Source organism: bacterium (assembly GCA_035281585.1).
Taxonomy (GTDB): domain Bacteria; phylum UBA10199; class UBA10199; order DSSB01; family DSSB01; genus DATEDP01.
In genome coordinates this window covers 1-57671 of record DATEDP010000070.1, presented here as the reverse complement: position 1 = coordinate 57671, position 57671 = coordinate 1, and the positions used below count along the sequence as shown (strand labels likewise).

Here is a 57671-nt window from a genome sequence, read left to right as displayed (position 1 = left end):
AAAATTGCGGCAGAACGCCTAAACTCTTTCCGTGGAACAGGCTCCGCAAAATCCCCCCAACCCCCCTTTTTCAAAGGGGGGCATCAAGAGCCCACGCGACATCCTGGATTTCTGGTGGGGCGAGGCCGCCGACAAGTGGTGGTCGAAAGATCCGGCCTTCGACGGGGAGATTCGCCGCCGCTTCGAGCCGACTCTGCGGGCGGCGGCTCGGGGCGAGCTCGACTCCTGGCGCGAGGAGCCCGAAAGCTGCCTGGCCTACATCCTGCTGCTCGACCAATTTTCGCGAAATATTTACCGCGATAGCCCCCAAGCCTTCGCTCAAGACCGCCTCGCATTGGCGGCGAGCTTGGAGGGCCAGCGCCGCGGCTTCGACCAAAGGCTCCGGCCGGAGCAAAGGATCTTTTTCTACATGCCGATGGAGCATTCGGAAGACCGGGAGATCCAGGCTCAAGCCCTGCAGGCTTTCGGGAGCCTGGGGCAGGGCGAGAATTTGGACTACGCCCGGGGCCACGCCCAGATCATCGAGCGCTTCGGCCGCTTTCCGCATCGCAATAAAATCTTGGGACGAGAATCGACGCCGGAGGAAGAGGCTTTTCTGAAGGAGCCGAACTCCGCTTTCTAGTTCCCCCCTTTGAAAAAGGGGGGACCAAGGGGGGATTTGAAGCGGTCGCATGAATACCAATGCAGGTTTAGGCACCTGCCACGTCTTTAAAATCCCCCCTGCCCCCCTTTTTCAAAGGGGGGAACTGCCGGCACCTTTTCGACCTTCAATATTTTGAGGCCGACGGCTCCCCGGCCGACGCCGATCATCTCGCCCTCGGGGCTGATCTCCCAGAGGTCGGGCCGGAATTTGCTGACCCAAGTGTCGGCCAGCTCCTCGGGCAGGAGGGCGATTTGGCCCTGCTTTTTCCACCAGATTTGGCGGCCGTCGGCGGTGTGGACTCGGATTTGGTAATTGGTTGGCATCCTCGGCTTCTAATGCCAGAATCCTCCCCATGATCCAAGCCCAACGCGAATTTTTCTTGAGCGGCGCCACTCGGGATTTGGAGTTCCGGCTCAAAGCCATCGACAAGCTGATCAAGGTTTTGCGCTTTGCCGAGAAAGACGTCTACGAAGCTTTGCGCCGCGACCTGCGCAAGCCGACCTTCGAGGCCTATGTCAGCGAGCTCGGACTCATCCTCGAGGACCTCAAGCTCATCCGCGGCCAGCTTCGGGTTTGGAGTCAGCCCGAGGAGCCGGCCTTGCCCCTGGCCTTTTGGCCTTCCTCGGCCCAGATCACCCGCGAGCCCTACGGAACCGTCCTGATCATCAGCCCCTGGAATTATCCGCTCGACTTGGCCTTGAGCCCTTTGGCCGGCGCCATCGCCGCCGGCAACACCGCCGTGATCAAGCCCTCGGAAATGGCGCCCCACACCTCGGCCCTGATCAAGAAATTGATTTCCGAAAATTTCTCGCCCGAATTCCTCAGCGTCGTCGAGGGCGGAGTCGAAGCGACCCAAGAGCTGCTGGCGCAACCCTTCGATTACATCTTCTTCACCGGCTCGACCCGGGTCGGAAAAGTCGTCATGGAAGCGGCGGCGAAAAATCTCACCCCGCTGACCTTGGAGCTGGGTGGCAAGAGCCCCTGCCTCGTCGAGGCCAGCGCCAAGCTCGACAAGGCCGCCAAGCGCATCGTTTGGGGGAAGTTCTTCAATGCCGGCCAAACTTGCATCGCGCCCGATTACGTTTTAGTCGAGGCCAAGCTGCTCGGTCCCTTAGTGGAAAAGATGAAAGGCCAGATCCGAAAATTTTTCGGCGAGAACCCTCAGAAAAGCCCGGACTATGCCCGGATCGTCAACGAAGCCCATTTCCGGCGGCTCAGCGCCTATCTGAAGGAAGGAAAGATCCTCAGCGGCGGCCGCAGCGATGCCGCCGATCTCTACATCGAGCCGACCTTGCTCGAAGCCCCGGCGCCAAGCTCGGCCGTGATGGAGGAGGAAATCTTCGGACCGATCCTGCCGATTCTCCCCTTCGAGGATTTGGACCAGGCCCTCGACCAAGTGCGCCGCCGGCCCCGTCCCCTGGCCCTCTATCTTTTCACCGAGAAGGCCCCGGTCGAGGCAAAGGTCCTCGGTTCGGTTTCCTTCGGCGGCGGCTGCGTCAACGACGCCATCGCCCATTTCGCCGCCACCGACCTGCCCTTCGGCGGCATCGGGGCCAGCGGCTTCGGCGCCTATCACGGCCGCAAGAGCTTCGAAGCTTTTTCCCACCCCCGCAGCGTGCTCAAGCGCTCGACCTGGGTCGACGTGCCTGTTCGCTACCCGCCCTATTCAAGCGCCAAGCTCAAGCTGGTCAAAAAGCTGATCGGTTGATAAAATTTAGCTGATCGAGAAGGAGACTTTATGGATCGATGGGAAGAAGAAATCGGCCAGGTCGACCATTACTATGGCCACGCCCATATCGCCGGCATCTGGCTGAAGAACGGAAAGCTGAAACTCGGCGACCGCCTCCACATCAAGGGACACACCACCGACATGGAAGCCACCGTCACCTCGATGCAGATCGAGCATCAGGACGTCCGTGAAGCGCTACCCGGCGCCCATGTCGGGATTCCGGTGGAAGACAAGGTGCGGGAGCACGACCGGGTCTTCATCATTCACCAATAGCCGCCCCCAAGACTGCGGCCTTTCCCTGACCTCGGGGATCGCTGAAGGCGCCGAAGGCCTTGGCCTTGGGATCATAGACGACCGCCTGCACGTTGCCCCAGCGGTTCGTCGGCGACTCCCTCTGCAATTTGCCCGGCTCGCCCTGATCATGCAGGCGCTCGCCGGCCAGTGCCGCCGGCCAAGATTCATTGCCGAAATAATGCCGAGCCAACACCTGAAAGACCGAGCTCATGATCCGCGGCCCGCCCGGCGAGCCGAGGGCGGCCAGGGCGTGACGGCCCCTCGTCACCAAGGTTGGCGACATGCTGGAGAGCGGGCGCTTGCCGGCCTCGACCTTGTTCTTTTCCGACTGGACCAAGCCGAAATCGTTGGGCAGCCCCGGCCGGGTGCTGAAGTCGTCCATCTCGTCGTTCATCAGGATTCCGGTCCGGCCGGCGGTGACGCAGGAGCCGAAGGAGAGATTAAGGGTTACGGTCATGGCGACGGCGCCGCCTTCGCCATCCATCACCGAGAGGTGACTGGTCTCGCCGCCTTTTTTCAGCCAGGCCTTGAGCGGCATGCCGGGATTGAAATCGGGATCGCCCATCTCCTGGTTGCGAATTCGAAACATCTCGGCCATCGCCGCGGCCAGCCAAGCTTCGCCCTGAGCGGCCCAGCCGGTCTTGTCTTTCTTGAGCCGGGCCTCCAGGCGGTTCATCCCAAGGATGATGCCGACGCCGCCGGCGCTGGGCGGCGGCATGCCCCAAATTTTCCCGAAGGAATAGCCGGCCGAGACCGGTTGGCGCTCCATCGCCCGATAAGCTTGCAAATCCTCGAGCTGGAGGAGGGCGCCCTTGCCCTGGAGATTGGCGACGAGCTCGGCTCCGAGAGCGCCCTCGTAGAAAGCCGCCGCCCCCTGGTCGCGAAGCCGTTTGAGGCTCTGGGCCAAGTCGGCCTGTAGCCATTTCCCTGCCGGTTCGGGTTGCAGCAGCGGCCGGTAAATTTTGGCGGAGTGATAGTCGCGGAGCAGGCAATCGGCTTTGAGCAAGAGCCGGCTCTTGAGCTCGGCGTCGGGCTTGAAGCCCTGCTCGGCATATTGGATCGCCTCGTCGAAAAGGGCCGACCAGGGGAGCCGGCCGGCTTGGCGGTGCAATAATTCGAGGCCGGCGACGGTGCCCGGCACCGCGATCGCCAGCGGGCCGACCCGCGCCGCCTCGGGATCGGGAGCTTCCAGAAAAGTTCGCTCATGGGCTTTCAGCGGCGCGGTTTCTCGGAAGTCGAAGGCCCGGGCTTTTTTGCCGGTCCACACCAAGGCCATGCCGCCGCCGCCCAAGCCCGAATTGTAGGGTTCGACGACGGCCAAGGTCAGGGCCGCGGCAATGGCGGCGTCGACGGCATTGCCGCCTTGGCCCAGGACCCGAAGCGCGGAGTCGGTGGCCAGGGGATGCTGGGTGGCGGCGGCGCCGGCCGGCGGGGTCGGTTTTTTGGCGGCGAAGGCTTGGGGTCCGGCTCCGACGAGCAGGACCAAGAGGAGGCAAGAAATGCGGGAAAACCGGATCCTCACGCCTCGAGATTTAATCGAAGTAGCCTTGATAAGCTACTAAAAGGACTAGATATTTTTTATTAATTGAAAATGTCGAAGATTCTGTACTACCTAACAACTAAATACCGTCGATTCCGATAAAAACGGCATCACCGATTGTTTCATAGATCCGTGGCATTGCCGCCTGGGGGGGCGCAAGAGGGAATTGTTGCAGCTAGATGAACCCCCTTGTTTCCAACTTGCGTCTTAACGCCGCGCTCGGCGGCGACATTTCTTCCGCCTCCACCGGTCCCGGTCCAGCCCTGGTTCGGAGCTTGCTGGAAAATCCTGAGCTTCACTCCTGTTTGAACGGCACCGACCGCCGCCATCTGCAATCGCTGGCCGGCGAACGCGATCCCGAGCTCTTGCTGGACGGGCTGCTTTCCTTGGGCGGCCGTTGGGAATCCCGGCACCGCGAGACCGAAGCCCTGCTGCTTTATCAAAGCCTGCTGAACGAAATTCCGGCCGATACTCCGGGCCTGGATCGGGTTGGCCGGCGCAGCGAAGCCTTGCAGGGGCGCGGCGCCATCGGCGCCCGGGTCGAAGTGGCGGCTCGCCGCTTCTTCCGCCAGGCCGCCGATCCGGCCATGATTTTCGGCTTCATGGTGGCCGGCGGAGTGGCCTCGCTGGCTCGCGGAGCCGCCTTGGCCCAGCTCGGCGCCCGGGCGCCGAGCTTCTGGACTCGGGGCTGGCAAGCTCGAGCCCTCGCCGGCAGCACCGCTTTCGCGGCCGAGCTGCCGGCCTTGGTCGGCGCGACCCGTTTGGCTCATGGCCTCTTGGGCTATGAAGAGGGCTTCGGCCGACTCGACACCTTGCCGCAGGAATTCGCCGGCGCCGCGCTCTTCCTCGGCGCTCTCAAGCTCAGCGGTCGGGGCGCCAGGGCCTTGGCCGGTCGATCGGCGCCTTCGCCGGCGGTCTTGGCCGGTGGCACCTTGACCGGGATTTACGCCGGCCACCGGCTGCAGGAAAGTTTCGGTCTCCGTCCGCAACAGGACGAGTTGAACCGCTGGTTCGATGCCGGCGAGACCTTCCTCCAGCTTCGCTTCGGCGGCCGGTTGGCCTCGAGCCTGCTCGGTTCGCGTAACCCCAGCCTGGAAGTGGCGCGGCGCGAGCGGCTGCTGCAACCGCCGGTGGCCGTACGGTCTTTCCCGGCGATCCGGAGCCGGCCCTTGCTCCAGGCCGCCGGCGAGTCGGCTTTCGAGGAGGTCACCCTCAAGCTGGTCCGCTCCGAGGTTCAGATCCAAGCCGCCCAAGAGGAATTGAGCCGGAACTTGGGATCGCGGGCCACCAGCGTCGTGAGCAAGAGCTTTTTGACGATCCGCGAGCAAATGAATTGGGGCGAGCCCTGGCTGAACCTGGTTCGAGCTTCGCAGTACCATGACATCCAGGGCTTCGAATTGGCGATGCGGCGGCTCGAATACGCCGTCGGCAACTCCCGCAAATTCGGCCTGTCCGGCAGCTACGTCAATTGGCTGTCGCGGATGGCCTTGGACCGGGCGGTCCAAAATCAAGATCAGCCGCGCTTCGACCGGCTGCTGCGTTTCCTGGGCGAGGGCGGCGGCATCGACCAATTGGAGATCGTCGCCGCGGAGCTGGAGCCGCGCTACCGGCTCTTCTCGGAAAACCCGCTGCTGCGCACCAAGCAAATCGGCGAGCTTATTTTGCTGCGCAGCACCGGCCATGGCTGCATCCGGGCCCTTCCGCTTCACCGCGAAGCCCGCCAAGCGCTTCATGCCTATGCCCGGTTGTTGGGTAACGAAGCCGAGCGGGTGGAATCGGCCGAGGGCATCCGGTCTTGGCTGCTGGAAAATTCGGAGCACAAGGGTTTGGTCGAGTCGGCTTTGATGCGGGCCCGGTTGAACCCGGTTGGGGCATTGCGGACCATGCGCTTGGTCAACACGCTGGTTCACGAGCCGAGCAACCTGGCCAAGCTCCGAGAGTTGAACGACGCCGATCTGGTGGCCCGGGGACGGGCCCACCTGATACCGGCCCTCCATCAGGCCGAGGTCATCGCCGGCAGCCAAGACGACGGCTATTTGAGCGAGCCCGAGCTGACGCCCGAGCTCAGCGAGCTTTACCGGCGAATGCCCGAGCTCTTGAATCCCCGGCAGGAGGCGATTCGCCAGGCCCGGACCCGGGAAATTCTCGAAGAAGTTTGGCCGAGCAACCGGGTTCCCTTCGATGCCGAACGGATCGGTCAGGCCCTGAGCCTTTTTGGCGATCCGCTTTCGGAATCGCTCGCCCGGGATCTGGCCCAAAGCCGCTTTCGCTTGGTGATCTTAAGCCATGAAGAGCTGGTGGCTTTGCGGCGCCGGCTCGATCCGACTTGGCGCGGGGAGGCCATTCACGGCCTATTCATGTCGGCCAACCGCGATCCTTCGGGGGTGGATTCAATCTACCTGCAACGGCCAGGTCCGGCCTCCCATGCCGTCCATCGCGATTTGTCCTTCAATGCCATGGCCTACCTGGTCCATGAATGGCGGCATTTCCGCCGGGCCGACCGGCAAACCGGGAGCCGCGGCCTCCGCGGCACCTATCTCGAAGAAATCTTCGCCGAGGCCCAGATGTTCCGCTGGCGAGCCGAGCAGGGCGACGCCCGCTGGATCCGGCACTACCTCGAAATCCATCCCGGCGGCTTCGGCCTCTTCCTGCGGGATTGGGCCAACTTCCACTACTTTGTCCGCGAGAACGACGACCTTTAGCCGCCGGCCGGAACCCGCAGCCTCGCCTCGGTGCTGACTTCATCGGAGCCCAGGCGGGCGACCATCCGGAAGCCCTGGCCGTCGAAGCTCAGCTCGGTCATGCCGAAGAGGATCCGGTCGCCGGGGCGCAAGTCGAAGGCCCGGGCGTTGCCCGCCACCGGCGGGTGCGGTTGGCCTTGGCTATCGCGCACTTGGACTCCTTCGCCTTGGAGGATCAAGCGGTGGCCCGAACCATGGCGTTGGATCGCGAAGAGCGGATCGCTGGAAGAGGTGCGGGCCGTCGGATCGACGATGGCGACCGAGGGTTGGCCCGGCGAAGAAGCCGAGCCCATCGCCTCGGCGTCGGTCACGGCGTAGAAGTCGACGAGCGGCGCCCGGCTTCCGCCATTGGGCATGTCGGCCAGCGGGATGCGGTCGCGATAGGTCGCCCGCACGTCCACTCCGGCCTCGCGGCGGCGCGGCGAAAGCAAGCCTTCGATCGCCGAGTCCTCGAGAGCCACCGGGCTGGAAATCTCGATCTCAACCGGAACATGGCCGGGGGCCCCGCGCTCGTCGAGGCTCAGCCGATAGACTTGATGGCCCTCGCGGGTTTGAGGCCCATGGATCCGGTAGGAATGGCTGCTGTCGAGCCCAGGGCCTTGAGCCGGCGGGACCGCGACGGCGGCCAAGCGGGGAGCGAGGTCACCTTGACCGCTTGCCGGCTCGCGGGCTGCTTCGCCCAGCGGCCGCTGGATCGGCGCCGGGGGAGTTCGCGGAATGACCGGCTCGGCCCAGCGCAGCCCGCATTCGGTGAGAGACTGAAGTTGGCCGCCGCGAACCTCGAAGACCAGCAAGTCGCCGTGCTCGCCGCCACGCGGTTGGAACGGGGCCGTCCGCGTTCCGCTTTGTTCTCGAACGTCCTGGGGTCGGCCGAAGGCGATACGGCTTCCTTCGGGGAGGGCGGTGAAAGTTTCACTGGGTTGAAGCTCGGTCCATTGGCCGTTGGCGCCGAGGACCCAAGTTCCCTCTGGGGCCAGGCTCCGCAGGCTCAGCGTCCCGTCGCGAAAACGAAAAACGGCCTGGTGCCGGCTGACCATCCGCATTTCGGGCGACACCGTGAGATCGGCCGATCCACTCGTGGCTTCGCGGCCGAAAGTGAACCCCCGCTCGCCACGGCCTTGGAAGTTAACGGCTCCCGGAGGCAGGACCGCGCGGTTGAGACCGATCACTTCGACCAAGGTTCCGTTGGGCCGGAGAATTCCCAGTTCGGAGGCCTGGGTACGGGTCAAGGAAATCAGGATGGTCTCACCCTGAGGCCGCGGATTTTCGCTCAGCCTCCGCGTCTCGACCACTTCCATGACGATTTGGAGCTGGGATCGGCCGTCGGGAAGGATTCGGGGGTTCAAGCCGAAGAACTGTCCCAGGTTGAGCGGTTGGGCCTGTCCGACGGCCTCGAGTCCGCGGGACCTTTCCACCGGGAGAATTTGGAAACTTTGGCCGTTGCTGGCCGTCACTTCCAGCGGCTGGGGAGGGGGCGGAGCTTGGGGACCTTGCGGTTGCGGAACTTCGGCCGGCCGGGGGGCCGCTTGTCGCAGGCGAATCAGGTAATCCCGGGCTGGTCGATCGCGCTGAGTCAGGAGTAAATCGCGGGCTTGATCGGTCGACATTCGCAGGACCACCCGACGAGCTGGAGCTCCCGACTGGCCCTGGAGGTCGAAAGTCACGTAGGCAGTGCCATCGGGATGGAGCACGGCCCGAATCGGATGAGCGGCGGCGACGCCTCGGCCTTCGAGCCTGGCGGCCATCCGGGGATCGGCATGGTTTTCGATCGTGTAGGAATTCCCCTGCTGGTCGACCGGATGGGGCAGCTCAACTCGTTCCACCGGGTTGGCGCCGCGATAAGGCCCTCCGCCGACCGGGCTGTTCCCGCTGGCGCTGTGATCGATGACCTCGATCGCCGGATGGGGCGGCGGCGCCGGCTCGGCTCGGCGGACGACGAGGTGAGTCGGAGAGCCCGCCGCCAGCATGCCGTCGGAGTTGAAGCGGAAGCCGTGCTGCTCGGCGATCTCGCGGGGCAGGCGCAGCAGGGAGGCGACTTGAACGATGGGCTGGGTGATCGGAAGCCGAATTTCGGCCAGCCACAATTCGACGTGGCCGTCGCTTCCGATCCGGCCCGACACCACGGCGGCATCGAAACCGCCGACGCGGGCGTGGCCGATTTCAGGAACCGCGATGCGGGCGACATCTTGGCCGTGGGTCAGGACCCGCAGCTCCGATTGAAAACGGAAGGTGCGTCCGCCGATTTCGACTAGGTCGCCGTCGCGGAGCGGGTTGGTGCCATGGCGGGTTTGGCCGTTGACTTGAAGCCGGGTCTCGCCGCTGACCAGATACCAATGGTCGCCGGCACGCTCGACGGTGACTCCGGGCTGAAGGCTGAAGCGGGTCTGGCCGGGCCGCGGCGCCAGGATCGCCGGCTCCGGGAAGCCGGGCCGAAGCTCGGGCGCCGGGACGACCATGGCCGGTTCGAGCGGCGGCCGGAAGGTATACCAATGCTGGCCGATTTGAACCGCCGAGCCGTCCTGCAAGAGGGCCGGCCGGCCCGGGGGAAGGCGCAGCGGCTGGCCGCCGGGTCCGACGATGTGAACGCCGTTCAAGCTGTTGAGATCCTCCACCGTCCAGCGACCGTCGGGGCCGCGGCGGAAGACGGCGTGGTTGCGCGACATCCGGTCGTCGTAGCCTTGGCCGTGCTCGCGGCCGACGGTGAATTCCTGGACGCCGGACATTGGGCTGATCTCGCCGACCGAGGCTCCCGACCCCGGCGGGGTCATTCGGAAAGTTGCGCCGCTGGCTCCGGCGATGGCCGGAATATAGGTGACGACTTGATCGGGCCGGAAGGGGAGGGGGCCGTGCTCCAAGCCGCGCAGGGTGAACTCATGCTCTCGCCAACGAAGCCGAACGGTTCCTTCGGCAGAGTTTACCGATAAAACGGTGGCTCGGAACATGCTGTTCGGCGCCGGCTCCTCGGCCGGGATTCGGATCATTCCGCCGCTGATATGGCTTCCATCGGCGAGGGTTCGGGTCGTCCGATAGGAGAAAGCCTCGAGCGCCGCCGCGGTGGCTTCGGCCGAGGGCTCTTCGCCCCGGCCCACCGCTTGGACGTAGGCCCGGGCGGCGGTGATTTCCGAGGCTTCCATCATATCGCCGAAGGCGCCGTTGAGCTGGGTTTCCAAGGCGCGGGCGAAAGTCTGGCGAGCCCGAACGCCCTCGGCGCCGGCCGGGAAGGGCGAGACGAAAGTCGGCGGTGGCGGCGAGGACTCGGTTTCGCCGGCCGCTTCGGCATGAGTCCTTTCGACCGGAGCTTGGCCGCGGCGGGGGAAGGCGATGATCTGGGCACCGCCCGGGCTTTCCTCGGCCGGCTGGCGGAAGCGCCGCTCGGTCGCCGTGATCAGCTCGTCCATTCGGGTCAGCTCGGCCATGACGCTGCGGCGGGCATCGGCCGGAATGTCAGCCGGCAAGCTGCGGATTACCGCGTCGGCCGAGGGTCGTTCGCCGAGCGTCGCGCCCTGCTCGATGTCGGCGAGGTAGGAGGCCACTTGGGTGCAATAAGCATCGGCGGCCCGACGGGCCGGTCCCGACAAAGCGTAGGTCGCGGCTTGGCCGCCGCCGCTGCTGCCCCGGACCTCGGCGTAGATCAAGCCGTGCTGGATCCGGCCCCACTCGTACATTGCCCGGGTCTGCACCTGGATCTCGACCGGCCGGCCTTCGACTTCGACCACGATATGGATGGCCCGGTAGCCGCTGCGCGCGCCTTCGATCAGACGGCGCATTCCATCGCGGTCGCGGGCGCTGGTGACGTTGCCTTCGGCGTCGCGGACTTCACGGATGGTGTAACGGGGCTGGGTCTCGGCCTGAGTTCGAGCCTGAATGGCGGCGAGCAGGGGAGTGACATCTTCGTAGCCTTCGACCACCACGCGGGTTCCCGCGAGATCGGTCATCGGTTCCAGCGAGGTCCAGTCGCGGCGGTTGAGCTTGGCCAAGACGTCGGCCTCGGCCTTGAGGCGGCCGTGAGGCGGAATCGACTCGGCCATCCGGGGCGGCTCGAGGAAAGGATAGGCCTGCTGGGCTCGAGTCCAGGCCTCGCCGCCTTGCCCGACCTCGCGCAGGAAGCCCAAGACGTTTTCCATCGCCGAGCGATGCGATTCGACCAAGTCCCGGGCCACGCTGTCGCGGCCGCGGCGATAAGCCGCCAAGCCCTGCTGGTATTCGGGCGAGCCCGGAGCGACTCGACCGAGGCTGCCCTCGGCGCCGCGGGCCAAGGCTTGGAAGCCCAAGGCGAAGCGGTGCTGGGGGTGACCGCGTGGTGGGAGTCGAAGTTGGGCCGTATTGGCGATCTCGGTCAGGGTATCGGCCTCGACCAGGGCCGCCCGGAACTCGGGCGTGCCTTGCTCGCTTTGGGCCAGGCGTTCCAGGACCGGAGCGGCGTGACGGGCGAGCGGAGAATCGCCGGCCGCCAAACGATAGGTTTTGAGCGCCAAGGAATAGGTTGCCGAACCGGCTTCGCCTCGCGCCAGGATCGTTTGGGCTTGACGGGCCAAAGCTTGGCGAACCGGGTTGGCATCGTGTTGGGCGCTGTTGGCGATCTCGATCAGGGTTTCGGCCTCGGTCAGGGCCAAGCGGAATTCGGGGGTTCCGAGTCGGGCTCGGGGCAAACGCTCCATCGCGCGACGAGCATGCGAGGCGATGGGCGAATCGCCTTCCGCCAGGAGGCGGCTTCGCTCCAAGGCCGATTGAGCGCTTTGGGCCAAGGCCCGGCGAGCGGCGATGGCATCGTGTTCGGGATGGCCGGCTTCGGGAACGGTCAGCTGGGCGTCGCGGGCAATCTCCGTCAAGGTTTCGGCTTCGGCCAAAGTCGATCGGAACTCCGGACTATCTGGGTTCATTTGGGCCAATCGGTCCATGACCCGCCGGGCATGGGGAGCCAGCGGCGAATCGCCGGCGGCCAAGCGGCGGCCGCGCTGGACGGCCTCGCCGATGGGCCCGGTTTCAGGCAGCGGCGGAATCGGCGCGGCGCTCCGGTTGGAAGTTCCGCCGCCCGGAAGCACGGTCACCTGGCCGGGCCGGATGCTGCCGCGCTCGCCGCCGTTGCCTTCGGTGCCGGTCGCGACCACCGGTTGAACTTCGACACCGCGGCGCGGCTGGTCGGTTCGGCGCACGCCGCTCTCGTTGGGCCCCATGGATCGGTGGCCGTAAATTTCTCGGATCCGGTCGGCGAAGTGCAGGAACATGTTGTCGGACATGAACGGCACCGGCGTCCGCGAAAATTCGCCTTCAATGTACCTGGTGTGAAGCATCGAGCCGACCCGCTGAATGGCCGCCTCGAACTCCGGCGAGTCGTGAGCCGTGCTTTCCAAGCTTTGCAAATCTTCGCGCAGGGCGCGGGCCAGCTCGCCATGGCCCGAGCTTTCGAGGTGCTCGGCGATGTTGCGGGCCTCGGCGGTCAGCGTGAACTCGGTGAAGCTGGGGCGGGCGTAGCCCGGCGGAAAAGCCAGCTCGACCAAGCGAATGTCGACGTGGGACTGGAGCGTCATGCCCGGAGAAGGAACTCGCGGCGGCCGAGGGAAGGCCGGAGCTTGGAGGGCCTGGTCGGAAGGCGGAGGGGTCAAAGGTTGGGCCCGGCCCTCGTTTCCCTGCGCTTCTTCGACATTGGCTTGGGCTCGCCGAGGTGGACGATAAGTCGGCCGGCTTTGGGCCTCGGTTTGAACCACTGCTTGAACCGCGGGTTGAAGGCCGGGGCCTTGAGCCGCCGGCGGCAGCTCGGGCGCGAAGATGATGGTTTCTCCGCCGATGGTGATCCGGTCGCCCGGCGCAATGAAAGTGTCTTCCAAGCTGCCGAGAGACTCTTCGCGCGGACGGTAATCGTGACCGATGGAGCGGCCTTCGGTTTGCACTAGGTTGGGCGCGGGACGGCTCGGATCCAAACGGCCCTCGGCGGTGAGGGGAAGGCCGAAGCTTTGCTCGGCTTCGAGCCGCGTCAGGATGCGGTGATGAGCCTGACCGTCGGGCAGTTGGAAGCGAATCCGGACCTCGCCGGTCGCTTGACCTTCGGCGTTGGTGAGGGGCTCGACGCTCGAAACCTGGACTGCTCCGCGCATTTGTTCGGGCCCCAGGCTCTCGGATCGAAGCTGAATTCGAAAATCGTAGGTCGTCTGCTGGAGGTTGAGATGCTCGGGATTGGCGTGGATCACGGTGATGGGATGATCCGCGCTCGGACTTTCGTTGCGCAGCGTGAAGCTTTCCATTCCGTGATGGATGCTGAAGACCTGGCCATTGACGGAAATTCTCCGGGTCATCAGATTTTCCGGTCGGAAGTCGACGTGAAGCGTCGAACCTTCCATCCGAAAGCCGCCCACTTCGGTGCCTGGCAAGATCCGGCCATATTCGGGATGAAGTCCGGTACCACCCTCGCGTCGGGTGCTCGTTCCGACCGGCGCCTCCTGGACCGGCGGCGCGGGATTCCGCACCGTCACCGGCTCTTGGCCGCCGCGCGCTTGCGGCTCGAGCGGCGCGACGGCCTCGGCCGGCGCGAAACCGCGCTCGGCGCCTTGCAATGTCTCGGTAACCCAGGTTCCCAGCCGTTGGAGCAAGGCGCGGTTTTCGCCCTGGCCGGCGGCCTCGGCCAAGGCCCGGGCCCGCCGAAGTTGCTCGGTCAAGAATTGGCGCCGCTGGGCTCCGGTGGCGAAGCCGCGGTCGCCGCGCTGGGTGATAGTCGCGGCCATCTGGGCCAGACCGCGGAGGAAATCCTGATTTCCGCCCAAGCTCGCCGATTCGGCGATCTCACGGGCGTCGCGCACTTGGTCGCCGATGAAAACCTCGCGCTGGGGCAAAGCCAAGGCGGCCTCGAGCGCCGCCTCCGAACGCGGCCCGCGGCCGTGGCGGGCGGCTTCGCGCAGCGGCCGAGTGCCGCCGGCGTTGGCCGGGACGGTGGCGACCACCGGCTCGGTGGGGGGCAAAGTGATTTCGCCGACCGGCGCGACGGTCGGGTCCTCGACGGTATGGAGCTGGCCGTCGGCGCTGATTTCGAGCCGGCGGCGGCCGGTGTGCAGCTCTTGGCCGAGCCGGTTCAGAGCCTCGGGCGTCATCGAGTTTCGGATCGCCAGCTCGACGATTTGGGAGCGGTAGGGTCGAAGCGATGCGCCGGATTCGGCGGAGAGAATGAGGTCGATCTGGCGGCCGAAATCCTGGATCGAGCTGAGATAGGCCGCCATCCGAGTGCGGTTGAAGGCCGCTTCGCCGCCCGGCTCGCCGGCCAGGACCGTGAGCAGGGCGCCGGCGATGCGGTTGGCGCCCTCGGTGCCCTCGGCATAGCCCAAGGTCTGGGTGATTTGCCGGAGCTCGGCCCGGAGCCGCGGCATCTCGCGGCGGCTGGTTTCCAAGCGCTGCTGAATCTCGGCGGCGCTGGGGCTGCCCGCCATCGCCCAGGTGAAAAGATGGTGGAAGTTTCGCAGGCCTTCGAGACTGGAATTGGAAAGGCCGAGCTCGCGATTGCCGGCCTCGAGAGTCTCGATGATGCGGGGCATCGCGTCGGTCAGGGCTTCGAGCCGGCCCGGAATCTCCGCGGCATTGCCCGGCTGGGAGAGAGCCCAGATCAGGAGCTGGCTCGAAACCGAGCGGCCGAAAGGCGTGCGCGAAGCGCCGGCGCCGTAGAGCTGGTTGGTCAGATCGTGAATCCGGTCGCGCAGGCCGTCGGCGTGGCGGGCCATCTCGGCGATTTGCTCGTGAGTCCGCCCGGTGGCTAGGGCGAAATTCAGCAAGCTGATCCGGAGCTGGGCCGCCTCCTCGCCGGTGCCGAAGCCGCCGCCCTCGATCAGCAGGGTCAAACTGGCGTTGAGCGACTGCAGGCTTTCGGCGTCATGGCCCTGGGACAAGGCCTGAGCCAGCAGCGATTGCAGCAATGGCTCGGCCGGCTCGCCTCGCAGGCCGGAGCGCTCGGCGATGCCGCGAATGGCCTGATTCAACTCGCCGAGCCGGCCCGGCACGTCCATCATCGCGGCGTCCATCCCCCGAGGGCCGCGAGCCCGCCCCATCGTGTGGCGGAGCAGGAGCGAGGTCAGGATTTGGCCTTGCTCGCTGCTCGGATCGACGTTCAATTCCTGCCGCACCGAGCGGCGCAGCACTTCGAGCCGCTCGCGGGTCGCCATTCCGGCGACGGCATCGATCGAAGTTCCCCCGGCCAGGCTGTGATGGATCGCACCGGCCATCAGCCGGCCTTCGGCGCTGTTGGGGTCGAGCCCGAAGCGCTCTTGGACGATGCTGCGAACCCGGGTTTGCAGGATCTCGTTTTCGATTTGCTGCTGATAACGCTGGAGCCGGTGGCCGGTGAGGCCATGGAAGAGATGGCCGCCGGCGCGGAGCTCGAGGATGGTCGCCAGGTTGTGAGCCGCGGCGGTGGTGAAACTCTGGCCTTCGGGCCGCGGCGTGGTCGCGGTCATCGCCGCGACTTCGGTGGCGAGCTGGCCGGTGTGGTGCACCGCCAGGCGCGCCGCCCGTTCGGCCCGGCTCAGCTCGGTCATCCGGGCGATCTGTTGCGGCGTCACGCCCAGGGAGCTTCCGATCCGCCCCCAGACCGCATTGCCGACGCCGATCGATCCCATCATCAAGACGCTGTGGGCGGCGCCGGCGGCGAATTCGCCGGGCGGCGGGAAAACCCACTCGCCGTTGCGGATATAGCCCCAAGTCGACTGCATCCCGGTCATGCTGGCGTGGAAGACCACGCCCTCGACGCCGACGCCGGCGCCCCAGATGAGGGCCCGGGCCGCGATCTGCCGGCCGCTTTGAGTGGCGGTCTCGCCCATCGTCCAGAGCAGGGCCCGGCCGCCGTAACGGGTGACGCCTTGCCCGGCGGCCCAGAGCGCGGCGCGCTCGCCGAGCCAAGTCGTCCCCTCGGCCGCCAGCCAGCGGGCGGCCAAACGGGTGGCCACGGCCCGAGTGGCGCCGGCGGCGACGCTGGCGACACCGCCCGAGGCGACGGTGAAGGCCAGGTTGACCACCACTTCATCGATGATTCGATCCTGGGTCGAGTCCGAAAAGTTGAGCCACTCGTCCAGCGGGTCCATCATGTCGTTGAAGGAATCCCATGCTTGGCGGGCGATCGGGTCGAGCTGGTCGCGGCGATCCCGGATCCGCTGGAAGGTCAGCATCCGGACCTGGGTTCGAGCCCGCTGCTGCACCGCTTGATCGATCATGTTGTCGATCGTCGATTGGCTGGGCCGGGGCATGCCGCGTTCGACCATTTGGAAAACCCGGCGATGGATCTCCTCGCGGATCTCGGGCCGGGCGGCCTCGGCTTCGAGAGTCACCCGTTGGAGCTCGGATCGGGGAATGTCGCGCTCGGCCTGATGGATGACGTCAGCCATCACTTCTTCATAGATCCGGGCGGCCGCGGTGTAAGAGCCCTCGCGGGTCCGCAGCCGGTCGGCCAGGGCCAGCGAAGCCCGACGATTGGCGTCGGGGCTTTCGGCGCGGGATTGGATCGAAGCGTAGCTCTCGAAGTCGAAGAAATGGGTCAGGATCGGATCGAACTCGGTGTGGGTCCCGATCGGGATGCCATCCTCGGCGCGGACGAGGCCGGAGCGGTGAGAGCTGCCGTGCATGCCGTGATGTTGGTAGAGCAGGACGAAGCGCGGGCCGTCCGAGGGCGGGAAGACGGTGCGCTGGAGCTGGCCGGTGCGAAAGGACTCGACCATGACCACGCCGCCTTCGGGCGGGACCTCGACTCGGAGGATGGAAGTCCGCTCGCGATCGGCGCCGCGATGGGGCGCGAAGGTGATTTGGCCGCGGGCCGGCAAGCGCAAAGTCGGCACGCCGACCAAGGCCTGGTCGGGATGCTCGTGGAAAGCGGTGAAGATGGCCCGGGTGTTGCGCGAGGGGATGAGCCCTTCGGCGCCGAAGCGGGTTTCGAGGCCGGGGCCGCTGACCGCCATTCCCCGGTAGGCCGCGGCCTCCAAGGCCTGCTGGCGTTGCTGCATGGCCGACATCTCGGGCAGGCTGAGGTTGCCGATATTGTGCAGTCCGACCACGTTGGGGCCGCAGGGCAGGAGGATCGGGGCATCGGCCGAAATGCCCCGGGCGAAGGCGGCCTGGGCGGCGGCGATCCGCTGCTGGCGGACCACCGGCAAGGCTTCATCGAGACTGTAGAAGCCGAGGGTTGGGTCGTCGATCAAAGTGCGGAGCGCTTGCAGGGTGGCCTCGTTGCCGCCGAAGTCCCGGTCGAGGAAACCGGCGACGTTTTCGCTGCGCTGGGCGTCGAGATCGGTGCTGACTTGAGCCATGCGGTCCAAGGCCTGGCCCATGAGTCGGCGGTTCATGTCGAGGGCCACGGTCCGCATCGCGGCGAGCTGGGGGTCGGCGATCGGCCTCAAGGTATGATCTTCGCCGGGCTGGCGGACGTCGCGCAGGAAGGTCTGGAGCTCGGCTTGGCCGCGCACCACGTTGCCCTGCTCGAGCTCGAGCAGCGCCGAGCGGAAATGGCGGCGCACCGGATCGGTCTCGGCCGCCAAGGCCGCCCGATATTCTCCGAGCCGGCCGAGGTGCAAGGCCTGCTGGATGACACGCCGCTGATCGTCGATCGAAAGGCCGCGGTAAGCGTCGCTGAAAGTCAGCCGGTTGTTTTCGGCGCCGGCGATGAAATCGGAAAGCGGCCGGCTTTGGCCGTTCTCCATGCTCACGGCGGAGGCGGGATCGCGGAGCGTCTCGACCGTCACATGGCCTTGGCTCAGGTGCTGGTTGGCTTGGTCGGTCAAGGTTTGGACCAGGGCGATCTCGACCGAGGGCTCGCTTTGGAAGTTGACGAAGCCGTCGGCCGAAAGCATCGGCAGAACCCGGGCGGCCGCGGTCTCGGCCGCGCCGCCGGGCTGGGCGGCGAGCAAGACGTTCACCTCGGCTTGGTAATGGCTATTGGTCGCCTGGGCCAAGGGATCGGTCGGCGGATTCACGATGGCCAAGAGGGCGAAGAGGCTGTCCCGCGCCTGAGTCATGTGGGCGCTGAGGTCGGTCTGGCTCATCTGGACTCGGCTGGGGTCGGCGGCGATGATTTGGGCCTGCAGCTCGCGGTTGCCGCGGGCAAAGGGGCTGACCAGATCGCCCCAACGCCAGTCGGTGTCGCGCAGATCCAGCGAGCGTTCGTCATACTGCCGCTGGCGCAGCGCATGAAAGCCCGACAAAATCGTTCCCAGATCGGTGAAGCGGTCGGCGGTCGAGACGTCGCTGTCGGTGGCTTGAGCCATCAAGGTCTGCCATTCGCTCAAGTCCCGGGCTCGGTCGTTGCCCAGGCCCAAGGCGATGTCGATTTGATTGGCGAGGCGGTAGCCTTGGATTCGAGTGGCCAGGGCGGTGTTGGCATCTTGGGCCGCCGTCACCGTCCGGGCCCGGAGCTCAGTCAGGGCTTGGGTGCCGCTTTGAATGCTGCGCTGCAGGCGGCTGTTGGTTTCGGCATAGACCTGATCGGTTTCGCCCAACAGCTCCCGGGGAGCGCTGCCGTAGAGACTGCCGAGGCGTTGGCGCATGGCCAAGGTCTGGCGATCGGCGGAGAGCAAGCTTTGCAGCTGGAAGGCCTGAAGCTGGGGGTCCTCGGAGAGGTGGCCGTCGATTTGGGCTCGAACCTCGCGAATGCTGTTGAAGGCGGCTCGAGCCCGGGCCAGCTCCGGTCCGGCGAGGGCGCCCTCGCCGGTCGAGAGCTCGCGCAGCTCGCTGGCGTAGTAATCGAGCCGCGCGACCCGGTTGTAAACCGCGGCGTCGAAGCCGGCGAAGGCCCGCTGCAGCGGATCGCCGGCCAAGGGCTGGCCGTTGGCGTCGGTGGCGGTGGCCTGAGCCCGCAGCTCGGCGCCGAAGCGAACCGCCAGGTGCTCGCTCAAGGTTCGGGGAGTCCGGTTCGCCAAGGATGCCAAGACCTCGTCGGGACGCTCCCGCGATTCCGGATTCAGCGCTTCGGCATAGCGGGCGAGGATGCCGCCGCCGTTGCGCAGGGCGCTCAGCACCGCCGGCGGAGTTTCGATCTCGGTGCCATGGCTTCGCAGCCAAAGGATGGCTTGACCCTGTTCCAAGGCCCGCTGGCTCCGGGTCTCGGTGGAGATGCCTGCCTCCCTGAGGCGGTTTTCGAGATAGCGGGTGCAATACCGGGTCATCCGCTCGATCCGGGAGCCGGTCAGCGATTGGCTCACGGCGAGGAATTGATAGAGCGCCAGGTCCCGGTCGGCCGCCGGCATCAGCCATGCCACCCGATGGGCGGCGATCAAGGCGATCTCGCCCATCATCGGGTCTTGGCTCTGGCTGCGGACCGCGAACCGCAGGGTCTCGTCCAAAAACTCATGGCCGGCTTGGCCTTGCAGCGCGCTGCGCGGGATCCGGCTCAAAAGATTGCGGAAGGTTTGGCAATCGGCCCGGGCCGTTTCGAGATCGCCCAGCTCCCGGCTGATCGCCGCGGCCAGCCGGGCGCTCCGCAGATGCTCCAGCGTGGGAGCGGCGCCGGGGGCCGGCAAGCTGGGCAGGACCACCTGCTGGCGTAGGGTTCGCAGCGAAGCTTCGGCTTGATCGCGGGCTTGCTGAAAATCGACGAGCTGGGCGCCTTCGCGGCGAAAGGCGGCGGTTCCGGCCCGGGAACGGTGAGTGTTGAGAAACTCGGCGGCCAGGATGCCGGTCTGGCGAATCATCAGCAAGTCGCGGCTCAAATCGCGGGGCGCCGTGGATAAGTGAGACTGAACCTCTCGGACGTTGACCAGCATTGGGGCTAGCATCCGCCGGGCCTGTTCCCGGTCTTGGGGGCTTTCGCTTTGGCGGAGGCGATTGAACTCGACGAGCTGGGAGGTTAACCGTTCGCGGGGACCGGAGGAGGTGCCTTCGGTGGAAAAACCGCGCGACCCTTCGGTGCGGCTCAAGTCCTGGGCGTCGCGAGCGCTGTCCCGTCCCGTCCGCGGGCCGGAACCGGGGACCGTTTCTCGAGCTGGAATGGGTTGAGGACTACTGGGGAGAGGGCTGGGAATCTCTGGGGAAACCGGAAGCCCTCGAATATCACGGGAAGTCATACCGCAACACTCCTTTTGGCCGCGGTGCTCCCCATGAACGGAATGGCTACCTTATATATCGGATGGAGAATACCCGGGTGTTGACTGATCTCGCAAAAATTGTAGTCAAGGCCGGGGTCCCCGCAAACCCTTTTGTATCGGAGCGGGTTATTTCACCATAACTACTTGAAAAGATTATATATATCATTTAAACAACAAAATGGCTGGCGGCTCGATAAAAGCGCCGATACCCATCGAAAATTCAGGGGCGCACAAGAGGGAATGCTTTCGCCTTGCGCAACCTGGAATCCACTAACTTTCTCTCCGGACTTGAGCCCGCGGAACGCCGTCATTGGGATTCGCTTCGCCGGGAACGGGACCCCGAACTCCGCGCCGCCGGCCTGCTGGCTTGGGCTGGCCGTTTGGAAAACCGGCATCGCGAGGCCGAAGCGCTGCAGATCTATCGGGCGATTCTCGAGGGTGCTCCGGCTGGAACTCCCGGCGTGGAGCGGGCGCAGCGGCGCCTCGAGGCCCTGCAGGGCCGGGGGCCGCTCGGCGAGCGGATCGAGGTTTCGGCGCGGAATTTTTTCAGCCAGGCCTCCGATCCGGCGATGATCTTCGGTTTTCTCGCGGCCGGTTCGGTGACTGCGCTGACCCGCGGCTTCGTCGGGCGCTCGCTGGCCCTGGCCGCCGAAAGCGCTTGGTCCCGCGGTTGGCGGGCGCGGGCTCTGGCCGGCGGGACCGCTTACTTGGCGGAAGTTCCGGCCTTTGTCTTCGGAACCCGCCTGGCGCGGGGCATCCTGGGATATGAGGGTGGTTTCGGTGAAGCCGCCACCCTACCCCTAGAATTGGCCGGCACCGCACTGTTCCTTGGCGGTCTGAAGTTAAGCGGCGCCGCGAGGCTCGGCAGCTTGGCCGGCGCCTACCTCGGTCATCGGGCCGAGGAGGCCTTCGGACTTCGACCGGGCCGGGACGAGGCCAGCCGGTGGTTCGAGGCCGGCGAGACTTTCTTGCAGCTCCGCGCCGGCGGCGCGATCGCCGCTGCCTTGTTGAGCGGAGGCCGAAGAGTTTCGCCGCTCCGCGAAGCCGGCGGAGAGCCGGCGCTTCAAGCTTCGGCTTGGCGATTCGCCGCTCGATCCGAGCTTCGTCCGCTGGACTTGGCGGCGGCCATCCGGCCCGAGGACGAAATCACCCAGCCTTACCACCGCCAGGAAATCGATGCGGCCTTGCTTCAGGGCGAGCTCCAAGCCGCGCTCGGCCCTCGTGCCACCTCGCGGGTGGTGCAAAGCGTCCAAGCTCTCCAGGCCCAAACCCAATTGGGCCCGGCCCTGATCCGGATGCTGAACGGATCGCAGTATGGGGATGTCGCCGGCTTCGAGCTCGCCCTGCGGCGCCTGAATTACGCCGCCAACTATGCTTTGCCCGGCGGGCTTCGCGGCAGCTACCTGAACGGCGTCGTGCGGGCCGGCCTCGAGACGACGGTTCAGCAACAGGACCAAGCCCGATTCGACCGGCTTTTGGCTCTGTTGGCCGAAGGCGGAAACGTCGATCGGCTCGAATCCTTGGTCTCGGAGCTCGATCCCTGGATTCGGCTCATTCCGGAAGAGATGGCCGAGCGCCAATCGCGGCTCAACGCGCTCGCGGCCGGCACGGGCGAATCTCATCGGCTGATTCGGCTTTTGCCCTTGCCGCGGGAAGCAAGGCAGGTCCTGCACGCCTACGATGGTTTCGCTCCGGAGCGCGACCGGCTGCGCTCTCCGCGGGTGGTGCAAGCTTGGTTGGAAAAATACCCGCAGCACCGGGCTTTGGTCGTCGAGGCCTTGCGGCGGGCTCGGCTCAACCCCGCCGGCGCCTTGCGAGTCCAAAGGATGATCCGCATTTTAACGGAGGAGCCGGCTCATCTCGCCAAGCTGCGCGAGTTGGCCGACATGGATTTGGGCATTCGCCTTCCCGGACAGCCTCATCCTTTCCATGACGCCGAATCGATCCTCGGCAGCCAGGACGACGGCTATCTTGCCGCACCGGAATTGGCCCAGGAGCTGGCCCAACTTTACCGACGTCTTCCGGAGCTGCTGGATGGGGAAAGGGCGGCGGCGAGAAGGAGCCGAACTCAGGGCCTGCTCGGGCAGGTTTGGCCGGATAATCGACGCCCGGTGGATAGCGCCAGCTTGCGAACCGCGCTTCTCCTGCTCGGCGATCCGGTTTCCGAATCGATCGAAAGCGACCTTGCGGCCGAGCGCTTTCGCCTGGTTTTTTTGCCCCGAAACGCCTTCGACGCTCTCTTCACCGGTGTCGACTCGCGCCGGCGCAGCTTCAGCGGGCTTTTCGTTCCCGCTTTTCAGGATGCCTCGGGCCGGGATTCGATTTACCTCATGCAGGTCGAGGCGGCCTCCCACCAGGCTTACCGCGACTTGGCTTTCCTGCGGCTGGTCCAGCTGGTTCACGAGCACGCCCATTTCCAGCGGGCCTCGCGTCAAAGCAACCGGGGCTTGAACGGAACCTATCTCGAAGAGATGCTGGCCGAGGCTCGGGCCTTCCGCTGGCAGGCCGAGCACGGCGACAAGCGGCTTCTCGACCAGTACCTGGCGGTCCATCCCGCCGGCTTGGGACTCTATTTGAGGGATTGGGTGAACTGGACTTATTTCACTCAGTGAAATTCACCGGCGGGGTCATCCTGAGGAGCGAAGCGACGAAGGATCTGCGACCTGCCAAGGTTTTCTGAAAGGTCCAAGCTTCTGCGTTCTGTCTTAAGGGATTCCGAAGAGACGAAGGGGCTTGGTGCCCGATGAATTCTTGGTGGGTCGCAGATCCTTCGCTTTGCTCAGGATGACATTGTGCTCATGATGACGCTTTTAGTGAAACTCTCCCGCCGGAATTCGCACTCTCGCCTCGGTGGTCGACTCCGAGCGGAAGCCCCGCCCGTCGTAGATCAGCTCGCTGACGCCGAAGCGGACCCGGTCGCCCGGAGCCAAGTCGAAGGCCCGGGGATTTCCGCTCACCGCAGGGCGCGGCCGGCCTTCGGCGTCCACCACGCTGATGCCTTCGGCTTGAAGGTTCAGGCGCCAGCCGCTGCCGCTCCGCACCATCGCGAAGATCGGGTGGCCTTCGGCCGCGCTGGGGTCGGCGATGGCCACCGAGGGATGGCCCGGCGAGCGCACCGCCGCCGCGGCCTCGGCGTCGGCGACGGCGTAGAAATCGATCACCGGCGCGCTGCCGCCGCCGTTGGCCATGTCTTGGAGCGGGATTCGCTCGCCGTACACTAGGCTCAGCTCGGCGCCGGCCTCGCGGTGATGGGGCGAGAGGATGCTTTCCAGGACCGGCGCCTCCAAGGCGGTGGCGCTTCGCACTTCGACCCGCGTCGGCACATGGCCCGGCGCTCGCCGCTCGTCCAAAGTCATTCGATAGACCTGGGGGCCCTCGCGGTTTTCCGGCGCCCTGACCAGGAAGGGATGGTTGCTGCCGCCGCGCCCGCGCTCGAGGCCGGGAACGCCGACCACCATCAGCTCGGGCAAGGTCTCGGTTCGCGCCACCATCGGCAGCGGCACCGGTTCGGGAGCGAGAGCTTCGCCGCTTTCGACCGGGGCAGGACGGGCTCCGCCCACCGGATCGCCGACGACTTCCACCACCAAAGTCACGTTGTCGGCTTTGAAACGGCCGATCCCGCGGCCGGCGGCGTCGGTCACTCGCCCGTCCCGGGCCAGCGTTCCGCCCAAATAGCGCCAAGGCGGCGAAGCAGGCGGCTCGCCGCCGGTGACGTCGCGGTAGGCCTCGCGGTAGCGTTCCGGCGTGATGACCCAGGGCTCGGAAGCGCGGCCACGCATTTCCAAAAGGCGCTGGCGCACGTTGACCTCGGTCATCAGGGTCGAGCGCAGGCCTTCGGCGCTGTGATCCGGCGCCCGCATCATGATGTCGCGGACTTCCCGGTAGTCGATGAAGTTTTCCCAAAAGCCGTCGGATCCGACCAAGAGGACTTGGCCCTCGCGCATCCGCAAGCTGGTGACCTCTTGGGGGCCGCGGGTGGTCAAGCCCATCGCCGAGTCGACGGCCGAGCTCGAGGTCAGGCGAACTTCGCGGGTTTCGCCCTCGGAATGTCTTTCGGTGCGCCCGACGATCGGCTCTTCGGCGCTCGGCGATAAATCGAAGGCCGCGGCGTCGCTGTCGCCGATCCGCCGCATCTCGACCGCGAAATCACCTTCGCCGGTCGGTCGCACTTCGACCGAGCAGGCGACCGCGCCGGATCGGCTCCGCCGCTCGCCATTGTCTTGAACCATCGCGCTATGGGCCAGCTCCAAAGCTTGGTCGACCGGCACGCCGCGCTCCAGCGCTTGGCCGATCACGGCTCGGGCGATGCTGGCGGCCCGTTCGCCGCCGCCATGGCCGCCCATGCCGTCGATCACGACGGTGACGTGGCGCCCTTCGGCGGTGGTGAAGACGAGGTAGCGGTCCTCATTGTGGTCGCCGTAGCCCCGGCCTTCGGTGCCGCCGGCGGCGATCCCGCCCCGGTCCTCGGGATGACTCCGCCAAGCCGGATCGGCCACGCCGGGGCCGAGGACTCCGGGCAAGGCCGCGATGTCGATCGATCCATCGGGCCGTGTCGGCAGGCCGGAGCGGGTCAAGGCGTCGGGGTTGGCCCGGACCGGGACTTCCAAATAGATGGATGGAGCGAGGACCCGGCCGTCAGCGTCGATCAAGCGCCGTCGGATCGCCTCGGCGCGCGGCATGGAAAAAGTGACGGTCTCGCGCTCGTCGCGGCCGGCGATGGCTTCGCGGATATTGCGGAGCCGGGCCCGGAAAGTGACGGTCTCGCCCTCGGTGGAAACCACCTCGAGCCGATCGCCGTCGAAGGCCGGAAAGGTGATCTCGCCGCCGCCTCTTCGGGAGGATTCGGGAATGCGGATCTCGTAGCGAGTTCCGTTCAGGAGGACGATGCCGTCCTCGCCGCTGAGCGAGGAGCCAACCGCTGGTTCGGCAACCGCAGGTGTTCGGACCGGTTCGGACCGCGGCGTCCAACGCAAGCCCGATTCGGAAGCGGCTCGCAATCTCGATCCGGCGACTTCCATGATGATCAAATGCTCGGTGGGACGGTCGGGCGGCGCCGTCCGCCGGGCGCCGGAGGCGTCGATCTCGGCCGGCCGGCCGAAGGCGATGCGGGCGCCCTCGGGCAGACGGAACCAGCCATCGGAAGCATGGAGCTCCCGCCAGCGTCCATTGTGCAGGATCCAGGTGCCTTCGGCGGCTTCGGCGTGGACCTCCAAGCCGTGGGCGCCGGTTCGGAAGCGAGCTTGGCGCCGGCTGACCATGCGCATCTCGGGCCCGACTGTGAGGTCGGCCGATTCGCCGGTGGTCTCGCGGCCGAAGCTGAATTCGCCGCTGCGGCCCGCGAAGTCCACTGTTCCGGCAGGGGGAGGAGGTGGCGGTCCGGCTTCGGCCCGCACCGGTTCGACGCCGGTGCTGCCGCGATAGGCGATCACAAAATCGCGTGCGCTTCGATCGGAGCGGCCGAATTCCATGGCGCGGGCTTGAGCGGCGTCCATCCGCAGCATGAAGCGGCGCGGCGCGCTTTCGCCGGCAACCCTGCCTTCGAAGGTGACGTAAGCGGTGCCGTCGGGATGAAAGTCGGCCCGAATCGGATGGCCCACCATGTGGCGGGAGCCGCGGGCGCTGGCCGGAGTCAGGCTCGCCAGCGAGAGCGCGTAGATGTTGCCCTCGGCATCGACCGGCGCGGCGATTTCGACTCGCCGAGTCCCGCCGATCGCCGGGTCGGGGTGGTTCACCACGACCGGCGGCGGATGGGCCGTCTCGGCCGGCGCGAATTCCATGTTGAGCGCCGGCGGCGATTCGGCCCGGCGCAGCCCCCCCCACGCGTCGAAACGGAAGCCGTGACTCTCGGCCTCGGCCCGAGTCATCCGAAGGAGGGCATGGGTTTCCCGCGCGGCGCCGTCCCGAACTTCGAGCCGGGAGACGAGCAGCTCGACGCTTCGCCCGTCGGGCGACAGGCGGCCGCCGTTCACCGTCACTGAACGGCTAAAGTCGCGGGCATCGCTGGCGCGGAGCGGCGTGATGCTCCGCACCTCGCTGCCGAGCACCAAAACCGTCGTGGGCGGCGGCGGTCCGCCGGCGCCGGCGACCGGCGGAATGAACTCGACGACTTGGCCCTCCCGAAACGGCATCTCCCCGCCGACGATGCCGCGCAAAACTCGCTCGCCGCCGGTGGAAGTGCGGATAGTGACGGTCTGGGCCGCGGGGTCGACCGCGACAATTTCGACCCGGCGGAGGCTGCCCACGGCTGGCGGCTCGGACGTCATCCGAAGTATGCCGCCGGCCGCAGGGCGACCGTCGGCGCCGGTCACGGTGGTTTCATAACGATAAGCTTCCAGTGCCGCCGCGGTCATTTCGGGGCTTGGCGTCTCGCCGCGCTCCACCGTTTCGGCGTAGCTGCGCAGGGCCGCGACTTCCTCGGCTTCGAGCAATTCGGCGAAGCGGCTCTCGAGCAGGCTGCGGACCGCCCGCGGGAAAGCGGTCTCGGCCGGGATCGGTGGGCTCTCGCTCAAATGGCCGGTCAGCGCCGCCAGCGGTAATTCGCCGTCGGTGCCGGTCGCGGTGACTTCGAGCTCGGACGCCTCGGAGCGGCCGCGGGAAGTGCGGCGCACGCCGCTCTCGACGACGGTTTCGGTGCCGGTCGGCTCGGGCTCGGCCGGAGCCGGCCGAGCCATGCGGCGGGGAGTTCCGGGACGGGTTCCTTCGCCCGGCGGCTCCTCGGTGCCCGCGCCGGCGATGCGGCGGGGAGTTCCCGGCCGGGTGCCTTCTTCCGGCGGCCCTTCGCGGCGCGGAGGCCGGACCGTTTCACGTCCCGGCGGCGGGGCTTCGGGCTCCTCGACAGTGACTCGCAGTTCCGGCACCGGCCTTTCGTCGGCTTCGAAGCGGGAGGCTCGCTCGAAGGCCGCTTCGGCTTCGGTTCGCTCGGTCCTCGCCACCCGCTGCTCGAGGACCCGCACGACGAAGCGAAGGTTGGGGTGCTCGGGATGGGCGAATTCCAAGCGGACCGTGCCGTTGGAGTCGGTGCTGCGCTCGATTCGGAGCGAGGCAGGATCGACGCCGCGAAAAATTTCGGTTTCACCCAGGCGGGCGACGGCGGCGTCGGCGACGCTCGCGATGTCAGTGCCTTCGCGGACCACCAAATCGATCTCGCCGGCCCGGATCGGGCCGCGGCCTTGATCGCCGCGGGTCGGATCGAGCCAGGCATCGGCCAGCTCGGCGGCGTCGGGCGTCGTGGAGTCCACCGAAAGGATCCGCTCGGCGACCGCCCGCATCGGGTTGGTCGAAGAGCCGGTGCCTTCCAAAGCGGCGCCGGGCTCGAAGACCGTCTCGGAACCTTCGCCGGGGGCCAGCTCCCGATCGGTCCTCGTCACCTCGCGGGCCGAAGGCTCCAAAGCCAGGCGCAACGAGTAGAAGGGCCGGCTGCCTCGCTCGACGAGAGCTTCACCTTCGGTCAAGGCTTGTCGCCAGACCGGCTCCAACCTTTCCCAAGCTTCCAGCCGGCGGGTGGCTTCGGCCAAGCGGCTTCGGGCCGCCTCCAGTTCCGGCGGTGGCGGAGTGCGGCCGCTCAAGGTTTCGATTTCGCGGGCGCTCTCGTAGGCCGCCTCCAAGGCGCCGCGAGTTCGCCGGGCCATATTGACCAGCGGTCCGGCCGGCTGGCCGGGATCGGCCAATTGCTCGAGGGCGAGGCGGGCGTCGGTCCAAACTTCGAGCCTGGCGCCGCCGGTCCTGCGTCGGACCATGGGGCCGTCGGTGCCTTGGGCGAAGTCGAAGCGCTCGAGGACGGCATAGCCCTCGGAGCCTTCGCCGATCCGCGGCAGGAATTCGGAGCGAACCAGGCTCGGCCGCTCGCCGCCGCCCATTCGGACGCCTTCGAAGCGGGCTGGCTCGGTCTGGATCTCGTAAATCCGGTCGCCAATGCCTCGGACTCGGGTGATTCGTCCGGTCAGGATTTCGTAGAGCAGGGCTTGACGCACTTCGATGCGCCGTTCGTGCGGCACCCGATCGAGGGCCCGCATCGTGGTAGTGTCACTGAAAATTTCGCTGACCCGCTCGACGATTTCAGCGTCGAGGGTCAGGCGGCCGGCTTCGACCTCCGCGCTCAAGGCCTGGAAAAAGGCCGGGGCGCTGGCGCCGGCGTCAAGCAGGCGACTCAAGGTGGGGAGCTGGGCCAGCAAATGGCGTTGGAAAGCGGCGAAGCGTTCGGCGACCGCCTCGCGGAACTCGGTCCGGCTTTCGGCCGGAACCTCGTTCATCGAGACTCGCCCGTCACGGATGCTCAAGGTGATCCGGCCTTCCTCGACTCGTCGGGCGATGCCCTCGAGGGCGCCGGGAGTCAAACCTTCGGCCACCGCCCAGGCCAAGAGTTCGCCGCGAGCGGACTCACCGCGGAAATTGAGCATCGCCGTCAATAACTCGGTGGCTCGGCGCAGGCCGGCGGCCTGCGAGCTGAAGCTCTCGGCGACATGGGCGATAGCCCCGGCGTTGTCGCCGCCTTCTTCGGCGGCGCGAAGCAAGAGGGTGGCGGCGATTCGACGCCGCTCGCCGGGCGAAGTTTCGCCGAGCGCCTCGAAGCCCCGGCCCAAGGCGGTTTCGAAAGCCGGCATGGCGTCGACCAGCGCGCTGTAGCGACCGCCGATGTTGTCGAAATTTCCGCCTTCGATGGCGCGCAGGGTGAGAGCGGCCATCAAGGCTTGGCCTTCGGCGGTCGTGCTGGCATTGGGACCCAAGGCGCCATCGACGATCGAACGGACCCGGCCGCCGAAATCGGCCGACCCGGTCAAAAGCTCGCCGACTTCGGAGGGGCTGCGGCCCTCGCGCAAGGCCTCGGCCAAGATCGCCACCCGCATCGCCTCGAAGCGGGGGCCGGAGGAGATGCCGACTTCGCGAAGGAAGGAGCTGCTGCTGCGGCGATAAGCCGCCAGCGATTCCGGCAAATGTTCGAGGACGGCCCGGGCGCCGTCGGGCGTTCGGCCCGGCCGGTAGACGTGAGCGTAGAGCAGGGCGGTGAGCTGGCGGCCCTCGGCCGAGCTGGGGTCGAGGCCGATCCGCTCCCGGACGGCGGTTTCGAAGCGGGTCCGGGCCGCGCTGTCCATCGAGGACTCGACCGCCGAGGCACTCTCGCCGGCGGCGATCCGCGACAGCATGGTGTCGAGGATCAGCCGGCTCTCGGCCGGCATCTCGCCGCGCTCGTTGGGCCCTTCGAAGCCGAGGCGGTGCAGGGCCGGCATGACCTCGGCGACGTCGTAAGCCCGGTGAGTCGAGGCTTCGAGGCGGGAGATCCGTCCGCCGCTGACCGCGTCGATGCCGCTTCCGGCCACCCGCATCTGGGCATCCATCATCGCGCTGTTGAAGAGCCGGATCAGGAAGGGCACGTCGCCTTCATGGGGATGGAGGCCGATCGCCTCGTTGAAATATTCCAAGCCGGTCAATCCGCCGAGGGTGGCGCCGTAACCGAGCACGCCCAAGGCCCGCGAGGCGCCGGGGCGAAGGGCCGCCGTGCCCAGCTCGGCCGAAGCGCCGGCCGTGCGCAGGCTTTCGACGCGGGCGGCTTCCCGGCCCAAGCGGCTCATGCCCATGCCGATCCCGTGGCAAAGGCCGAAGGTCAGCAGCATCGAGCCGAACTCGCGGCCGAAATTCCCCCAAGTCCAATTGTCGGTGTGGCCGGTGAAGAGGCTGTGCAGGCCCATGCTCGACACGGTGAAGACCGCCGCCTCGGTGCCGGCCCGGACGCCGAAGCCGGCCAGGCGCAGGCCTCGGACCGAGCGGCCGCCGGCTTCGACCGCGAGGTAAGTCCGCTCGACCGCCTCGGCGGTGCGGATGGCCCGAATCGAGCCGCCGGTGGCGCGGGCGACGAAAAGCCCCTCGGCGCCGACCGCCACCGCCCTCGCCGCCGCGAAAGGCACCACGACCATCGCGGTGTTGGTGATCACTTCGTCGGGCGAGGAGCCGCTGGTCATCGAGATGCCGAGCATGCCGGCGGGACCGGCCCGCATCGCCAGCAGCATCCGGCCGATGTTGAGGCCGGCCTGGAAGCGGGCGACCCCCGGCAATCCTTCCAGTCGCTCGGTGGCCTCGTCGTGGTAGCGCGGGTCCTCGGCCATCATCTGGTAGATCATGCCGTCGGCCATCAGGTAGCCGTCGGCGCCGATCCCGGCTGCGAATTCGAAGATCTCGGAGCCGAAGTCGGCGTCGCTCAAGGCCGGATTGTCCACCGCCGAAAGGAAATAGCCGAGCCGGCTGCCGATCGTCATGTCGCCGGCGCCGGTGTGGAAACCGGGGAAGCGGCCGCTGCTTTCGACGCGGCCGAGGGCTTCGCCGATCGAGCTGCACTCGCCGCTCAAGACTAAGCGCTGGACCTCGTCCCAGCCGGCGTTGGTGTCGCGCTCCCAGGCGTCCATGTCCTCGCCGGCGTCGCGGCCGCGCTGGAGGAAATTGGCCGAGACGGCGCGCAGGACTCCGATGGTCCGGGCGATCCGGGCGCCCCGCTCGCCGTCCAAGATGCTTCGAAGGAAGGATTGGGCGACCGGATCTTCGGGTAGGGCGGCGAAAACCGAGCGGGCCTCGTCGAGCCGGCCCTCCGAAAGATGGATCATGCCGCGGGCCAATTCGGCCATGCCGTGGAGCTCGCCCGGGCGATCAAGCGCCACCACGCCTTCGAGCGCGCGACGCAAGGACTCGCTCATGCCGGCGCTCGAATAAACCTGGGCCAGGCTCAGGAGCAATTGAGCCCGGGTGCCGGCCCCCTCCTCGCTGCTGACATCGATGCCGGCGGCAAAAGTTTCCAAGGGCGCCATCGCCGCGGTGACGCGTTCGGGCAAGCCCAGGGACGCGAAGAGCTGGGCCGCTTGGAGGCTGGCCTGCAAATCCCTTTCGGTCGGCGGATCGGAATGGCCCCGGAGCAGGAGATGGGCCGATTGGGAAATTTCGGCGAACTCGGTCACCGAAGCCGGGCTGAGTCCGCTCAACCAGGATAGATCGGCGGGCGAAGCGCCTTCGGCCATGGCGGCGTGGACCCGGGTGTTCAAGTCGGCGACGATGCTGCCGGCCAGCTCCCGCCTTTCCTCGAGGTTCGGGCCCTCGGCTTGGGCCAAGCTGTCTTCGAAAATGGCGCCGATCAGCTCTTCGGTCAGCCGAATGGTGTTGGCCATCGTCCGCTCGGCGATCAGGGGATTGCCGTCGACCTCGAGGCCGCGGAGCCCGTGCATGGCGATCGCCAAGGCCCGGCCGTGCTCCATCCGGGTTCCCAGCTCCACCGCCGGCTCGGCCCGCCGCAAGCGCGCCGCCGCGACCAGCCAATGGGCCATGTCCCGCGACAATTCCTCGCCATAGGTTCGGATGGCCTCTTCTCGGGCCCGTTCCCGGATCGCCCGCTGCTGGTGGCTCCAGCTCACGTCCTCGCCGCGGCCGCGGGCTTCGGTGATCATTCGGTCGTAGATCTCGCGCTCGCGGATGCCGATTTCGGCGTCGCGAATCGTGGTCAGGCTCAAGCTCAGCTCGGCCAGGGTTCGAGAAGCGTCGGCATAGGCCAGGGGCGCCATGGTCTCGCGGGCGCCGCGCAATTCGCGCCGGAGCTCGTCGCGCAATTCCCGCATCGGCCGGTTGAAGGAGTTGGCCTGCTCGGTGTCGCCGACCGAAAGATAAAAATTCCGGACCAGGGTCATGCCGCGGGCCCGGTCGAGGGCGCTCAAGCCCGAGCTCGGATCGCGGAAGCGGGCGCCCAAGCTCTCCAGCTCCTCGCGGATTCGCGAGGCGGCCGGTGAATCGGCGCCGCGCAAGATGCCATAGGCTTGGGTGAGGGTCTCCAGCCGGGTCAGATCGCCGCCGGCGGTGTCCGCGGCCGGCATGGCTTGCTCCAACTGCCGGAGGACTCGGGAAACTTCGGTCGAGTCGCCAAGGCCGGTGGCGGCTTGCAGGCCGTTCAGCAAGAGCTCGCGTCGTTCGGCCAAATCGGTGGTCGCCTCGGCTCGGGTCAGCAGCTCGGCGAGCCGTCCCCGAGTCTCGGAAGCCTCGATCAGGCTTTCCAAATTCAGCGCCGCGATATCGGCCGGCCGGTCACCGTCGATCAAGCGATCCAAATGAGTTCGGATCATGGCCGGATCGAGCTCGGCGTCGCCCGAGAGGAACATCGCCGTCATCTCGCCGGTGCGGCGCATCTCGGTGCTGATCTCGCTGTCGGTCATGTCGAGCGGAGCGGGGTGGGGGCCCCGGTCGATGCGGCCGAGGGCGGCATCGCGGAGGACGCTCCAACCTTGGAGCAGGGCCACCGATTCGGCGGCCAAGTCTTCGGCCGGGATGGCGTTGCTGTCGGCATTGGCCAGCAGCCGGGACCAGGTCCGGAGATCGTCGCGGAGGTGGGCGTGTTCGCCGAGCTCGCGGCTGATTTCGGCGGCGAAGCGGGCCTCGGCCAGTTGATCGGCGCTGGCGTGTCCGCCCGGCGGCACATAAAACCTCGCGCGCAGCACGTCGCGCAGCGCTCGCATCCCGGCTTCGACGCCGTTCAAATCCTCGGTGATCGCCCGGACCCGGCCTTCGTAAGCAGTGTACTCGGCATTGTCCCCGAAGAGGTAGCGGGTCGGGACGTGGGCTCCTTCATATTCGCGGGCGGCCCGATGGAAGCCGCGCAACATCCGCAAGTCCTCGAGCAGCTCGCGAGGGCTGCTGCGGAGGCCTTCTCGGATCTGGCGGGCCAGGGGCGGCAGGGTTTCGCGGAGGATGCGGCCGGCGGCGACCGGATCGCTGGAGCGCAGGGCTTCGTAACGGCGCATCTCGTCGCGGAATCGCTCGCGAGGCGTGCGAGTTCGACCCTCGCCGGTCGAGGTCGCGCCGAGGCTGGCTTCGGTTTCGGCCAGTTCCCGGCCGGCGATCGCCGGATCGACCCGCGGAGCTTCAACCTCGCGGGCTTCGGTAGGACGACGAGTTTCGATGGGCCGGGATTCGCCGGAAAGCGGCCCGAGTCCCCCTGCTGGGAGTCCTGTTCCTGGAATGATACGGGAGCTCATGCCGCCAAATGCCCTCTTGCCGGTGCTCCCCAAGGAATTGAATGGCTACATTAATATATCGGCGGAGAGTTCCCGGAGGTTGATAGGTTTTCCTAAAAAAAATTGTAGCTTTGGGAGGGGTCGGCGAAAACCCTTTTCCGGTTGGAATCGCTCTTTTTCCGGGGACTTAGCAACCTAGCGGGTGCCGAGCCGATATTCGTACAGCCTGGGGCGCCCCGCTTTCAAAGGACGCCCTGAATGCCCACCATCGATATCTCTCGTCTTTTCAGGATCTTACCTTCTTTTTTGCAAGAAAACCCCGAATTACAGGCTCAGGCCCTGACCCTGATCCGGATCGCCGACGGCAATGAAGCTCCCGACGCCGAGGATGCGGAGCTCAGCGGAGAGGAGATTCGCCGGCATGTCGAAAAGGCCCGGCAGGAACTGCAAGGCTTGAACCGGGATTGGGGGATCTTGAATGCCCAACGCCTCCAGCTGCTGGGGCCGGTGGAGCAGGCCCGGCAGACGCTGGAAGCCCTGGGGGTGGGAAGCGGGGTCCGGAGCCAAATCGAAACGGCGGCGACATGGGAAGAGCCGGCCCGATCTTTGAGCTTGGCCGAAATCGAGCGGCTGAGCCGAGAGCTGCAACAGGTCTTGGCCGAAAACTCCACCCTCAATCCCCTGAGCCTCGAGCTGGAGGCCCAGCGCTTCGTCCAGGAATTGTCCGAGATGGAGCGGGAGCATCCCGAGCGCTTCTTCCCCTCCGGCTCCGAAAGCCAAAGGGCCACCCTCAATCTCGAAGCCTTGCGCTGGATCGAGCCGCCGGAATGGGAGGCCATCTTGAACCTTCCGCCGCCCCGCGAAAACGAGACCGAGGCGGAGGTCGGTATCCAGGAAAGATTCTATCGGCTGATCTCGACCCTGATCTCGGTTGCCGACATCGATCCGCAGCAGCCGCCAGGCTCTTGGAGCCTCGAGTTCGCCGCGGTCGAACGGCGCTTTTCCCAGCTGCCCGAATCGGTTCGTCAGGCTTACGGCGACGCCGAGCATCTCATGGCCGAGCTGCGCTACGTCGCCCACGAAGTTTCGGAGGAGATCAACCGGCACTTGGCCGACCGGATTTTGGCCAACCCCGACTCGACCGTCGCCGGAATTTCGCTTCAGCCCTTGCTGGACGACGCGGAGACTTTGGCCGATCCCCGGGCTCAGCTTTTCCTCGAGGAGGCCGGGCCCGATGGAGTCCTCACCCGCTTGGAGCTGGGACGGAGCCTACGGCGCCACTACGCCGCGACGGACTCGCCGCCGGCCCAAGAGGACGTCCTCGACGAGCTGAAGCTGCTGATCACCGCCCGTTCGCCCCGGGAGGCCGGCGCCGAGCCGCCGAATTTCCGGCGCGAGGTCTCGCTTTTGGTGTTGAGCGACCTCCAACGGATGCTCGACGGATTCACCAACAGCGATCGGCGAATCGCGGTCGAAGGCGGCGGGAGCTTCGGCTGGGCGACGCCGCTGCTCGACGCCGCCACCTGGGTCGTCAGCCTTGGCGGCCGCACCACCGGCGGTCAGCTCTACAGCGACGTCCTGCGGGAGGCGGTCGAGGTCAACGACTCCCGGCGCAGCCATTCCTTGGCGCGGCTTCGCGACCTGATCGAGCGGCCTTCCTTTGAATTTCAGGATTGGTTGCGGGCTCGCGGGGCCGATCCCCATTCGGGGGCCATTCCCGAAGCCTTGGAATTTTTGCGGGCCACCGCGCCCGAACACGCCGCGATGCTGGCCGGCCCCTTTTTCCAAGCCCGGAGAATTTGGGACATCCGCAATATGCCGGATGCCGAGGAGCAAGCCCGGCATTGGCTGGCCTTCGCCTTGGAGCTGCGCGGTCGAAACGACCGGCCCTTCACGCTGGGCAACCATCTTTACGGTTATCATTCCTTTGGCTTGGGCAGCGGCACGGTTTCCTCCATCGTGAACAACGAGGACTACGCCCGCGCCATCCTCCACTCGCTGCGGGCCGAGTCGCGGTCGCCCGGCCTTCGGCTGGCGGCCGACCATAAGTACCGCCGCAGCCTGGGCTACGACATCCTCGATTCGGAGGGCCGCCTGGTCGAGCGGGGCGGCGGTGAGCTCGGCATCAACCCGGCCCTTTGGTTCCGAAATTTTTCCGATGAGGCGGCGGCGACGGCGATCGGCGACGGGGTTTTACTGGCCTCTTCTTTCTATGGCGGGGGTTTTCCGATGCGGGGCTTGCGGGCGCTCGGCAGCCAAGCCGGGCGGCGGGCCTTGCTCCAGGGACTCGGCCGTTTCGTCGGGCTGCGAGCCGCTCAAACGATCGAATTCGCCGAGATGCCCCTGCTCGGCCAGGCCGGCCGGGCTCCCTCTTGGTTGAGCCGCCGAGTCGCCGCGGCCGAGACCCGGCTCGGCGCCGCCCGAACCGAAGTCGCCCGGTTCCGAGAGCGGTTGAACGCCGGCGGATCCACCGACCTCGCCGAGCTTCGCCGGGGCTTGGCCACGGCCGAGGCCGGCGAATTCCGGGCCCAAGCCGCCCTCGACAGAGCTCGAAACGTCCATCGCATCCTCACCATGCCCCTTCGGGCGGGGGAGGCGGTGGCCGAGCTCGGCAAGGCCGCTTACCGGGGCAGCCGTTGGGTGCGTTGGCCCTTGCAAGCAGGTGGCTGGGTCTTGGGCAATGGCTTCACCCGTTACCTTTTCGCCAGCTACCTTTATCAACAGATTCGACGGCCTCGGCCGGAGCCCGATTTAAGCCGCTTCATTGAGTACCGAATTGGCCTGCCCTAAGCCGGTTTCGGCGCCAACAAACCGGCAAAATCAATGACTTATACCATGCCTCGGCTTTTTCTAGCGAAGCCAAGCAACTTTGCCCCTGCTGTCCCGATACTGAGGCGTGGCGAGCAATTTGTGCCCCGTAATCCATTGAACAAGGACCCTTTCGTAGGTCTTGGAGGAATGTCCCGATGACTCCGATTAAACCCCGCCTGTTTTCCGTTGCCGAAGAAAACGTTTGCCGCATGCCCGAGCCGATCGATTTTAGCGAGCTGGTTTGCCGTCAACCCGAGAGCGCCGCGACTTTCACCGCGACCCTGACTCGCGCTCCGGGTAGCCTCCATCCCCGTTACGAAAACCACATTTTGAACCGTCGCAGCCACTCGGCCCTGGCCAGCGCCCTCAGCGACACTCCGCATACCTCCGAGTCCCGGGCCTCCTATTCCAGCCCGTTTCTTTCCGGTGGATGGGGTTTGATCGCGGGCCTCGCCAGCGTCACCGGCTGCTCGAGCCACGATCCCCTGACCGAGACTCCGACCGACACCGATGTTCCGGATCCGTCGGATGGCGAGAATCCTCCGATGATCCCGGGTGAAGACGGCGGCCTCGGCGCCGGCATCCAAACCACTTTCGGCACCAGCGTTTGCCCGCTGCCCCTCGACCTCGACCAAGCCAACAACGCCAGCCAGGCCATCATGACCTGCGGCCACAACGGTCTTAACGGCACCGCCACCGGCGTCGGCACCGCCGAGCTGATCGACATCGCCAGCGGCAACGTGACCCCGCTCCAGCTTCCGACCACCTTGGACGGCGACGAGGCCCGGCCGGTCTCGACCTTCAGCAGCGCCACCGGCACCGGCGGCGTGATGTACACCGGTTTCGCCGCCGCCAACACCGTTCCGCAGCTCCAAGGCAACAATAGCCTGCTGTCGAACAGCGGCGTCTTCGTGTGGAACGAGAGCAGCCCCGGCGATGCCACCGCCGTGACCTTCCCGCGCATCGCCTTCGCCTCCTTCCTGCCCGACGAGCGCTTCCAGCTCGAGAACGAGCAGACCTTGACCGGCATTCGTCCGAACCGCCCGGTTTCGATGGTTCGCCAAGGCAACTACCTTTTCACGCTCAGCGATCCTTTCGCCCTCGACGGCGACGGCTCCCTGACCCGCGCTCCGGCGGTCGTTCACCGCTTCACCGTGGGCTCCAACGGCGCCCTGACTCCGGCTCCGATTCCGACCGCCAGCGGCAACCCGCTGGTCGTCGCCGGAACCGACGATCCGGCCAACGCCACCGTCCTCGCCGGCGCCTTCCGTCCCACCGCGATTGCCGCGGTCGGCTCGGATCGGATCGCGGTCCTGGTCCAAGGCTCCGAAGGCCTGACCTCGACCAGCAGCCTCCGCCTTTACACCAACGACATGGCTCCGACCGCCTTCGAAGCCGCGCCCAATGGCGACCCGGTCTCCAACGAGATCACGCTTCCGCCGGGCTTCGTCTCGAACAGCTCGAGCCAGCTCACCATCGTCGAGATCAACGGCCAGCCCCACGCTCTGGTCGGCAGCGAGGACGGCTCCGGCCGCATCGCGGTCGTCAACCTGAGCAGCAGCTTCGTTCCTTCCGAGGATCGGGTCCACTTGATCAACGTCTTCGACGAGGACCATGACCTGACCAGCGATCACGGCGACATCGCCAACATCGTGGTCCGGCCCGACGGTCAATTCGCTTACGCGATCTCGACCGACGGCAAGATCCGCGCGGTGGCCTTGAGCGGCACCCCCGGCGACACCGACTCCGGTTTCGGCGCGGTCGGCAACATCTACAACCTGACCGGCTCGGCCCCGGCCGACGGCGTCCAACAGCCCGCTCTGTTCTCGAACGGCGCGATTGTTTCGGCCCGTCCCCTGGCCTACAGCAAGGCTCCGATTCAGTAGGGGCACCCCTTTGCGGGTGCCCACCTGCAGCGATGGCAAAATCCCTGCCTAGGGCAGGGGCCAGCCCTGCCCCTACGATAAAATTCCAAATATAAAAACCCCCCACTGTTGGTAGGACCCGGTGGGGGGTTTTTCTTTTCTAGCAATGGCTAGGTCTAAACATGATTTAAATCAGGTTTTCCCCTTCGGCTCCGGCGCGGCCCTCCTTCTCGAAAAGGCGTAAAATAGAGGTGATGAATTTTTGGAATGTGAAGAAGAGGAGGACTTATGCGAACCTCGATTATTGCGCTAATAGCCGCACTGACCCTGGGGATCGGCGAAGCTTCGGCGGCCGTCGCCGATGCCGTGGATAGCAACCGCGATGGCATCATCACCCGCTCGGAATGGCGTGGCACCAGCCAGGCCTTCTATAGCCTCGATCGGAATCAGGACGGAATGTTGTCAGGCACCGAGATCAGCGCCATTTCCGATGACTTCGCCAGCCTCGACCTGAACCGCGACGGCCAGTTGAGCCGAGCCGAATCGAATTTGAGCTATTCGACCTTCATGGGGCGGGATCTCAACCAGGATGGCATGCTGAGCCGCTCGGAATATCTCCAGCAGGCCAGCCCCGGCTACGGCTCGACCTTCGACCGTCTCGACCTGAACGCCGACCGGGTCATCTCGCAATCGGAGTACAACGGGACCACCGCCGCCTTCAACCGGCTCGACGTCAATAGCGATGGCTACCTGACTCGAAACGAGTTCAACCGGACCGTCGTCGCCACCGACGCCTTCGGCCGGATGGACGAGGACCAAAGCAATTCGATCAGCCGCTCGGAATGGACCGGCAGCGACCGGGCCTTCGATCGGATCGATCGGAACAACAACGGGCTCATCAGCCGCGGCGAGTACCGGAACCGGAACAATACCCGCCGGGCCACCTTCGAAGCGATGGACCTCAATAATGACGGCTTTCTATCCTCGAGCGAATGGCGGGGTGACAGCAGCAGCTTCGAGACCATCGACCGCAACGACGACGAATTCCTGTCGCGGTCCGAGATTCAGGCCCGGAGCGGCGTCAGCGTGATCGACGCACTGTTCAATTCGATCATGAATCTCCGCTAAGCCGGAGCTCGTGGACGGCCTAGGACTTCTTGCGAGATCGCGGCGCCGGGGCGCCGTCGCCGGTTTGGCGCGGCTCGACTTCGGTGGCCGGAACCTCGCGGTTGTCGAGCTGGAGGATGTCGTAGGTTTCCTTGCGCTCGGCCGAGTAGAAACTGATCGAGCGGAAGTCGGAGATGTCGACGGTGCTGGGGAAGAAGAGATCGAGGGTCTCGGAATAGCCCATGGCCACCGCCACCGGATACTCGACCATTTCCTTCATCTGGCCGGGCAAGCGGCTCCAGATCGCCGGGTCTTTGATCCGGAGGCTGTTGTAAGCCTTGCGCTTCTGGCCGGTGGCGTCGACGATCTCCCAGCGGTCGCGAAGCGGGTTGAGCTTGAGAATGTCGGTGCCGTTGTTAGTCAGGCCGACGGTCACGATCTTGTAGCCCGGCACCAGGTTGTCGAGGGCCGGCTCGTATTTGGCCTCGATGATGATCCCATGCTGATGGAGCTCGACCCGGGCCGAATTTTTGGGGCCGCTCTCGCGGGCCGAAAAGCAGGCCGTGAGCGCGAGGAAGGTCAGGGCGGGAAGGAAACGGCGGATTTTTTCCATTCCAGGGTCATTTGCGATTTTGCCGGCTTTGTCAAGGGGGCGGGATGCCTTCGCCGGGAGCGGCTTTGGGGGGAAGGACCTTGAAGGGGCCCACTTCCTTGGCGAAGTGGCAAGCCACCCGATGGCCCGGCACCAGCTCTTCCAAGGGAGGCACTTTTTCAGCACAGACTTCCTGAGCATAGGCGCAGCGGGTCCGAAAGACGCAGCCCGAGGGCGGAGCCATCGGCGAGGGCGGATCGCCGCGCAGAATGATCTTCTCCCGCTTGACCCGGGGGTCGGGCACCGGGACCGCCGAGAGCAGGGCGTGGGTGTAGGGGTGATGCGATTCCGAAAGGCGGGAGCTGGGCAGCTCCTCGACCACGTGACCCAAGTACATGACGGCGATGCGTTGGCTCAAGTGGCGCACGACTTTGAGGTCGTGGGCGATGAAAAGGTAGGTCAGGTTCATCTCGCGCTGCAGCGAGGACATCAGATTGATGATCTGGGCCTGGATGCTGACGTCGAGAGCGCTGACCGGCTCGTCGGCCACGATGAGCTTGGGGTAGAGCATCAGGGCCCGGGCGATGCCGATGCGTTGGCGTTGGCCGCCGGAGAACTCGTGGGGATACTTGGCGTAGGCCTCGGGCGGCAGCCCGACTTTTTGGAGCATCTCCAGCACCCGGTCCTTTCGCTTCCCGCCGTTTTCCAGGCCATGGACCACCAGGGGCTCGGTCAGGGTCTGGCCGACCGTCATCCGGGGGTTGAGCGAAGAATAAGGGTCCTGAAAGATCATCTGGAATTTGCGGCGCAGCGGCCGAAGCTGGCGCTCCTTGAGGCGGGTCAGATCCTCGCCGTCGAAGTGGATCGAGCCCGAGCTGGGATGAAGCAGCCGCATGATCAGCCGAGCCAAAGTGGTTTTGCCGCAGCCCGATTCGCCGACCAGCCCCAGGGTTTCGCCTTCTTTGAGGCCGATCGTGACGTCGCTGACCGCATGAACATGGCCGACGGTCCGGCCGAAGAGCCCGCCCCGGACCGGGAATTTTTTGACGATGTTTTTGGCTTCGAGCAGCATATTTAATAATTGAGGCAGCGGACCTCTTGGCCCTCGCCGACATATTTAAAGGGCGGAATCCTTCCCCGGCAAGCCTCGACCGCCCGGGGGCAGCGGGGCGCGAAGCGGCAGCCCGGCGGGATCCGCGAGAGGTCCGGAACCATTCCCTTGATCGTGTGCAGGGACTCGCCGCTGTCCTTGAAGAGCGGCGGAATCGATTGGAGCAGGCCGATGGTGTAGGGATGCTTGGGCTTGCGGAAAAGCCGCTTGGCCGGCGCCCGCTCCACGATCATCCCCGAGTACATGACGATCACGTCGTCGCAGACTTCGGCCACCACGCCCAGGTCGTGGGTGATCAGGATCACCGACATGTGCATCTCGTCGATCAGCTCCTTCATCAATTGGAGAATTTGGGCCTGGATCGTGACGTCGAGCGCGGTGGTCGGCTCGTCGGCGATCAGGATGTCGGGCTTGCAGGAGAGGGCCATGGCGATCATCACCCGTTGGCGCATGCCGCCGCTGAGCTGGTGCGGATAGTCGTGGATCCGCTTCTCGGGATCGGGAATCCGGACCTTGCGCAGCATCTCGATGGCGATTTCCTGGGCTTCCTTCTTGCCGACCCCTTGGTGCAGCCGCACCGCCTCCTCGATTTGGTCGCCGACGGTGAAGACCGGGTTGAGCGAAGTCATCGGCTCCTGGAAGATCATCGCGATCTTATGGCCGCGGATTTTTCGCATTTCCTCGTCGCTCAAGCGGTAGAGGTCGATGCCGCCGGCCTCGGGCAGCTTTTCGGCTTGGACCTCGGCGGTGGGTTCGCGGCGGCTTTGCTCGAGCAGGATCGGGTTGACCGGCGTGGCCTCGCTGGGCTCCTCGCCGCTCTTGGCGATCTCTTCGGGCGACACCCGCGGGGCGCTGAGGCCCGGGACCTCGCCGTGGTAGAAGGCATGGCCCTCGGCGATCTGGCCCGGCTTCTCGATGAGCTTCAACAGCGAAAGGGCGGTGACGGTCTTGCCGCAGCCGGACTCGCCGACCAGCCCTAAGACCTTGCCTTGGTCGAGGTGAAAGCTGATCCCGTCGACCGCCGGCGCCGGCTGGCCCTTGACCGGAAAGGTGATGCGCAGGTTTTTGACTTCGAGAATCTTCGGCATATTTTCTTGTAGGGGCGGGCCTTGCGCCCGCCCGCTTGCGGGGATTCCGTTGGGCATATAGGGCGACCGCGAGGGTCGCCCCTACAATCATTACGTCTTCAACTTCGGATCGACCGCGTCCCTCAGTCCTTCCCCTACCAGATTGAAAGCGGTGATCGTGAGAAAAATCGCGAGTCCCGGGAAGGTGGTCAGCCACCAGGCGACGTCGATCGCGCTCTTGGCTTGGCTGAGCAGCTCGCCCCAGCTCGGAGTCGGCGGCCGCACGCCGAAGCCGAGGAAAGACAAGGAGGACTCGATCAAGATCGCGGCCGCGATGCCGAAGGTGGCGCTGACCAAAACCGGCGCCATCGCGTTGGGCAATAGGTGGCGAAAGAGGATCCGGCGAGTCGGCATGCCTTGGCTCAGGCAGGCGGTGACGAAATCCTGGTTGCGCAATTTGAGGAACTCGCCGCGAGTCAAGCGGGCGATGCCGGTCCAGCCGGTGAGGCCCAGGACGATCATGATGTAGAGCAGATCCTGGCCCAGCACCGCGACTAAGGAGAGGATCAGGAAGAAAGTCGGGAAGCAGATCATGATCTCGATCATGCGCGAGATCCAGAGGTCCCAGCGGCCGCCGAAGTAGCCGGCCAGCGAGCCCAGGAAGATTCCGATGAAAGTGTAGATCGCCACCGCCACCAAGCCGACCGAGAGCGAGATCCGGCTGCCGTGGATCAGCCGGCTCAAGACGTCGCGGCCCTGCTGGTCGGTGCCCAGCCAATGGTAGCGGCTGGGCGGCTCCAGGATCTCCTCCAGGTTGTAGTCATCGGGCGAGTAGGGCACCGGGGCATGGCGGAATTCGGCGCCGTCGGCCTTCCATTTCGCGAAATCGACGTCGCGCAATTCCGGATAGAGGTTGAGCTTGCGAGTGACCCATAGCTTCTGGAGGATCGGGAGATAGACCTTGTCCTGATATTTGACGTAGAAGGGCTCGCTGTTGGCGAGCAGCGGTGCGAGGATCGCCACCGCGACCAGAAAGGCGATGACCACCATACCCAGTCGGTTGAGCGGGCTGCGCTTGAATTGAGTCCAGACCTGGCCCCAATAGCGCGGCGAGGATTCGGCTTCGCTCTCCGGGGTTTCGCCGATCGGAGCCGGTTTTTGCTGGATCGCGGTCACGCTTCTTGCCTCCCTTGGAAGCTGATCCGGGGATCGGCGAAGGCGTAGGCCAAGTCGCTGATCAAGAGGCTCAGCAGGGTGAGGAAGGCCGAGATCGAGGTGATGGCCATGATCGTCGGGTAGTCGCGGGAGCTGATCGCCTCGAAGGCCAGCTTGCCCATCCCGGGAATGCCGAAGATCTGCTCGATGATGACCGAGCCGCCGAGCAGGGCCGGGAGCAAGGTTCCGAGCAGGGTGATCTGGGGGATGAGCGAGTTGCGGAAGGCGTGGCGCCAGATCACCTTCTTCCGGGGCAGGCCTTTGGCCCAGGCGGTTCGGACATAGTCCTGGCGGACGACCTCGAGCATGGTGGTCCGGGAAAAGCGGGTCAGGTAGGCGAAGCTGCCGTAAACCATCGTCAGCACCGGCAGGACCAAGTGCCACAGGATGTTCCCGGCCTTGAGCGGGAAAGGATATTCGTCGGCCCCCTCCGACATGAGGCCGCCCAGCGGAAACCAGTTCAAATGATCGCCGCTCGCGAAATACATCAGCAGCAGGTAGGCCACCCAGAAGCTGGGCAGCGAGTAAAGGACGAAGAGCAGGACCATCAGGGCCTTCTCGCCGAAGGCTTCGCGGTGCATCGCCGAATAAACCCCGAGCGGGATCGAGATCAAATAGGCGACGAAGAACTCGATCAGGTTGAGCGAGAGGGTGATCGGCAGAGCCTCGCGGATCTTGTCGATGACCGGCCGGTGGTCCTTGAAGGAGTTGCCGAAGTTCAGCTGCGCCACGTTGAAGAGCCAGATTTTGAATTGGATCCCGTTTTGGCCCAGCCACTCCAGGGCTTTCCGGGTCGGATAGGGCTTGTCCTGGGGATCGGAGCCGTAGATCCGAGTCGTCACCTCGGCGATGAAATTTTCGTAAGAAGCCGGCAGGTCGACCTTGAGGCCGTAGAGCTTGAGCAGCTCGTCGGTGACTTGCTGGGAAACCGCCGTTTCCTTCAGGCCCTGGGCGGCCTGGAGCTTGAGGGTCACCGGGTTGCCCGGCGCCAGCCGGACGATGACGAAGGTCAGCACCAAAATTCCGAGCAGGGTCGGAATCATCGCGAAGAGCCGCTTGATGACGTAAGCGGTCACGGCGGCCCCTTTCCGACTTTCCATTCCAGGACGTCGACCCCGACCGGATAGATCCGGACGTTTTCGAAGCGCCGGCTCCGGGCCACCAGCGCGGGCCGGGCGTAGAGGAAGGCGTAGGGCTGCTCCTCGTAGATCAGGCGGTGGAAGCGATGATAGAGCCCGGTCCGCCGCTCCTTGTCGAAGGTCCGGCGGGCCTCTTCCAGCAGGCGGTCGGCCTCGCCGTTCTCGAAGCCGACGAAGTTCGAGCCCTTCTCGGCCTGGCTCGAATGCCAAACTTGGTAAGGGTCCTGGTCGAAGCCGAAGCTCCAGGCCAGCGACACCGCATCGAAGTTACGGGTGTTCAGCTGCTGCACGAAAGTCGCCCATTCCATCGTTTGGATCTCCACCTCGATGCCGGCGCCGGCGAAGTCCTTTTTCATGATGGTGGACAGGTTGGTGTAAAACTCCGCCCCCGAGGGAACCAGGAAATTGAAGCGGAAGGGCACGCCGTCCTTGTCCCGAATGCCATCGCCATCGTGATCGATCCATCCGGCCTCGTCGAGGAGTTTTTTGGCCCCGGCCGGGTCGAAGCCGATCTGGGGCAGGCTGGGGTCATACTCATAGCCGAAGATCCAGAAAGGCCCGGTGGTCAGCCGGCCCAGGCCGTACTCCAGGTTTTTCAAGATCGACTCGCGATTGATCAGCATGGCCAAGGCTTTGCGGACCGATCGGTCTTGGAAATAGGGCCGCCGCAGGTTCCAGCCGACGTAGAAATAGGACGGCGTGTAATACTGATGCTTTTCGAAGAGCTGCTTGAAGGCCGGCGTGTCGGTCTGTTTGGACCACTGCTTGGCGTTCAAGCTGTCCATGTCGATCTCGCCTTTCTTCAAGCGCTGGAAGGCGACGACGTCGTCGGGAATGATCTTGAAGATGAGGCGCTTGATGTCGGGAAAGCGCGACCGGTCCCAGTATTCCTCGTTGCGCTCGAGGACGATCCGAGCTCCGGTGTCCCAGCGCTTGAACTTATAAGGCCCGTTGCCGACCGGCGCCCGGCCGGCCGGGTTGGTGTTGAAGTCCTTGCCGTCGTCGAAGATGTGCTTGGGGATCACCGGGATGCCGCCGACGAACTCCATCGCCTTGAAGTAAGGCTGGGCGTAAGTGAAGCGCACCGTGTAGTCGTCGAGCTTTTCGACCTTCTTGATGTCCTTGTAGTAGACCCGGAGGTGGGGCGCGTCGACTTTCTCGTTCATGATCGTTTCGAAGGTGTAGACGACATCCTCGGCGGTGAAGGGCTTGCCGTCATGCCACTTCACGTTCTGGTGGAGCTTGAAAGTGTAGGTCAGCTTGTCGTCGCTGACTTCCCAGGATTTGGCCAGCCGGGGAATGAATTCGAGGGTGCTGTTGTCGCGCTCGATCAAGCTGTCGAAGACGAAGGAGTTGATCCGGCCTTCGTAGGCATCGGTGGCGGTGATCCGGTTGAGCGTGTCGGGCTCGGCGCCGAGATGGTAGATCAGGGTGTAGGGGTCTTTCGGCGCCTCGACCCGGCAGCCCGCAAGCCCGGCCAAACCGGCGAAAATCAAAGCGAATTGGATCCGGAAAATAGCCCGCATGAAGATGGCCAGGGTGAGGCTAAAGCCTCGAAATGTCAACGGTTTTTGGTATCGAAACTCGAGTCGACGTCGCGCGAGGCCGGCGGCCGGAAGGCGACCTGCTGGAGCTGCAAGGTCAGGCTGATCGAGGGCTTGCGAAAGCTCCAAGCGATGCGGTGGGGAAATTCGCGGCCCTCGACCTTCGAGTAATCCGAATAGTCGACGCGGTAGCTCCAGGCTTTTCCCGAGGGCTTGGCCTCGTAGAGACGGAGCTGCGGTCTTTCGGCGTCGACCCGCAGGCTGTCGTCGGGACGAATCACCCAATGGGGCGGCGGCTGGGCCGCCGAGTTTTCGCGCTCGACTTGGAGGATGGGAGAATCCGGCAGCCTCAGCAGGAGGCGGTCGACCAGGTCGTCGACGCTTAGCGGAAGGTGCAGGGCCTTGCGCAGCGCCTGGTCGTCCTGGACGAAGCGCTGGGATCGTCCGCTCCGATTTTCGTAATAGTAGACGCTTTCGCCGTCGGCGACGACCTGGGCAACCTCTTGGCCTAGATCATCCAGGATCCGGAGCGAAAGCCGGTTGGGGGCGGCGACTTCGAGGACGGCGTCGAAGTGGCGGCCTTGCTTGCCGCGCTGGATCCGGGCCTGGGCATAGGCCGAGAGGTATTCGAGGCCGGCTTGCTTGGCGGCAAGCTTGCGGACCGCGAGGCCCACCCGCTCGGCGTGCGCGGTATCGACCGCTTGGCGGTCGGCGGCGGTCCGGGGCGGCGCCTTGGCGCAGCCGGCGAGGAAGGCCGCGACGAATAAGATGGTCATTAACGAACGAAGCATGGTCGCCTTTGTCATTCCTCAGGATGATATTTTAGATTAAATCGGTCCGCCTCCGGCAAGCGAGCTCAATTTCGACCGGATCCGCTTGAGGTCGGCTTGCTCCCGAGCCTCGGGATTCGGCTCGCCGAGAGCGGCGCTGACCGCCGATTCGAAGCAGACCCGGGCCTTGGTCTTGTCGCCCAGGGCCAGGTAGACGTCGCCCATGTGCTCGAGGATGGTCGGCTCCTCGGGTGAAAGCTTGTCGGCCTTTTGCAGGAGCTGGAGGGCTTTTTCGAAATTTCCCAGCTTGTAGTGGGCCCAGGCCAGCGAGTCCATGATGTAGCCGTCCTCGGGCTTGAGCTGGTTGGCCTTGGTCAAGAGCTCGAGGGCCTCTTGCAGCTGGATGCCGCGGTCGGCGTAGGAATATCCGATGTAGTTGAGGGCCGAGGCGTTTTGGGGGTTGAGCTGGAGGACCCGGCGCATCGATTCGATGCTCTTTTCGAAATGGCCCTGCTTGTCGAGCAGGACGCCCTTGCTGAAGAGCAGCCGCTCCTGGTCGGGGAAACGCTTGAGCCCTTGATCGACCGTGGCCACGGCCTTGGGGTAGTTTCCTTCCTTCCCATAAAGGGTGCCGATCATCTCATAGAGCTCGGGCATGTCCTTCCGCTTCTTCAGCGAGCCTTCGAGGTAATGAATGGCCTCGGCATTGCGATCCAGCTCCTGATAGACGAAGGACAGTCGAACCAGCGACTCCTTGTAGAGCTCGGAGCTGGGCGGGACGCTGCGGAAATGTTCCAGCGCCCGGTCGTAATTCTTGCGCTGGGCCTCGAGCAGCCCGAGATAATAGGAAACCCGGTCATTTTGGGGATTGAGCTGGAGCGCCTTGTTGAAGCGGTCGATGGCCTGGTCGAACTCCTTCATCTCGTAATAGATGAGGCCGATGCGAAGCTTGATGGGAATGTCGTGCGGCGCCAGGTGCTCGATCCTCAGCAGGATCTTCAAGGCCTCGGGATATTTCTTTTCGTCGAGATAGAGCTGGGCCAGCGAGGCCAGGGCCTTGATGTCGTCGGGATCCCGCTCCAGGACCTCGCGGAATGCCTGAATGGCCTGGGCCGAGCGGTTGGCTTGGGAGGCGTAAAGGGTGCCCAGGTAATAATAGGCGTCGGCGGCGTCGGGATCGACCTTGAGCAGGCGTTGGACCGTCGCGATGGCTTTTTCGGGATTCTTGCGCAGGGCGTATTCCCGGGACAGCATGGTGTAGCACTCGCTCTCCGAGACTTGAAGGCGGATGCAGGTTTCGTATTCGGCGACCGCCTTATCGCTTTCCTGTTTCACCGAATAGAGCTTGCCGCGCAGCAAGTGGAGGCTGGCGTTGTTGGGGTCGAGCGCCAGCGCCTTGTCGATCTCCAGGCTGGCCTGCTCGAATTGGTTGCCTTGGGCCAAGTTGCGGGCCAGCTCGCCATGGAGGTAGCTGGAGTCCGGATCCTGGTTCATCGCTTTGCGGAGAGAGTCGATGGAAAAAGCTTCTTGGTCCCGCAGCTCGTGAAGCCGGGCGTCGATGTAGTGGAGGGCGCTGTTGCCCTCGGGTTCGATGTCGCCGGAGCTGAAGAGGGGATGTTTGGGCGTGGTGCCGACGGCCAAGCCTGAGCTGGCGTGGGCCTGCGGCTTGGACCCTGTCGCGCAGGCCGCTGCGGAAAGCAGCCCCAAGCCCAGGGCGAAAATGCTCAACGGTCGGCGGAATTTCAAAACCATAAACGTCTTAATCTAATTGAAGCCGAAGCTCCTTCCTACGACAAGTGGGGAACGCGGCGAAAGGGGCTTTTTTTGCCTTATTTTTGCCGCCGGGCGGCTAGAAAGTACTCCTGGTTTCCCTTGTCGCCGGCAATGGCGGCCGCTTCGGAGCCCAGGACCTCCAGGCCGGAAGCCGCGGCGAAGTCGGCCATATCCCGGACGATGGCAAGCCGCAGGGCCTCGTCCCGGACGATGCCCCCCTTGCCGACCTGATCGCGGCCGGCTTCGAATTGGGGCTTCACCAAGAGGACTACGGTCAGGGGACCGGGGCAGGCCTTTAAGACTGGGGGAAGGACGAGTTTAAGCGAAATGAAGGAAACGTCGAAGACCGCGAGCTCAATCGGTTCCGGCAGGTCGGCCGGGCTTAAGTGCCGGACATTGAAGTTTTCCCGTGAAATCACCCGCGGATCGGCCCGCAGCCGGTCGTGGAGCTGGTGGGTTCCGCTGTCGAAGGCATAGACCCGCCGAGCTCCCCGCTGCAGGAGGCAGTCGGTGAAGCCGCCGGTCGAGGCCCCGACGTCGAGGCAGACCCGGCCGGCCGGATCGATGTCGAAGTCTTCCAGGGCCCGGGCCAGCTTGACCCCGCCGCGGCCCACATAGGGATGGTCGGGGCCCTTGACCCGGATCGGCTCCTCGGCGCCGAAGCTTTGGGAGGATTTGTCGATGCGGCGGTCACCGACGTAGACCTGGCCGGCCATCACCAAGGCCTGGGCCCGCTCCCGGCTGGGCGCGAGGCCGAGCTCTACGAGTAATTGGTCGATGCGAATTTTAGGCGTATCCATCCCGGATCATCTTTTCGGTGGTCGCCCAATCGATGCACTTGTCGGTCACCGAGACTCCGTACTTGAGCTGGCTTAAATCCTTGGGAATGCTCTGGTTGCCCTCGGACAAATTGCTCTCGACCATCATCCCGACGATGGAACGGTTGCCGGCCTTCACCTGGGACAGGACCTCGGCGAAGACGCCGGGCTGGCGGCGGTGATCCTTGTTGGAGTTGCCATGGCTGCAATCGACCATGATCGAGGCTCGAAGCCCGGCCTTTTCCAACTCCTGCTTGCAACGGGCGATGCTGGCGGCATCGAAATTGGGCTGGCTGTCGCCGCCCCGCAACACGATGTGGCTGTAGCCGTTGCCCTTGGTCTGAAAGACCGAGATCCGGCCCTCCGGGTCGATGCCCAGGAAAGAGTGGGGCGCCAGCGCCGATTTCATGGCGTTGATCGCGACTTGGATATTGCCGTCGGTGCCGTTCTTGAAGCCCACCGGCATGGAGAGGCCGCTGGCCATCTCGCGGTGAGTTTGAGACTCGGTGGTTCGGGCGCCGATGGCTGACCAAGAGATCAGCTCCGAGAGGTACTGGGGCACGATGGGGTCCAGGGCCTCGGTGGCCGTGGGCAGGCCCATCTCGGTGAGCTGGACCAGGAGCTTGCGGGCGATCTTGATCCCCTCCTCGATGTGAAAGGAGTCGTCCATGAAGGGGTCGTTGATCAGGCCTTTCCAGCCGACGGTGGTGCGGGGTTTTTCGAAGTAAACCCGCATGACCAGGAGGAATTTATCCTGGACCTCCTCGGACAGCTTTTTCAGCTTTTCGGCGTATTCCAGGGCGGCCTGGGTGTCGTGGATCGAGCAGGGGCCGATCACGACGAACAGGCGGGAGTCCTTGCCGTCGAGGATATTTCGGATGATTTCCCGGCCTTGAGCCACCACTTGGCGCGATTTTTCCGAAACCGGGAGCTGGGCTTGAACTTGCTTGGGCGTCGGCAGCAGGCTGTAGCCGGCCACATTGACGTTGACTAGATTGATTTCGCTCATATTTTCGATCCTAACGTCCGAAAAAGCCTGCCGACAAGGGATTTTCGTCCCTTGACGCACCTTGGCCGGGACCGTCAGCCGATATTGCCAATAGAAGCCGCCGCCATCTTGACTTAGCTGGGCTCCGGCTTAACTGTGTTGATCGAGGTGTTTATGGACAACCCGGAAGTGACCCCCCTACCGAATTTCCAAGAAGAGCTGGCCAAAAAGGTTCTGGCCGATGTCGGCTTGAAGCGCCTGGCCCATTTGCCTTTCCTGACTCTCTTCTACCTCCACTTCCAGCACAACCTGGTGACGACGCCGGTGACCGCCCTCGAGCTGGCCGCTTATCTCGGCGTCGACGTCAAGGTCTCCGAAGGCATCCTCGAGTATTTGAAGGAAACCGGCGTCGTCCGCGAATTCAAGCGGGATCTGCCGGCTTACACCTTGCAAAAGGAGCTGCATGAATTGAAGGTGATCGAGTTGCTCCCGCTGCTCAGCCGCTTCGCCGAGCTCTGCCAGGCGATCGATCCCGCCGCCACCGCCGCCCAAGTGGCCGAGGCCGACGAGAAATACCGCCGGATCTACTCCGAGCTGGCCAGCGAGATCCTCCAGCTCTTCGGCAAGCAGCCGGTCAACGAGCTGCCGATTTAGTAGGGGCGGGCCTCGCGCCCGCCCGCGCTACGTACGTTGTTGGGTAGACTGGGCGACCGCAAGGGTCGCCCCTACGAGAGGGCATTTTCAATCCTAGCCAAAGCCCTCTCCCTCCCCAACACCGCCACCACGTCGAAGATTCCCGGGCTGATCGTCGATCCGGTGAGAGCCGAGCGCAGCGGTTGAGCGACCTTGCCGAGCTTGAGCGAATTCTTCTCGGCGAATTGATTGAGGGCCGCCGCCACCGAGTCGTGGCTGTAATCCTCCAGCGCCGTCAAGACCGACTTCAGCTGATCGAGGATCTGTTTGCCGGCCTCGTCGAGCCCTTTCTTGCGAGCCTCTTCCACGATCTCGATCTTCTCCCGGAAATAAAAATCGGCCATCTCGGCCAGCTCGACCAAGGTCTTCACCTTCTCCTGGCAAGAGGCCAGGGCTTTGGCGGCATACTTTTCATCCTCGATCTTCAAGCCGCGCTTTTCCAAAAAGGGCCGGGTCGCCGCCAGGAGCTTCTCCGGCGCATAGGCCCGGATCCACAGGCCGTTGAGCCAAATTAGCTTTTCGGGGTTGAAGACCGCCGCCGATTTGCCGACCGCGGCGATGTCGAAGATCTCGACCAGCCGCTCCAAGGAAAAGACCTCTTCGTCGCCGTGGGCCCAGCCCAGCCGGACCAGGTAGTTGAGCATCGCTTCGGGCAAATAGCCCTGTTCCTGGTAGGCCAGGACGCTGGTGGCGCCATGGCGCTTGCTGAGGCGGGTCTTGTCGGCGCCCAGGATCATCGGGACATGGGCGAAGGCCGGCGTCGGATAGTTGAAGGCCCGGTAGAGCTGGATCTGGCGCGGCGTGTTGTTGAGGTGGTCGTCGCCCCGGAAGACATGGGTGATCTCCATCGTCACGTCGTCGACGACCACGACGAAGTTATAAGTCGGGGTGCCGTCGGTCCGGGCGATGATCAGGTCGTCGAGCTCGGAGTTCTCGAATTCGACCCGGCCCTTGATCAGATCCTCGACCACGGTCTTGCCCTCGTCCTCGGAGCGGAAGCGGATGCAGTGGGGCCGGCCATCCTGGGCCGCGACCTCGGGCGGAATCGGCCGGCAAGTTCCGTCGTACTTGGGCTTGCGGCCTTCCTTCATCGCGGCCTGGCGCTTCTCCTCGATCAGCTCCGGCGGGCAGAAGCAGCGGTAGGCCTTGCCCTCGTCGAGCAGCCGCTTGAGGTGAGCTTGGTGGATGTCGCTGCGCTGCATCTGGAAATAGGGCCCCTCGTCGTAACTCAGGCCCAGCCAATCCATCGCCTGCAAGATCGATTGGATGTACTCCTCGGTGCTCCGTTCGACGTCGGTGTCCTCGATCCGGAGAATGAATTTCCCGCCGGTCTTCTTGGCCATCAAGTAATTGTAAAGCGCGGTCCGGGCGCCGCCGATGTGGAGGTGGCCGGTGGGCGAGGGGGCGAAGCGGTAACGGTTCATCGGATGGGACTAACTTAGGGCTCCCGGCCCCGGCAAGGTGAAATTGGCTAGCTCACGACGATGCCGGCATAGCCGACGACGCCGGAGTAATCGCCGGTCACGTCGCCGCTGGTGGCGTGTTTGACCAATTCGGCCCGGGTGGCCCCCAGCTTCTTGGCCGCGGCCAGCATGCAAGTGGCGGGGATGATCCCGCACATCGAAATACGCTCCTCGTGGACGGTCCGGTAGAGCCGCTCCGGGTCGAGCGAAAGGACGGCGTCGATGGCCTGTTGGTCCTTGAGCAGGGTCCGCTCCTGGGACTCATAGTGGTTCATGTCGCTGGAGGCCACGATCAAGATCTTCTCCTCGCTCTCGCCGATCGCCTGGGCCAGCCCCTCGCCCAAGCTCAAGCATTCGCCGAGGCGGAAATGGGAAAGACAGAGCGGCACGAAGCTGAAGCCGGGATGGGCGACTTGGAGAAAGGGAAGCTGCACCTCCAGCGCGTGCTCCCGGCGGTGGGCGGCTGAGTCCTCTTCCAGCCAGGGAACTAGCTCGACCAGCCGGCGGGCGAGATGGGCGTCGATCGGCGCCTCACCGAGCGGTGTCAGCCAGGAGCCGTATTGGTTGATGGCGGCGTAAGCTCCATGGCCGGTGTGATTGGGGCAGAGGACGATCAGCTTGTCCGGGATCTCGATCCGCGAGAGGACCGCGCCGGCGACCTGGCCCGAGTACATGTAGCCGGCGTGGGGTGAAACGACGCCGATAGCCTCCGTCTTGGCGGCCGCAGGCTGGAGGTAATGCTCGACCTCTTGGCGCAATCGCGAGGGATTGGCCGGGTAGAAGGTCCCAGCAACGGCGGGTTCGCGCATCATGGTGTGGATATTCTATTCAACTGTCATCCTGAGCGCTAGCGAAGGATCTGCGACTGCCTTGGGTGGTAAGGATCCTTCGGCCCCTTCGTGGCCTCAGGATTACAGGGACAAGGCTATTGGGATTGGCAAGGACTTTGCTTTTCAGGAAGGGAAATTCCGACGAAAGGATTTCCCATGTCTTCCCAGATTCCGTCCCATCCGGTTTACCGCTCCGGCGAACGCTGGAAATACAAGGCTCCGCCGGGGCAGGAGGATTCCCGTTTGGTGGTCTTGGGCGCCGAAAAGGACGGGGCCTGCGGCTGGATCATCCATATTTCGGTCGAAGGGCTCCGACTTCCGGCCCCGCGCCATCCCGATGGGGTCGTGACCGAGATCATGCATTTTCCGGTTTCGCTGGTGAGCTTCGAGCAAGCCTTGATCGCCGAAGACAAAGCCGCCTTCGCCCCGGTGGCCTACAACAAGGGTTACGAAGCCTGGCGTGAAAACCAAGGCGGAGTTTGGAGCGTGCCGATCGCATCCTTGGTGAAGTCGATCGCTGGATTTTATTCCGATGAAGATTAGCGCTTGCTGCGGTCGATGCCGCCGCCGAGCCAGGGCATCATGCCCCGAAGCTTGGCGCCGACCTGCTCGATCGGGTGGTTCTCGCCCTTCTTGCGGAGGACGTTCATGTTGGGCGCGCCCTTTTCCTTCTCCTCGATGTACTCCTTGGCGAAGGCGCCGGATTGGATCTCGCCCAGGATCTTCTCCATCTCGTGGCGAGCCTTGCTGTCGATGATGCGGGGGCCGCGGGTCAGGTCGCCGTACTCGGCGGTGTCGGAGATCGAATAGCGCATGTTGGCGATGCCGCCGGCGTAGATCAGGTCGACGATCAGCTTCACCTCGTGGAGGCATTCGAAATAGGCGACCTCCGGCTGGTAGCCGGCATTGATCAGGGTCTCGAAGCCGTTCTGGATCAGGGCGGTGAGACCGCCGCAGAGCACGACCTGCTCGCCGAAGAGATCGGTTTCGCACTCTTCCTTGAAAGTCGTCTCGATGACGCCGGCTCGGGTGCCGCCGATGCCCATGGCGTAGGCCAAGCCGATGTCTTTGGCCTTGCCGGTGGCGTTCTGCTCGACCGCGATGAGGCAGGGGACGCCCTTGCCTTCTTTATATTGATCGCGGACCAGGTGGCCGGGGCCCTTGGGCGCGATCAGGATCACGTCGAGGTCGGGGCGGGGGACGATCCGCTTGAAATGGATGTTGAAGCCGTGGGCGAAGAAGAGGGCGGCGCCCTTCTTGAGGTTGTCCTTGAGGTGCTTGTCGTAGAGCTCTTTCTGGGACTCGTCGGGCACGACGATCATGGCCACGTCGGCCCACTTGGCGGCCTCGCTGTTGTCGGTGAAGACTTCGAGGCCGTAGTTCTTGGCCTTCTCGATGCCGGCGCTGCCGGCGCGGAGCGAAACCCGGACGTTGAGGCCGCTGTCCTTCAAATTGACCGCATGGGCATGGCCCTGAGAGCCGAAACCGAAGATCACGATGTTTTTGCCCTGCAGCGGGGCTAGGCTGGCGTCTTTGTCGTAGTAAACCGTGGCCATAAATACTCCTATTGCAATCGCAAATTCTGCGAATTTGCTGCACGATCCGGCCAAGCCGGACCTTGCGGCGAAATGAGGAAAAGGCGGTAACACAGGGCTTCGGGAGGGGTCAACGGCCAAATCCTTTCCCCTTGACCCGCCCCGGAGGGCGGCATAAATCCCCAACATGTCGCGATTTATCCACGATTTGAAGCGCACCCATCACTGCAACGCTCTGACCGCTGCCAACCTCGGGCAGGAGGTCGTCCTCTTCGGCTGGGTGGCGGTGCGCCGCGACCACGGCGGCGTCCTCTTCGTCGATTTGCGCGATCGCAACGGCGTGACCCAGGTGGTTTTCAATCCGGAGACCAATTCCAAGGTTCACGAGTTGGCCCATCATCTCCGCTCCGAGTATTGCCTCGGCGTTCGCGGCAAGGTCGCTCGCCGGCCCGAAGGCATGGCCAACCCCAAGCTCCACACCGGCGAGATCGAGGTCTTGGCCGAGGAATTCGAAGTTTTCAATCCTTCGAAGCCGCTGCCCTTCCAAATCGAAGATCAGGTCGAGGTCAGCGAGGAGCTTCGCCTCCAATACCGTTACTTGGATTTGCGCCGGGCCCCGATGCAGCGCAATTTTCAACTCCGGCACAAGGTCGCCATGGCGGCCCGCAATTACCTTTCGGACAACGGCTTCCTCGAGATCGAGACGCCCTTCCTGACCAAGAGCACGCCCGAGGGGGCCCGCGACTTTTTGGTGCCCTCGCGGATTCACCACGGCCAGTTCTACGCGCTGCCCCAGTCGCCCCAGCTCTTCAAGCAATTGCTGATGATGTCGGGGATGGAGCGCTACTTCCAGATCGCCCGCTGTTTCCGGGACGAGGATCTCCGGGCCGACCGCCAGCCCGAGTTCACCCAGATCGACATCGAGATGAGCTACGTCAACCAAGAGGACGTGATCCAAACGATGGAAGGCTTGGTGAAGGCGATGTGGAAGGAAGGGCTGGGCGTCGACGTGCCGATGCCGATTCCGCGGCTCTCCTACGACGAGTCGATGGCCCGCTTCGGCCTCGATGCGCCGGATATGCGCTTCGGCTTGGAACTGCAGGACGTCGGCGAGATCTTCAAGGGAACCTCTTTTAAGGTTTTCGCCGACACCGTGAACAAGGGCGGCATGATCAAGGCGATCAATGCCAAGGGCAAGGCCGACCTGTCGCGGAGCGAGATCGACGAGCTGACCAAATTCGTCGGCATCTACGGTGCCAAGGGATTGGCCTGGATCAAGGTCCTGGAGACCGAATGGCAATCGCCGATCGTGAAGTTCTTCAGCGAAGCCGAGAAAGAAGCGCTCCGGAAGCAGCTCGACATGCAGATCGGCGACCTGGTCATGTTCGTCGCCGACAAGCCCAAGGTGGTCAACGACGCGCTGGGCAACCTCCGCGAGCACCTCGGCGCCAAGCTGGGCTTGATCGACGAGAAGCAATTGGCCTTCGTCTGGATCTACGATTTCCCGATGTTCGAGTACGACGAGAAGGAGGCCCGGCCGGCGGCGGTCCACCATCCCTTCACCTCGCCCCGAGCCGAGGATTGGGACAGCTTGGCGACCGATCCCTACAAGGCCCGGACCCAGGCCTACGACTTGGTGTTGAACGGCCATGAGATCGGCGGCGGTTCGATCCGGATCCACGATCCCAAACGCCAGGCCCAGATCTTCGACATCCTCAAGATCGACCTCGAGGAGGCCAAGAAGAAATTCGGCTTCCTGCTCGAAGCCCTGGAATACGGCGCTCCGCCCCACGGCGGCATCGCCTTCGGCTTGGATCGCTTGATCATGATCATGACCGGGGCGCCTTCGATCCGCGACGTCATCGCCTTCCCCAAGACCCAGAAGGGGACCTGCCCGCTCTCGGAGGCGCCGAGCCACGTTTCGGCGACCCAGCTCCTGGAGCTGGGAATCCGGGTCGAGGCCAAGAAATAATTCCTCAACCTTTGCGCCGATTTATGGAAGAATCGCGCGGTGGACTTCGACCTCATCGTCATCGGCGGCGGCGTCAACGGCTGCGGGATCGCCCGCGACGCGGCGATGCGCGGCTTCAAGACCGCGCTGATCGAGAAGAACGATTTCGGCTCCGGCACCACCGGCGCCTCTTCCCAGATGATCCACGGCGGCGCCCGCTACCTCTTGAGCGACGTCAAGACGACCCGGCTCTCCTCGATCGACAGCGGCTACATCCAGAAGATCGTGCCCCACCTGCTTTTCCGGATCCCCTTTCTCTTTCCGGTCCTGCGCAAGCCCGGGAAATCGGAGTTCGCCCGCAAAATTTACCTCGAAGCCCTCGAAGCCTATTTCGAGGCCTATGACAAATACAGCGCCTTGAAGAACGGCAAGCCCCACACCCGGCTTAGCCCCGAAGAAGCGCACTCCTTGGAGCCGGATCTGGTCGACGGCTTGATCGGCGCCGTCACCTTCGACGAATGGGGCATCGACAGCTTTCGGCTTTGCCTGGCCAACGTTCTGTCGGCGGCGGAGCACGGCTGCGAGGCCTTCAACCACACCGAGGTGACCGAAATTCTCAAGGAAGGAGGGAGGGTGGTCGGCGCGCGGGTTCGCGACGCGATCAGCGGCGAGCGCCGGGAGCTGCGGGCCAAGCTCGTGTTCAACGCCGCCGGGCCCTGGGTTCCGCGCTTGGCCGAGATGGCCGGCGTGGAGATCAAGCTCCGCCCGGCCAAGGGCGTTCACCTGGTCATCGACCGGCGGATCAGCAACTACGCCATCATGGCCACCGCCATCGACGGCCGCAGCATCTTCATGATGCCTTACCAAAACACCACCGTGGTCGGCACCACCGATGACGATTACTTCGGCGATCCCGACGAGATTCCGATCCTCGAGGACGAGGTCGAATATCTCTTGGATGGAATCGAACAGGTCTTTCCCCGCATTCGCCAGGCTCGGATCATCAATGCCTGGGCCGGAGTGCGGCCCACCCTCTACCGTCGCGACGCTTATGAAGACGACCTCAGCCGGGAACACGCCATTTTCGATCATGAGTTCCGCGATAAATTGCCCGGTTTCCTTTCGATCGCCGGCGGCAAGCTGGCGAGCTACCGCCTGATGGCCCAAGAAGCCGTGGATGCGGTCTGCCACAAGCTGGGGCGAATCTCGCCCTGCCGCACCCATCAAGTGCCCTTGCCCGGCGGCGAGCGAAGCGTCGATCCCGAGGCCTTGGCCAAGGAATTCGGAGTGCCGCTCTTCGCGGTCAATCGCCTGGTCTATCGCCATGGCGCCCGAGCCCTTCGCATCCTGGAGCAGGCCCGGGAGCGGCCGGCGATGGGCAACTTGATCTGCCAATGCGAGCCGGTGCTGGAATGCGAGCTGCGCTACGCGGTCCGCCACG

30 protein-coding genes (1 of these 30 running past the window's edge) are annotated in these 57671 nt (G+C 65.0%); 13 read left to right on the top strand and 17 right to left on the bottom strand.

All coding sequences use genetic code 11. The annotated features are described in order from the left end of the window. Together VJR29_05550 and VJR29_05545 are read left to right on the top strand one after the other, a co-directional pair. Position 1: a 1-nt sliver of a GNAT family N-acetyltransferase gene (locus VJR29_05550; GenBank protein HKY62868.1), read on the top strand. The gene continues 1178 nt to the left of window position 1, outside the view; just 1 of its 1179 coding nucleotides falls inside the window; its start codon lies off the left edge, out of view; only part of the stop codon is in view: it crosses the left edge, with 1 base visible at position 1. A gap of 30 nt (positions 2-31) precedes the next feature. Further along, positions 32-622 (top strand): DUF924 family protein, encoded by a 591-nt coding sequence (locus tag VJR29_05545; protein ID HKY62867.1) that lies wholly within the window; start codon positions 32-34, stop codon positions 620-622. An 86-nt stretch (positions 623-708) separates the two neighbouring features. Here the strand turns inward: VJR29_05545 and VJR29_05540 are convergent, their stop codons facing one another. Continuing rightward, positions 709-966 (bottom strand): hypothetical protein, encoded by a 258-nt coding sequence (locus tag VJR29_05540; GenBank protein ID HKY62866.1) that lies wholly within the window; start codon positions 964-966, stop codon positions 709-711. On the opposite strand from VJR29_05540, the gene VJR29_05535 reads away from it, so the two are divergent. After that, positions 960-2351 (top strand): aldehyde dehydrogenase, encoded by a 1392-nt coding sequence (locus VJR29_05535; GenBank protein ID HKY62865.1) that lies wholly within the window; start codon positions 960-962, stop codon positions 2349-2351. The genes VJR29_05540 and VJR29_05535 overlap by 7 nt on opposite strands. Before the next feature lie 30 nt (positions 2352-2381). Next, complete coding sequence (locus tag VJR29_05530) at positions 2382-2645, top strand: EF-Tu/IF-2/RF-3 family GTPase (protein ID HKY62864.1); 264 nt, start codon at positions 2382-2384, stop codon at positions 2643-2645. Here the strand turns inward: VJR29_05530 and VJR29_05525 are convergent. After that, a complete protein-coding gene (locus tag VJR29_05525; protein ID HKY62863.1) occupies positions 2632-4188 on the bottom strand; it encodes a gamma-glutamyltransferase in 1557 nt (518 codons plus the stop codon). The genes VJR29_05530 and VJR29_05525 overlap by 14 nt on opposite strands. A gap of 197 nt (positions 4189-4385) precedes the next feature. Here VJR29_05525 and VJR29_05520 point away from each other — a divergent pair, with 197 nt between their 5' ends. Beyond that, entirely contained in the window at positions 4386-6908 is a 2523-nt protein-coding gene (locus VJR29_05520) for a hypothetical protein (GenBank protein HKY62862.1), read from the top strand. On the opposite strand, the gene VJR29_05515 is transcribed toward VJR29_05520, so the two are convergent. Next, complete coding sequence (locus VJR29_05515; GenBank protein HKY62861.1) at positions 6905-19963, bottom strand: FHA domain-containing protein; 13059 nt, start codon at positions 19961-19963, stop codon at positions 6905-6907. The genes VJR29_05520 and VJR29_05515 overlap by 4 nt on opposite strands. 272 nt (positions 19964-20235) lie before the next feature. Between VJR29_05515 and VJR29_05510 the strand changes: the two genes are divergently transcribed. Then, complete coding sequence (locus tag VJR29_05510; GenBank protein HKY62860.1) at positions 20236-22596, top strand: hypothetical protein; 2361 nt, start codon at positions 20236-20238, stop codon at positions 22594-22596. Between the two features lie 198 nt (positions 22597-22794). Here VJR29_05510 and VJR29_05505 read toward each other — a convergent pair whose 3' ends face one another. Beyond that, positions 22795-32979, bottom strand: coding sequence for a protein phosphatase 2C domain-containing protein (locus VJR29_05505; protein HKY62859.1), 10185 nt, complete (start codon positions 32977-32979; stop codon positions 22795-22797). A 237-nt stretch (positions 32980-33216) separates the two neighbouring features. On the opposite strand from VJR29_05505, the gene VJR29_05500 reads away from it, so the two are divergent. From VJR29_05500 to VJR29_05490, 3 genes are all read left to right on the top strand, one after another. Next, on the top strand, positions 33217-35748 hold the full coding sequence (locus tag VJR29_05500) for a hypothetical protein (protein HKY62858.1): 2532 nt from the start codon (positions 33217-33219) through the stop codon (positions 35746-35748). A gap of 176 nt (positions 35749-35924) precedes the next feature. Further along, complete coding sequence (locus tag VJR29_05495) at positions 35925-37655, top strand: hypothetical protein (protein ID HKY62857.1); 1731 nt, start codon at positions 35925-35927, stop codon at positions 37653-37655. Positions 37656-37922: 267 nt separating this feature from the next. After that, a complete protein-coding gene (locus VJR29_05490; GenBank protein HKY62856.1) occupies positions 37923-38762 on the top strand; it encodes a hypothetical protein in 840 nt (279 codons plus the stop codon). 19 nt (positions 38763-38781) lie between these two features. On the opposite strand, the gene VJR29_05485 is transcribed toward VJR29_05490, so the two are convergent. From VJR29_05485 to VJR29_05440, 10 genes are all read right to left on the bottom strand, one after another. Further along, positions 38782-39354 (bottom strand): hypothetical protein, encoded by a 573-nt coding sequence (locus VJR29_05485; GenBank protein HKY62855.1) that lies wholly within the window; start codon positions 39352-39354, stop codon positions 38782-38784. 31 nt (positions 39355-39385) lie between these two features. Then, entirely contained in the window at positions 39386-40405 is a 1020-nt protein-coding gene (locus VJR29_05480; protein HKY62854.1) for an oligopeptide/dipeptide ABC transporter ATP-binding protein, read from the bottom strand. Positions 40406-40407: 2 nt separating this feature from the next. Next, the gene (locus VJR29_05475; protein ID HKY62853.1) at positions 40408-41532 is read right to left on the bottom strand and encodes an ABC transporter ATP-binding protein; all 1125 of its coding nucleotides are present in this window, start codon (positions 41530-41532) and stop codon (positions 40408-40410) included. Positions 41533-41622: 90 nt separating this feature from the next. Continuing rightward, positions 41623-42687: an ABC transporter permease gene (locus VJR29_05470; protein ID HKY62852.1), complete on the bottom strand. Its 1065-nt coding sequence runs from the start codon at positions 42685-42687 to the stop codon at positions 41623-41625. Continuing rightward, positions 42684-43802, bottom strand: coding sequence for an ABC transporter permease (locus VJR29_05465; GenBank protein HKY62851.1), 1119 nt, complete (start codon positions 43800-43802; stop codon positions 42684-42686). Before VJR29_05465 ends, VJR29_05470 begins: the two co-directional genes overlap by 4 nt. After that, a complete protein-coding gene (locus tag VJR29_05460; GenBank protein HKY62850.1) occupies positions 43799-45391 on the bottom strand; it encodes a peptide-binding protein in 1593 nt (530 codons plus the stop codon). The genes VJR29_05465 and VJR29_05460 overlap by 4 nt, the downstream gene beginning before the upstream one ends. Positions 45392-45426: 35 nt before the next feature. Next, on the bottom strand, positions 45427-46200 hold the full coding sequence (locus tag VJR29_05455; protein HKY62849.1) for a DUF4292 domain-containing protein: 774 nt from the start codon (positions 46198-46200) through the stop codon (positions 45427-45429). A gap of 36 nt (positions 46201-46236) precedes the next feature. After that, a complete protein-coding gene (locus tag VJR29_05450; protein ID HKY62848.1) occupies positions 46237-47925 on the bottom strand; it encodes a tetratricopeptide repeat protein in 1689 nt (562 codons plus the stop codon). Positions 47926-48008: 83 nt separating this feature from the next. Further along, positions 48009-48752, bottom strand: coding sequence for a TlyA family RNA methyltransferase (locus tag VJR29_05445; protein HKY62847.1), 744 nt, complete (start codon positions 48750-48752; stop codon positions 48009-48011). After that, positions 48739-49779 (bottom strand): 3-deoxy-7-phosphoheptulonate synthase, encoded by a 1041-nt coding sequence (locus tag VJR29_05440; GenBank protein HKY62846.1) that lies wholly within the window; start codon positions 49777-49779, stop codon positions 48739-48741. The genes VJR29_05445 and VJR29_05440 overlap by 14 nt, the downstream gene beginning before the upstream one ends. A gap of 153 nt (positions 49780-49932) precedes the next feature. On the opposite strand from VJR29_05440, the gene VJR29_05435 reads away from it, so the two are divergent. Continuing rightward, entirely contained in the window at positions 49933-50412 is a 480-nt protein-coding gene (locus VJR29_05435; protein ID HKY62845.1) for a hypothetical protein, read from the top strand. A 71-nt stretch (positions 50413-50483) separates the two neighbouring features. Here VJR29_05435 and gltX read toward each other — a convergent pair whose 3' ends face one another. Next, positions 50484-51875 carry a glutamate--tRNA ligase gene (gene gltX, locus VJR29_05430; GenBank protein HKY62844.1) on the bottom strand — a complete coding sequence of 464 codons (1392 nt, stop codon included), beginning with the start codon at positions 51873-51875 and terminating at the stop codon, positions 50484-50486. A gap of 47 nt (positions 51876-51922) precedes the next feature. Next, positions 51923-52726 carry an AmmeMemoRadiSam system protein B gene (amrB, locus tag VJR29_05425; protein ID HKY62843.1) on the bottom strand — a complete coding sequence of 268 codons (804 nt, stop codon included), beginning with the start codon at positions 52724-52726 and terminating at the stop codon, positions 51923-51925. A 174-nt stretch (positions 52727-52900) separates the two neighbouring features. Between amrB and VJR29_05420 the strand changes: the two genes are divergently transcribed. Next, positions 52901-53287 (top strand): hypothetical protein, encoded by a 387-nt coding sequence (locus VJR29_05420; GenBank protein HKY62842.1) that lies wholly within the window; start codon positions 52901-52903, stop codon positions 53285-53287. Here VJR29_05420 and ilvC read toward each other — a convergent pair. After that, entirely contained in the window at positions 53284-54300 is a 1017-nt protein-coding gene (gene ilvC, locus VJR29_05415) for a ketol-acid reductoisomerase (protein HKY62841.1), read from the bottom strand. The genes VJR29_05420 and ilvC overlap by 4 nt on opposite strands. A 166-nt stretch (positions 54301-54466) precedes the next feature. Here ilvC and aspS point away from each other — a divergent pair, with 166 nt between their 5' ends. After that, positions 54467-56251: an aspartate--tRNA ligase gene (aspS, locus tag VJR29_05410; GenBank protein HKY62840.1), complete on the top strand. Its 1785-nt coding sequence runs from the start codon at positions 54467-54469 to the stop codon at positions 56249-56251. Positions 56252-56290: 39 nt separating this feature from the next. Then, positions 56291-57671, top strand: a 1381-nt coding sequence (locus VJR29_05405; protein HKY62839.1) for a glycerol-3-phosphate dehydrogenase/oxidase, incomplete at its 3' end; no start/stop codon positions are given.

Bases quoted from the DNA above. Each gene is read 5' to 3' on its own strand.
- VJR29_05540 (HKY62866.1), bottom strand. From the start codon at position 966: ATGCCAACCAATTACCAAATCCGAGTCCACACCGCCGACGGCCGCCAA.
- VJR29_05530 (HKY62864.1), top strand. From the start codon at position 2,382: ATGGATCGATGGGAAGAAGAAATCGGCCAGGTCGACCATTACTATGGC.
- VJR29_05520 (HKY62862.1), top strand. From the start codon at position 4,386: ATGAACCCCCTTGTTTCCAACTTGCGTCTTAACGCCGCGCTCGGCGGC.
- VJR29_05515 (HKY62861.1), bottom strand. From the start codon at position 19,963: ATGACTTCCCGTGATATTCGAGGGCTTCCGGTTTCCCCAGAGATTCCC.
- VJR29_05505 (HKY62859.1), bottom strand. From the start codon at position 32,979: ATGAGCTCCCGTATCATTCCAGGAACAGGACTCCCAGCAGGGGGACTC.
- VJR29_05500 (HKY62858.1), top strand. From the start codon at position 33,217: ATGCCCACCATCGATATCTCTCGTCTTTTCAGGATCTTACCTTCTTTT.
- VJR29_05495 (HKY62857.1), top strand. From the start codon at position 35,925: ATGACTCCGATTAAACCCCGCCTGTTTTCCGTTGCCGAAGAAAACGTT.
- VJR29_05490 (HKY62856.1), top strand. From the start codon at position 37,923: ATGCGAACCTCGATTATTGCGCTAATAGCCGCACTGACCCTGGGGATC.
- VJR29_05485 (HKY62855.1), bottom strand. From the start codon at position 39,354: ATGGAAAAAATCCGCCGTTTCCTTCCCGCCCTGACCTTCCTCGCGCTC.
- VJR29_05480 (HKY62854.1), bottom strand. From the start codon at position 40,405: ATGCTGCTCGAAGCCAAAAACATCGTCAAAAAATTCCCGGTCCGGGGC.
- VJR29_05475 (HKY62853.1), bottom strand. From the start codon at position 41,532: ATGCCGAAGATTCTCGAAGTCAAAAACCTGCGCATCACCTTTCCGGTC.
- VJR29_05460 (HKY62850.1), bottom strand. From the start codon at position 45,391: ATGCGGGCTATTTTCCGGATCCAATTCGCTTTGATTTTCGCCGGTTTG.
- VJR29_05455 (HKY62849.1), bottom strand. From the start codon at position 46,200: ATGCTTCGTTCGTTAATGACCATCTTATTCGTCGCGGCCTTCCTCGCC.
- VJR29_05445 (HKY62847.1), bottom strand. From the start codon at position 48,752: ATGGATACGCCTAAAATTCGCATCGACCAATTACTCGTAGAGCTCGGC.
- VJR29_05440 (HKY62846.1), bottom strand. From the start codon at position 49,779: ATGAGCGAAATCAATCTAGTCAACGTCAATGTGGCCGGCTACAGCCTG.
- VJR29_05435 (HKY62845.1), top strand. From the start codon at position 49,933: ATGGACAACCCGGAAGTGACCCCCCTACCGAATTTCCAAGAAGAGCTG.
- gltX (HKY62844.1), bottom strand. From the start codon at position 51,875: ATGAACCGTTACCGCTTCGCCCCCTCGCCCACCGGCCACCTCCACATC.
- amrB (HKY62843.1), bottom strand. From the start codon at position 52,726: ATGATGCGCGAACCCGCCGTTGCTGGGACCTTCTACCCGGCCAATCCC.
- VJR29_05420 (HKY62842.1), top strand. From the start codon at position 52,901: ATGTCTTCCCAGATTCCGTCCCATCCGGTTTACCGCTCCGGCGAACGC.
- ilvC (HKY62841.1), bottom strand. From the start codon at position 54,300: ATGGCCACGGTTTACTACGACAAAGACGCCAGCCTAGCCCCGCTGCAG.
- aspS (HKY62840.1), top strand. From the start codon at position 54,467: ATGTCGCGATTTATCCACGATTTGAAGCGCACCCATCACTGCAACGCT.